Here is a 55,916-nt window from a genome sequence, read left to right on the forward strand (position 1 = left end):
CCAATACCATTCGCCCCGCCCTGCAACTGATTAAAACCGCACCGGGCTGCACCCTGGTGTCCTCGGTGTTCTTCATGCTGTTTCCAGAGGAAGTACTGGTCTACGGCGACTGCATCATGAACCCGCACCCCAGCGCCAGCGAGCTGGCGGAAATCGCCCTGCAAAGCGCCGACTCCGCCGCCGCCTTCGGCATCACGCCACGGGTGGCGATGCTCAGCTACTCCAGCGGCGACTCGGCCAGCGGCGAAGAAGTGGAGAAGGTGCGCGAGGCCACGCTCCTGGCCCACGAAGCGCAAAACTCGCTGCTGATCGACGGACCGCTGCAGTATGACGCCGCCGCCAACGAAGCGGTCGCCCGGCAACTGGCACCCAACAGCCAGGTGGCCGGGCGTGCCACGGTGTTCATTTTCCCCGACCTCAACAGTGGCAACACCACCCACAAGGCCGTGCAGCGCAGTGCCGATTGCGTCAGCCTCGGGCCGATGCTGCAAGGCCTGCGCAAACCGGTGAACGATTTGCCGCGCGGTGCGCAGGTCGACGACATCGTCTACACCATTGCCCTGACCGCGATTCAGGCCGCCAACCGACCGATGGATCTCTAAATGCTGGATTTTCTCCCTGGCGCCGTGCGTGGCGTGATCGCCGCGCTGCTACTGGCACTCAACACCCTGTTGTTGTGTTCGTTCCTGTTCTGCGTGGCGATCTTCAAGGTCTTGCCGTTCGCCCTCACCCAGCGCTTCACCGCCTGGCTGATGAACCACACCCATGAGGCCTGGATCAGCAACAACAAGGCCTGGATGCAGTTGGTCTGCCGTACCCGCTGGCACCTCAGTGGCCTTGAAGGCCTGGACTACCAGCACTCGTACCTGATCACCAGCAATCACCAGAGCTGGGTCGACATCATGGTCCTGCAGTACCTGTTGAACCGGAAAATCCGCCCGCTGAAGTTTTTCCTCAAGCAGGAGCTGATCTGGGTCCCGGTGATTGGTCTGGCCTGGTGGGCCCTGGGCTTCCCGTTCATGAAGCGCTATTCCAAGGCCTACCTGGAAAAGCACCCGGAGAAGAAAGGCAAGGACCTGGAAACCACCCGCAAGACCTGTGCGAAGTTTCGCAACAATCCGGTGGGCATGTTCAACTTCGCCGAGGGTACGCGCTTCACCGAGGCCAAGCACAAACAGCAGCAGTCGCCGTTCCGCTACCTGCTCAAGCCCAAGGCCGGCGGGATTGCCTTTGTGCTGGATGCCATGGGCGAACAACTGCAGTCGATCGTCAATGTGACCATTCACTACCCCGCCGGGCGCCCGGGTTTCTGGGACCTGCTGTGTGGCAATGTGAAGGAGGTGGTGGTGCACTTCCAGGAGTTGCCGATCCCGCCGCAATTCATCGGCAAGAACTACGAGCAGGATGGCGAGTACCGCCTGCAGTTCCAGGGCTGGATCAATCAGCTGTGGGAAGACAAGGATGCGTTGCTGGAGCAGATGCATCGGGCGTATCCAGCGAAGTAAAAAGGCGTCTGTTCCGACCTCATCGCTGGCAAGCCAGCTCCCACGGTGATTTTCAGTGGGTACAGGTGTTGTGTACGACCGCGAAACCTGTGGGAGCTGGCTTGCCAGCGAAGGCGATTTTGAAGACACAAAAAAACCCGCCGATGATCACTCATCGGCGGGTTTCTTTTTACTGGCTAACGCTTAGATCGCACCGCGGCTACGCAGCAGATCCAGCACCTGCTTGACGCTGTCTTCCAGCGACAGCGCCTGGGTGTCGACCACCAGGTCGGCGTCCAGCGGCACGTCGTACGGGAAGGACTCGCCCGGGATGTTGTCCCCGGCCGCCGCGTACAGGCCTTGCGGGTCACGTTCGGCACAGACTGCCGGCGAGGCCTGGACGTAGACCGTCAGCAGGCGGTCCTTGCCAATCAGGTCCTTGGCCTGCTCGCGACCTTCGGAACTCGGCGCAACGAACGCTGCCAGGGTCAGCAGACCGGCTTCGTTGAACTGACGCGCCACATGCGCGGCACGACGCCAGTTCTCGGTACGTCCGGCGCGATCCTGTGGCAGACCTTTGTTGAGGTCGTGACGCAGGTTCTGGCCGTCGAGGACAAACACCGCACGCCCCATGTCGAACAGCTTGCGCTCGACCGCATAGGCCAGGGTGCTCTTGCCGGCGCCCGACAGGCCGCTGAACAACACGGTGGCCGGTTGCTGGCCGAAGCGCTGAGCGCGCTCTTCGGTAGCGACGTGCGCCAGTTTGCCGTGATGGGTACTGGTGCCATGCGCCAAAGGCTGGGCGACGATCATGCCGGCACCGACGGTGCCATTGGTCAGGCGGTCGATGATGATGAAGGCGCCGGTGGTGCGGTTGCTTTCGTAACCGTCGAGGGCGATCGGCGCATCGAGCGCGATCCTGACCTTGCCGATTTCGTTCAGCTGCAACGCACTGGCCGGGCCTTCTTCCAGGGTGTTGACGTCGACCTTGTTGACGATACTGGCAATGGAGCCCGGCACGTAGCTGGTGGCGCGCTTGATGTCGTACTTCTTGCCTGGCAGCATCGGCTCTTCAGCCATCCACACCAGCATGGCTTCGAAGCTGTCGGTCACCGGCGGCACGTTGTCGGCATGTACCAACAGGTCGCCACGGGAGATGTCGATCTCGTCTTCCATGGTCAGGGTCACTGCCTGGCCAGGACCGGCGTGCTCCAGCTCACCTTCGAAGGTGACGATGGATTTGACGCGGCTGCTCTTGCCCGAAGGCAGGACCACGATTTCGTCGCCTTTCTTGACGATGCCGCTGGCCAGGGTGCCGGCGAAACCGCGGAAGTTCAGGTTGGGACGGTTGACGTACTGCACCGGGAAACGCAGGTCGGTGAAGTTGCGGTCGCCCGCCACTTCCACGGTCTCGAGGATTTCCATCAGCGACTGACCGGTGTACCACGGCGAGCGCTCGGACTTGTTCACCACGTTGTCGCCCTTGAGGGCCGACATCGGCACGAAGTGCATGCTGGTGGGCTTCATCTTCAAGCCTTCGGCGAACTGCAGGTAGTCGGCCTTGATCGACTCGAACACGCCCTGGTCGAAGTCCTTGAGGTCCATCTTGTTGATGGCCACGACGATGTGCTTGATGCCCAGCAACGAGGCGATGAAGCTGTGGCGACGGGTCTGGGTCTGCACGCCGTAGCGGGCATCGACCAGGATGATCGCCAGGTCACAGGTGGACGCACCGGTGGCCATGTTGCGGGTGTACTGCTCATGGCCCGGGGTATCGGCAATGATGAATTTGCGTTTGGCGGTGGAGAAATAGCGATACGCGACATCGATGGTGATGCCCTGTTCACGCTCGGCCTGCAGGCCGTCGACCAGCAGTGCCAGGTCGATATCGTCGCCGGTGGTGCCGACTTTTTTCGAGTCGCGGGTAATGGCTTCCAGATGGTCTTCGTAGATCATCTTGGAGTCGTGCAGCAGGCGCCCGATCAGGGTGCTCTTGCCGTCGTCGACGTTACCGCAGGTCAAAAAGCGCAGCAGCTCTTTACGCTCGTGCTGGCCCAGGTAGGCGAGGATGTCCTCGCTGATCAAATCAGATTGATGCGACATGACAGCCCCTTAGAAATAACCTTGACGTTTTTTGTCTTCCATCGAGCCGGCGCCATCGTGGTCGATGACACGGCCCTGGCGCTCGGAAGTTCGCGTCAGGAGCATTTCCTGAATGATGTCCGTGAGGCTTTCGGCCTCGGACTCCACCGCGCCCGTCAACGGGTAGCAACCAAGGGTACGGAAACGCACTTTCTTTTTGACGATGTGGGCTTTGTCTTCATCGCTCAGGTGTTCGAGGATGCGCTCGTCGTCGATCATGATCAGCGTGCCATTCTTCTCGATCACTTCGCGCTCGGCGGCGAAGTACAGCGGCACGATCGGGATGCCTTCGAGGTAGATGTACTGCCAGATGTCCAGCTCGGTCCAGTTCGACAGCGGGAAGACGCGGATCGACTCGCCCTTGTTGACCTTGCCGTTGTAGACGTTCCACAGCTCGGGGCGCTGGTTTTTCGGATCCCAGCGGTGCTTGCTGTCGCGGAACGAGTACACGCGCTCCTTGGCGCGGGACTTCTCTTCATCGCGGCGCGCACCACCGAAGGCGGCGTCGAAACCATGCTTGTCCAACGCCTGTTTCAGGCCTTCGGTCTTCATGATGTCGGTGTGCTTGGCGCTGCCGTGGGTGAACGGGTTGATGCCCTGCGCAACGCCGTCCGGGTTGACGTGGGTGATCAGGTCCAGGCCCAGTTCGGCGACCATCTTGTCGCGGAAGCTGTACATCTCCTGGAATTTCCACTGGGTGTCGACGTGCATCACCGGAAACGGCAGCTTGCCCGGGAAGAACGCCTTGCGTGCCAGGTGCAGCATCACGGCGGAGTCTTTACCGATGGAGTACAGCATCACCGGGTTATCGAACTCGGCGGCCACCTCGCGGATGATGTGGATGCTTTCCGCCTCCAGCTGTTTCAGATGCGTCAGTTTGTCGACCATGGCTACTCACGAAAACTTTCTTATGAACGGCCACCGGGCCGTGTTCGAGCGGGGATCCTAGCACAGCGTCCCCTTCTAATCAGGACGCCAACTAGATCGAAAGGGTATATCAATATACCTGCCTGTTTGGCTGTTAAATGGGGTTGGGGCAGTCGATGAAGATGTGCTCCAGGGCAAACCGGCGCGCCAGGTATTCCCCCAGCGCCTGCACGCCGTAGCGCTCGGTGGCGTGGTGACCGGCGGCGATGAAGCTGATGCCGTTTTCCCGGGCGCTGTGGAAAGTCTGCTCCGACGCTTCACCGCTCAGGTACAGGTCGACGCCGGCCTGCACGGCCTGGTCGATATAGCCCTGCCCGCCCCCGGTGCACCAGCCGACTCGCCGGATCATCTGCTCGCCTTCGATCAACAGCGGCTCGCGGCCCATGACCTGCTGCACGTGGCGGGCAAAGTCGCGGGCGGTCATGGGTTCGGCGAGAGAGCCGACCAGGCCGACCACCTTGGCATTGTCCGGGTCCAGCGGACCCTCTACGGTAATCTCCAGCTGCCGGGCCAGTTGCACGTTGTTGCCCACATCCGGATGCAGGTCCAGCGGCAGGTGATAGGCCAGCAGGCTGATGTCGTGTTTGAGCAGGGTCTTGAGCCGGCGCTGCTTCATGCCGGTGATGCACGGGCTTTCGCCCTTCCAGAAGTAGCCATGGTGGACCAGGATCAGGTCGGCGCTGGCTTCGACGGCGGCATCGAGCAAGGCCTGGCTGGCAGTGACGCCGCTGACGATACGCATGACTTGGGGCCGCCCCTCGACCTGCAGGCCATTGGGGCAATAATCGGCAATCCGCGAACTGCCAAGGTAACGATCCGCTTCTGCTACCAGGGTGCTCAGGGCAACGGCCATAAAAGACTCCTAAATATCCCGTTCAGAGGCACGCGCGGCCTCGTATAATGCGCGACATTATGGGCCGTCGTTGGCCCCTCGTAACCTCCCAGGATTTGTTCAATGCTCAAGGGTCTGCGTTTTTTTGGCTGGCCGCTATTGGCCGGCGTGCTGATTGCGTTGCTGATTATCCAGCGTTACCCACAATGGGTCGGTCTTCCGAACCTGGATGTGAACCTGCAGCAGGCCCCGCAAACCACTCTGACGCAACAGGGCCCGGTGTCCTACGCGGACGCGGTCGTCATCGCCGCCCCCGCGGTGGTCAACCTCTACACCACCAAAGTGGTCAACAAGACCAGCCACCCGCTGTTCGAAGACCCACAGTTCCGACGCTTCTTCGGCGATAACGCGCCCAAGCAGAAGCGAATGGAATCGAGCCTCGGCTCGGGCGTGATCATGAGTTCGCAAGGCTATTTGCTGACCAACAACCACGTCACCTCCGGCGCCGACCAGATCGTGGTCGCGCTCAAGGACGGTCGCGAAACCCTGGCCCGGGTGATTGGCAGTGACCCGGAAACCGACCTGGCGGTACTCAAGATCGACCTGAAGAACCTGCCGTCGATTACCGTCGGCCGCTCGGAAAGCATTCGTGTCGGTGACGTGGCCCTGGCCATCGGCAACCCGTTCGGCGTCGGCCAGACCGTGACCATGGGCATCATCAGCGCCACCGGGCGCAACCAGTTGGGCCTGAACAACTACGAAGACTTCATCCAGACCGACGCCGCGATCAACCCCGGCAACTCCGGTGGCGCACTGGTGGACGCCAACGGCAACCTGACGGGCATCAACACGGCGATCTTCTCCAAGTCCGGCGGTTCCCAGGGCATCGGCTTCGCCATTCCGATCAAGCTGGCCATGGAGGTGATGAAGTCGATCATCGAGCACGGCCAGGTGATTCGTGGCTGGCTGGGCATTGAAGTGCAACCCTTGAGCCAGGAACTGGCGGAGTCGTTTGGTCTGTCCGGGCGTCCGGGCATCGTGGTGGCGGGAATTTTCCGTGACGGCCCGGCGCAGAAAGCCGGCCTGCAGCTGGGGGATGTGATCCTGAGCATCGACGGTGAGCCGGCTGGCGACGGCCGGCGCTCGATGAACCAGGTGGCGCGCATCAAGCCCACCGACAAGGTCAGCATCCAGGTGATCCGCAATGGCAAGGAGCTCACGCTGACCGCAGAGATCGGCCTGCGCCCGCCTCCTGCACCGATAGTCAAAGAGCAAGAGTAACGCCTGATGTAAACCTCGGTGGGAGCGAGCGCTCGCTCCCACCGAGGGCTGCGTTGCTTTAGAGGTCGCCCAAACCGTCGATCAACGCCTGGTTTTGCTCCGGCGTGCCGATGGAGATGCGCAGGAACTGGGCAATCCGTTCCTGCTTGAAGTGCCGGACAATCACCCCTTGCTCACGCAACTTCGCCGCCAACCCGGCCGCATCGTGCTGCGGGTGACGGGCGAAGATGAAGTTGGCTGCCGACGGCAGGACCTCAAAGCCTTTTTCCTGCAACTGCGCGACCACCTGCTCGCGGCTGTCGATGACCAACTGGCAAGTCCTGGTGAAATACTCCCGATCCTCGAACGCCGCCGCTGCCCCGACAATCGCCAGGCGATCCAACGGGTAGGAGTTGAAGCTGTTCTTGATCCGCTCCAACGCTTCGATCAGGTCCGGATGACCGACGGCCAGGCCGACCCGCAAGCCGGCCAGCGAGCGCGACTTGGACAGGGTCTGGGTCACCAGCAGGTTCGGATAGCGATCCACCAGGCTGATCGCCGTCTCACCGCCGAAGTCGATGTAGGCCTCATCCACCACCACCACGGAATCCGGGCTGGCCTTGAGGATCTGCTCGACAGCGTCCAGGGGCAACAGGCAGCCGGTTGGCGCGTTCGGGTTGGGGAAAATGATCCCGCCGTTCGGCCGCGCGTAGTGCGCCGGGTTGATCTGGAACTGCTCGTCCAGAGGCACTGCGTCGAACGTGATGCCATACAGGCCGCAGTAGACCGGATAGAAGCTGTAGCTGATGTCCGGGAACAACAGCGGCTTATCGTGCTGCAGCAGGCCGTGAAAGATGTGGGCCAGGACTTCGTCGGAACCGTTGCCGAGGAACACCTGATTGCCTTGCACGCCGTAGTAGCTGGCCACCGCCTGCTTGAGCAGGTCGCTGTTGGGGTCCGGGTACAGGCGCAGGTTGTCGTTGAGCTCGACCTGCATGGCGGCCAGCGCCTTGGGCGATGGGCCGTAGGGGTTTTCGTTGGTGTTGAGCTTGACCAGCTTGGTCAGCTTCGGCTGTTCGCCCGGAACGTAGGGCACCAGGTCCTTGACGAACGCACTCCAGAATTTACTCATGTTCAGTTCCCTTCCTGATCGGCAACGATGCGGTATTCGGCACTGCGGGCGTGGGCGGTCAACGACTCGCCACGGGCCAGTACCGAAGCAGTCTTGCCCAGCTCAGAAGCGCCCGCTTCGGAGCAAAAAATGATCGACGAGCGTTTCTGGAAGTCGTAGACCCCCAGCGGCGAGGAGAATCGCGCGGTGCCGGAAGTCGGCAGCACGTGGTTGGGGCCTGCGCAATAGTCGCCCAGGGCCTCGGAGGTGTGACGCCCCATGAAGATCGCGCCAGCGTGACGGATCTGCGGCAGCCAGGCTTGCGGGTCCGCCACCGACAACTCCAGGTGCTCCGGGGCAATGCGGTTGGCCACGTCGATGGCCTGTTGCATGTCACGCACCTGGATCAGCGCGCCACGACCATTGATCGAGGTCTGGATGATCTCGGCCCGCTCCATGGTCGGCATCAGCTTGTTGATGCTCGCCGCCACCCGGTCGAGGAATTCGGCGTCGGGACTGACCAGGATGGCCTGGGCGTCTTCGTCGTGCTCGGCCTGGGAGAACAGGTCCATGGCGATCCAGTCGGGATCGGTCTGGCCATCGCATACCACGAGGATTTCCGAAGGCCCGGCAATCATGTCGATACCGACCTGGCCAAACACGTGGCGCTTGGCGGTGGCGACGTAGATGTTGCCAGGGCCGACTACTTTGTCCACGCGCGGCACGCTTTCGGTGCCATAGGCCAGCGCGGCAACCGCTTGGGCGCCGCCGATGGTGAACACCCGGTCGACGCCGGCGATGCAGGCCGCAGCCAGCACCAGTTCATTGATTTCGCCCCGTGGCGTCGGCACCACCATGACCACCTCGGTCACCCCCGCGACCTTGGCTGGAATCGCGTTCATCAGTACCGAGGACGGGTAGGACGCCTTGCCGCCTGGCACGTACAGGCCCGCACGGTCCAGCGGCGTGACTTTCTGGCCCAGTACCGTGCCATCGGCTTCGGTGTAGCTCCAGGAGTCCTGCTTCTGCTTTTCGTGGTAGCTGCGCACGCGGGTCGCGGCGACCTCCAGGGCTTCGCGCTGGGCCACGGTGATGCGGGTCAAGGCCAGTTCCAGGCGCTCGCGCGGCAGGATCAGGTCGGCCATCGAGGCCACTTGCAGGCCGTCGAACTGCTGGGTGAACTCCACCAGCGCCGCATCGCCACGCTCACGCACAGCCTTGATGATGTCCAGCACCCGCTGATTGACCGAGTCGTCAGACACACTTTCCCAGCTCAGCAGATGATCCAGATGATGCGCGAAATCCGGGTCAGCAGCGTTGAGTCGGCGAATTGCAGTCGGTGCGGTCATAGCGAGAGCCTCATAGGAATGGCAAAAACTCAGGCGCCCTAAACTAGCAGTCGTTCCGCTTGGGCACCTGAGAATTCTGGCTATGAGGCGGATAGACGGGCGCGACTTAACGTCGCGCAAGCGAATCAGCCGCGGTGTCGCGACTCCACTGCCTGGCGCAGGGTGTCGATCAACGCCTGGATCCTGGCGTGTTGCATTTTCATCGAAGCCTTGTTGACGATCAGCCGGGAGCTGATGGCCGCAATGAACTCCTGTGGCTCCAGGCCGTTGGCCCGCAGCGTGTTGCCGGTATCGACCACGTCGATGATCTTGTCCGCCAGGCCGATCAGCGGCGCCAGCTCCATCGAGCCATACAGCTTGATGATGTCGACCTGGCGACCTTGCTCGGCGTAGTAGCGCTTGGCAACGTTGACGAATTTGGTGGCGATCCGCAGGCGGCCCTTGGGCTCGATGGCACCGACCTTGCCGGCGGTCATCAGCTTGCATTGGGCAATCTGCAGGTCCAGCGGCTCGTAGAGGCCCTGGCCGCCGTATTCCATCAACACATCTTTACCGGCGACGCCCAGGTCAGCGGCACCATGCTCGACGTAGGTCGGCACATCGGTGGCGCGCACGATCAGCAAGCGCACATCGGCCTGGGTCGTGGGGATGATCAGCTTGCGGCTCTTGTCCGGATTCTCGGTTGGCACAATGCCCGCTTCAGCCAGAAGCGGCAGGGTGTCGTCGAGGATGCGGCCCTTGGACAGTGCGATGGTCAACATGGGAAACGTCAGTCCTTATCAGGCTACTGATGCCCGGTCGCAAACGGCGCCGGACACACGTCGAGCCCGTAACAGGCTCGACTTCAACAAATCTGTGGGCACCTCCCTGTGCCCTTGACGCAACGACTAGCCCGGTACGCGGCGGATCTTCGCGCCGAGCATCTGCAGCTTCTCTTCGATGCACTCGTAACCACGGTCTATGTGGTAGATGCGATCGATCAGCGTGTCGCCTTCGGCTACCAGCGCCGAAATCACCAGGCTGGCCGAGGCCCGCAGGTCGGTGGCCATGACTGGCGCGCCCTTGAGCTTGTCGATACCGGTCACGATGGCCGTGTTGCCTTCGACCTGGATATGCGCGCCCATGCGGTGCAGTTCGTAGACGTGCATGAAGCGGTTTTCGAAGATCGTCTCGATCACAGCGCCCGTGCCTTCGGCAATGGCGTTGAGGGAGATGAACTGCGCCTGCATGTCGGTCGGGAACGCCGGGTACGGCGCTGTACGCACGTTGACCGCCTTGGGCCGCTTGCCGTGCATGTTCAGCTCGATCCAGTCTTCGCCCGTGGTGATTTCCGCACCGGCTTCGCGCAGTTTTTCCAGCACCGCCTCGAGGATGGTCGGATCGGTGTCCTTGACCTTCACACGGCCGCCGGTCACGGCTGCCGCTACCAGGTAGGTACCGGTTTCGATACGGTCCGGCATCACGCGGTAGGTGGCAGTGCCCAGGCGCTTCACGCCATCGATGGTGATGGTGTCGGTGCCCGCGCCCTGGACGTTGGCGCCCATGGCGTTGAGGAAGTTCGCCAGGTCGACGACTTCTGGCTCACGAGCGGCGTTCTGCAGCACGCTGCGGCCGTTGGCCAGGGCTGCGGCCATCATGATGTTCTCGGTACCGGTCACGCTGACGGTATCGAAGAAGAAGTTGGCCCCGCGCAAACCGCCTTCCGGCGCCTTGGCCTTGATGTAGCCGCCTTCCACGTCAATGGTCGCGCCCATGGCTTCAAGGCCACGGATGTGCAGGTCGACCGGACGCGAGCCGATGGCGCAACCGCCAGGCAGTGCCACTTCGGCTTCACCAAAACGGGCAACCATCGGCCCCAATACCAGGATCGAGGCACGCATGGTTTTCACCAGCTCGTACGGTGCGATCAGGGTCTTGATGGTACGCGGGTCGATTTCGACGCTGAGCTTCTCGTCGATCACCGGCTCAATGCCCATGCGACCGAACAGCTCGATCATGGTGGTGATGTCGTGCAGGTGCGGCAGGTTGGCAACCGTCACCGGGCCATCGCACAGCAGCGTTGCCGCCAGGATCGGCAGGGCAGAGTTCTTTGCCCCGGAGATGCGGATTTCGCCATCAAGACGAACGCCGCCGGTAATAATCAATTTATCCATAAGAATCTCGACGCCCTTGGGCTCAGGTGCGCTCGGCCCAGGCCGCGCTGCTGAAAAATTTCATAGTGACCGCGTGGATGCTGCCATCGGCGATCCATGGGTTCAAATGGGCATAGATGCTCTGCTGACGCTTGACCGGGCTCAAAGCCACCAGTTCATCGCTAATCACGTTCAGCTGAAAGTTGCAGCCTTCGCCTTCAACTTCTACCTGAGTTCCGGGAAGCTTTCCCTCAAGGAAGCTCTTCACTTCTACGGCCTGCATGCTCAACCTCAATCGGCGCCCTGTGCGCGCGGGTCGGACATCATACAAAAAAGCCCCGCGCCTGCGAACCCCGCATAGCAGGACTCTGACGGGGGGCTTCTTTATAGATGCTAGTTAAGGGTGCGCCAAAAGCTCGGTCAAACCTGAGACCTGAGCAATTTCACGCATATCGTCTGGCAAGGCACGAATGCTCACCGCCTTGCCGGCCGCTGCCGCATCGCGCATGAACGCCAGCAGCAAGGACAAGCCAACGCTGCTGGATTTCTCCACGCCGGCGCAATCGAGCACCACGATAGGTGCGGTGCTCGACTGGATCAAGGCCTGGCCCTGCTTGCGCAGGACTGGCCCGGAGCGGTAATCGAGGACTCCGCTGAGCAGCAGCTCACCGGCTTCACCCAAACGCACGGCCGAGTCACTCATTGGCTTTGCTTCTCGGAGGTTTCCTTGGCCTTGGCCACTTCACCGGCCCAACCATTGATGGTCTTGTCCAGGTTGTTGCCGTTGCGCTGCATGGCGTCGGCGAACTGGTCACGGAACAGCTTGCCAATGTTGATGCCATTGATGATCACGTTGCGCAGTTTCCACTCGCCATTGATCTTTTCCAGGGTGTAGGACACTGGATAGATCGCACCGTTGCTGCCCTTGACGGTCATGCCGACACTGGTGCGGTCGCCCGACTCGTCCTTGGCCGGATCAACGGTGATGCCCTGGTTGTTGTACTCAAGCAGGGCATTGCCATAGAACTGGAACAGGCCGGTCTTGAAGTTCTCTTCGAAGGCCTTCATCTGCGCTGGCGTGGCTTTGCGCGAATACTTGACGGTCATGATGCTCTTGGAAATGCCCTCGGCATCCACCACAGGCCCGACAATGCTGTTCAATGCGGCGTAGAAGTCTTTCGGGTCCTGCTTGTACTTTTCCTTGTTGGCCGCCAGATCGGCGAGCAACCGGTTGGTCGTGTCCTGCACCAGCTCGTGCGCAGAAGGCGCAGCCACAGCGTTAGCCACCAGCGGCAAGGCCGCGAGCAGTACCAACAGGCCACGTCGCAAGGTAGAGATCATGGAAAAACTCCTCATTTAGCGTCTTTACTCACAGTATTGAGCAGGAATTTACCGATCAGGTCTTCGAGTACCAGCGAGGACTGCGTGTCATGGATGGTACCGCCATCCTTGAGCAACGACTCTTCGCCGCCCACGCTGATACCGATGTACTTCTCGCCCAACAGGCCAGCGGTGAGGATAGATGCAGTGGAATCGGACGGAAGGTTATCTACCCGTTTTTCCAGCTGCAGCGTCACACGCCCGGTGAAACTGTCGCGATCCAGATCGATTGCCGTGACCTTGCCGATGGTCACACCGGCCATGGTCACTTTCGATCTGACAGTCAAACCGGCGATATTGTCGAAATACGCATAAAGTTTATAGGTGTCGGTGCCCGACACCGGGGACAGTCCACTGACCCGCAGGGCAAGCAACAGTAAAGCCAGGATGCCAGCCAGCAAGAAAAGGCCGACACCGATTTCCAGGGTGCGGTTTTGCATCAGAAATCTCCAAACATCAAGGCGGTCAGAATAAAGTCCAGGCCGAGAATGGCCAACGAGGCATACACCACTGTCTTGGTGGTGGCACGACTGATCCCCTCTGAAGTGGGCTCACAGTCATAGCCTTGGAATACGGCGATCCAGGTCACGACAAAGGCAAAGACCATGCTTTTAATGATGCCATTAAGCACATCGCCATTGAACGTCACGCTGTTTTGCATGTTCGACCAGTAAGAGCCTTCATACACGCCCAGCCAGTCGACAGCCACCCAGGAACCACCCCAGATACCCACCACGCTGAAGATCATCGCCAGCAGCGGCAGGGAAATGAAGCCGGCCCACAACCGGGGGGCAATGATGTACTTGAGCGGGTCGACGCCAATCATTTCCAGACTGGACAACTGCTCAGTGGACTTCATGTTGCCGATTTCCGCGGTCAACGCCGAACCGGCGCGCCCGGCAAACAGCAGCGCAGTCACCACCGGCCCCAGTTCGCGCAGCAGGGTCAGCGCCACCATCTGCCCGACCGCCTGCTCCGAGCCGTAGCTGGAGAGGATGTTGAAGCCTTGCAGCGCCAGCACCATGCCGATGAAGATCCCCGAGACCACAATGATCACCAGGGACATCACGCCAACCGAGTGCAGTTGCTTGATCAGCAGGCTGAACCCGCCGCCGACGCTGCCGCGCCCGAGCAAGGCGTGAAACAGGAACAATGACGAACGGCCAAGCACCGCGACGCTGTCGATGGCCGCCTGGCCGAATCGACGCACTCTCTCTATCAGTGAAGTCTTGCGCATCAGCGCTTCCCCAGAAGATCTGCGCGGTAATCCGTCGCGGGAAAATGGAAGGGTACCGGACCGTCCGGATCACCTTTCATGAATTGGCGGATCCGCGGATTATCGGAATCCATCAGTTCGGCGGGTGTGCCCTGCCCCAGCACCTGGCCATCACCGACCACATACAGGTAGTCAGCGATGCTCGCGGTTTCGGCCAGGTCGTGGGAAACCACGATGCTGGTGATCCCCAGGGCATCGTTGAGCAGGCGGATCAGGCGAACCAATACCCCCATGGCGATGGGGTCCTGCCCGACGAAGGGCTCGTCGTACATGAGGATGCCCGGGTCCAGGGCAATCGCCCGGGCCAGCGCGACACGACGTTTCATGCCGCCGGACAGTTCGTCGGGCATCAAATCGGTGGCACCGCGCAAACCCACGGCCTGCAGCTTCATCAGGACGATGTCGCGGATCATTTCTTCGGGCAGTTGGGTATGCACGCGCAGCGGAAACGCGACGTTCTCGAACACATCGAGGTCGGTGAACAGCGCTCCGCTCTGGAACAGCACCCCCATATGCTTGCGCGCATCGAACAGATCGCTGCGCGACAGCTTGGGCAAATTCTGGCCGTTGACCCACACTTCGCCACTGGAAGGACGCAACTGCGCGCCCATCAGGCGTAGCAGCGTGGTTTTCCCGCAACCGGAAGGCCCCATGATGCCGGTGACCTTACCGCGTGGTATGCGAATATCGACATTATTGAAAATGCTGCGCGCGCCGCGCTTGAAGGACACTCCCTTAAGCTCGACCGCGTAGGCGTTATCGGCACTCATCTAAACTCCTTGCGATGCAAGCCTCACACTGGGACGCCGCACCCTCCGACGAGAGCACATATCATCCTTGGCAGGCCGGACAGGCGGCGAACTATATCACTGCCCAGTCATGGCGCCCAAGGCCGAAGACCGCCGCATTCAGCTTCAATTAAGGTGAAAGCCGGTTAATCGCAGGGTTCCCGTGACGCAGCCCGCACAAAGCGTGACGAACTAACGTGAGGGAATTGATCATTACCGCTATAATCGCCACCTTTTCCCAGGCTATTCGACTTCAGACATGAGCCAGTCCAGCGACCCGATCAAATCGGCACAACGTACGATCCGCCTCGAGCTGGAAGCCGTCAAAGGCTTGCTGGCCCATATCGACGCAGACTTCGTACGCGCTTGCGAGTTGATTCTGTCCAGCAAAGGCCGAGTGGTGGTGGTCGGCATGGGCAAGTCCGGGCACATCGGCAACAAGATTGCCGCGACCCTGGCCAGCACCGGCACCACGGCCTTTTTTGTGCACCCCGCCGAAGCCAGCCATGGCGACATGGGCATGATTACCCGCGATGACATCATCCTCGCCTTGTCCAATTCCGGCTCGACCCACGAAATCATCACCCTGCTCCCGCTGATCAAGCGCATGGGAATCCAGTTGATCAGCCTGACCGGCAACCCTGACTCGACACTGGCCAAAGCCGCCGACGTCAATCTGAACGTGCATGTCGAGCATGAAGCCTGCCCGCTGAACCTGGCGCCGACGTCATCGACCACGGCAGCGCTGGTGATGGGCGACGCCCTGGCGGTGGCCTTGCTGGAAGCCCGGGGCTTTACCGCCGAGGACTTCGCCTTCTCCCACCCGGGCGGCGCGCTGGGTCGGCGCCTGCTGCTGAAAGTCGAAGACGTCATGCACATCGGTGCCGAACTGCCACAGGTGGTGCGCGGTACATCGCTCAAAGACGCCTTGCTGGAAATGACCCGCAAGGGCCTGGGCATGACCGTGGTCCTGGAAGCCGATGGCACCCTGGCCGGGATTTTCACGGACGGCGACCTGCGGCGCACCCTGGACCGCTCGATCGACTTCCAGCAGGCCAGGATCGAAGAGGTCATGACCCTTCATGGCAAGACCGCCCGGGCCGACATGCTCGCCGCACAAGCCCTGAAGATCATGGAAGACAACAAGATCAACGCCCTGGTGGTGGTCGACAACGATGACCGCCCGATCGGCGCCCTGAACATGCACGACCTGTTGCGCGCAGGGGTGATGTAATGGCTGACGACCTGCTCGAACGCGCCAGGCCCGTCAAGCTGGCGGTCTTCGATGTCGACGGCGTACTCACCGACGGTCGCCTGAATTTCCTCGAGGATGGCAGCGAATTCAAGAGTTTCAGCACCCTCGACGGCCAGGGCATGAAAATGTTGCTGGCCAGCGGTGTGACAATGGCCATTATCAGTGGTCGAACAAGCCCGGCGGTCGAGCGTCGCGCCAAAAACCTGGGGATAAGCCACCTGTATCAAGGCCGCGAGGACAAACTTGCGGTGCTCGACGAGCTTCTCGCGCAACTGGGCCTAAGCTATGAACAGGTCGCCTATCTGGGCGACGACCTACCCGACCTGCCGGTGATTAGGCGCGTCGGCCTCGGCATGGCCGTTGCCAATGCCGCGAGTTTTGTCCGCGAACACGCCCACGGCATCACCGAGGCCCGTGGTGGCGAAGGTGCTGCTCGAGAATTCTGTGAATTGATATTACGCGCCCAAGGCAATCTGGAAGACGCCAACGCTGCGTACCTGTGAGTCATTTATGCTGAGTAAAAAGTTTCGCAATATCGTGTTTTTCGCAGCCATCGCCGCGTTGTTAGCGGCTGTCGGCTACTGGAACATCAGCCCTGAGCGCTTTCTCGACAAGCCGGTAGCCGCGGTCAACGAGAGCGAGATCGACTACTACGCCATCAACGCCCACAGCGTGCAGTTCCAGCCAGATGGCAAGTTGCAGTACGACATGACGTCCGACAAGGTCGAACACGTCAAGGCCAGCGAAGTCACCTTGCTGACCAAGCCGGACCTGCAGATGTATCGCGGCAGCGAATTCCCCTGGCATGTGCAGAGCGAGCGTGGCGAGGTCAATCCTGACGGCACCGAGGTCGAACTCATCGACTCGGTGCGCATTGCACGCACCGATGCCAAGAATCGCCCGATGGTCATCACCACCACACGCATGACGGTATTCCCCAAGCAACAATATGCGCAGACCCAGCAAGCCGTTAGAATCGACGGCGCTGGCGGTGTATCGACTGGTACCGGAATGAAGGCGTATTTGAAAGAAAGCAGGATACACCTGCTATCGAACGTAAGAGGACAGTATGAGGCTCGTTAAAACCCTCCCTATTTTGCTCAGTTTGGGCGCAGCACTGGGAAGCGTGAGCGCCTGGGCCCTGCCGACCGATAGAGATCAACCTATCCGCATCCAGGCCGACGACGCCCAACTGGACGACAAGAACGGTATCGCCACCTACAAGGGCGACGTGATCATCACCCAGGGCTCGATGAAGGTCACCGGCAACACCGTGACCATCACCCGCACCGCAGCGGGTGACATCGACGTCGTGACCTCGGTTGGCAACCTGGCCTACTTCGAGCAAGTGCAAACGGCGGGCGACTCCAAACCCGTGCAGGGCTACGGGGTGACCATCCAGTACCACGCCTCGCAAGACCGCGTCGTGCTGATCGATCGGGCCAAAGTCGTCGACAAGGACGGCAACATTACCCAGGGCGAGAAAATCGTCTACGACACCAACAAAAAGCTCGCCAGCGCCGGTCGCGCCACGGGCAGCAAGGTCACTGAGCAACGTCCGCGGATCGACATGGTCATCCAGCCGAAAAAGAAAACTGACGAGCAAAAGGCCCAGTAATGGCAACTCTGAAAGCCCAGCACCTGGCCAAGAGCTACAAGAGCCGTCAGGTCGTGCGTGACGTCAGCCTGTCCATCGACAGCGGCCAGATCGTCGGCCTGCTTGGCCCCAACGGTGCCGGCAAGACCACCTGCTTCTACATGATCGTCGGCCTGGTGCAGGCCGACCAGGGTCGCGTACTGATCGACGACCTGGATGTCAGCCACCAGCCCATGCACGGTCGCGCACGGGCAGGTATCGGCTATCTTCCACAGGAGGCGTCGATCTTCCGCAAACTGTCGGTTGCCGACAACATCATGGCCATTCTCGAAACCCGCAAGGAACTCGACAAGGCCGGTCGGCGCAAGGAACTCGAAAGCCTGTTGCAGGAGTTCCACATCAACCATATCCGCGACAACCTGGGCATGAGCCTTTCCGGTGGCGAACGACGCCGCGTGGAAATTGCCCGCGCCCTGGCCACCGCGCCGAAGTTCATCCTGCTCGACGAACCTTTCGCCGGCGTGGACCCGATTTCGGTCGGTGACATCAAGCAGATCATCCATCACCTCAAGGCCAAGGGCATTGGCGTACTGATCACGGACCACAACGTGCGTGAAACGTTGGACATCTGCGAAACCGCCTACATCGTGAACGATGGTCAACTGATCGCAGAAGGTGACGCTGAAACCATCCTGGCCAACGAACTGGTCAAGGAAGTGTACCTGGGCCACGAGTTCCGCCTTTAAGCAGCGAGGCGTCTGGCCTGCCGGTAGAGCGCATTGTCAATGAAAGCCTGAATATTTTTATTGTCATGACGCTCTAGGCAAACACTTCAGTTTCAGGCATATAATTTGCTTAAGTTTGGCGCTCCGGCGCCCTGTAGTGGATGGCGCACGTGCGCCGGCGAATAAGGTGTTAAGCCCCAGCCATGAAACCATCGCTAGTCTTGAGAATGGGCCAGCAGCTGACGATGACACCGCAGCTGCAACAGGCCATCCGCCTGCTCCAATTGTCGACCCTGGACCTGCAACAGGAAATCCAGGAAGCCTTGGAGTCAAATCCAATGCTCGAACGCCAGGAAGAAGGCGACGACTTCGATAACGCCGACCCTATGGCGGACAACATCGAGCACAAACCCAACACCGACGTCCAGGAACCCTCCTACCAGGAAACCGCCCCCACGGTGGATAACCTCGAGGAAGGTGAATGGAACGAACGCATTCCCAACGAACTGCCGGTCGACACCGCCTGGGAAGACGTCTACCAGACCAGCGCCAGCAGCCTGCCCAGCAACGATGACGACGAGTGGGATTTCACCACCCGCACCTCCGCCGGTGAAAGCCTGCAGAGCCACCTGCTCTGGCAATTGAACCTGGCCCCGATGTCCGACACCGATCGCCTGATCGGCGTGACCCTGATCGACTGCATCAACAATCAGGGCTACCTGGACGAAACCCTCGAGGAAATTCTCGAGGCATTCGACCCGGAACTGGACATCGAGCTGGACGAAATCGAAGCCGTCCTGCACCGCATCCAGCAATTCGAGCCCGCCGGCATCGGCGCCCGCAACCTGGGTGAGTGCCTGTTGCTGCAATTGCGCCAGCTGCCCGCCAAGACCCCTTGGCTGGCAGAGGCCAAGCGCCTGGTCAGTGATTACATCGATCTGCTCGGCAGCCGCGACTACAGCCAGTTGATGCGGCGCATGAAGCTCAAGGAAGACGAACTGCGCCAGGTCATCGAACTGGTCCAGAGCCTCAACCCGCGGCCCGGCTCGCAGATCGAGTCCAGCGAAGCCGAATACGTGGTGCCCGATGTGATCGTGCGCAAGGACAACGAACGCTGGCTGGTGGAACTGAACCAGGAGTCGGTACCGCGCTTGCGGGTCAACCCTCAGTACGCCGGTTTCGTGCGTCGCGCCGACACCAGCGCCGACAACACCTTCATGCGCAATCAGTTGCAAGAGGCACGCTGGTTCATCAAGAGCCTGCAAAGCCGCAACGAAACCCTGATGAAAGTGGCCACCCAGATCGTCGAGCACCAGCGCGGCTTTCTCGAATATGGCGACGAGGCGATGAAGCCGCTGGTCCTGCATGACATCGCCGAAGCGGTGGGCATGCACGAGTCGACGATTTCCCGGGTCACCACGCAAAAATTCATGCATACCCCGCGCGGTATCTATGAGCTGAAATACTTTTTCTCAAGCCACGTCAGCACCTCCGAAGGCGGCGAATGCTCGTCCACGGCGATCCGCGCGATCATCAAAAAACTGGTTGCCGCGGAAAATCAGAAAAAGCCGTTGAGTGACAGCAAGATCGCTGGTTTACTGGAGGCACAAGGTATTCAGGTAGCCCGTCGTACCGTCGCCAAGTACCGTGAATCCCTCGGGATCGCGCCTTCGAGCGAACGCAAGCGATTGATGTAACGGGCCACGCCACCGCGTTCCAGGGTGTTTTCGAAATCTTTCGCAGACACCCTAGTGGCAGGCAACTCGGCCTGCCGCCTTATGCACTGGCAACGAAGGAGAAGCTGTATGCAAGTCAACATCAGTGGACACCAACTGGAAGTTACCGAACCTCTGCGCACCTACATCGGCGAAAAACTCGACCGACTGGAGAGGCATTTCGACAAGATCACCAACGTGCAAGTCACGATGAATGTCGAGAAGCTGTTGCAGAAAATCGAAGCCACGCTGCATATCCCCGGCGGAGAAGTGGTCGCCAATGCCGAGCATACGGACATGTATGCCGCCATTGACCTGCTGACCGACAAGCTGGACCGTCAACTTAAAAAGCATAAGGAAAAGACCCAGAGCCTCCTCCAAGGCGCAACCGGTCGTTAACACCCCCATCCCATGATCCGACTTGAAAGCATCCTGACCCCCGGCCGTTCTTTGGTGAACGTGCCGGGCGGCAGTAAAAAACGCGCCCTCGAACAAATTGCCAACCTGATCGCCCGGGAAGTCCCGGATCTGGAGATGCAAGATGTCTTCGAGAGCCTGATTGCCCGTGAAAAACTCGGTTCGACCGGTTTTGGCAACGGCATCGCCATTCCTCACTGCCGCCTCAAAGGCTGCGAGGCGCCCATCAGCGCCTTGATGCACCTGGATGCGCCTATTGATTTCGACGCCATCGACGGCGCTCCGGTCGACCTGCTGTTCGTGCTGCTGGTCCCGCAAGCCGCCACCGATGCCCACCTGGAACTTCTGCGCCAGATCGCCAGCATGCTGGACCGCAAGGAAGTGCGCGACCGCCTGCGCAGTGCCAGCACCAGCGAAGCCCTGTACCAGGTCGTCCTGGACGAACAAAACGGTCACTAATCATGCGCCTGATCATCGTCAGCGGCCGCTCCGGCTCCGGTAAAAGCACGGCCCTCAATGTTCTGGAGGACAACGGCTACTACTGCATCGACAACCTGCCCGCCGGGTTGCTGCCAGAGTTGGCCGAACGCGCGTTGCTTCACGACGAGTTGGCCCAGCCGCTGGTGGCCGTATCGATCGATGCGCGCAACCTGCCGAGCCATTTGTCGCGTTTCCCTGAATTGCTCGAAGAAGTGCGCAACCGGCACATCCAATGTGATGTGCTGTTCCTCGATGCCGATGAAGAAACCCTGCTCAAGCGCTTCTCGGAAACCCGTCGCCGCCACCCGCTGAGCAGCTCGCAGCGTTCGCTGGCCGAAGCCATCCAGGACGAGACCCGCCTGCTGGAGCCGATCGCCGACCTGGCCGACCTCAAGCTCAACACCACCGACCTGAACCTCTACCAACTGCGTGACACCATCAAGTTGCGCCTGCTCAATCAACCCGAGCCGGGCACGGCATTCCTGGTCGAGTCGTTCGGGTTCAAGCGTGGCATGCCAGTGGATGCCGATTTGGTGTTCGACGTCCGCTGCCTGCCCAACCCCTACTGGAAACCGGAACTACGCGCTCAGTCCGGGCTAGACCAGCCGGTTGCCGAATACCTGGCCGCTCAGCCGGATGTCGAAGAAATGTTTGAAGACATCTCCAGCTACCTGCTCAAATGGCTGCCGCGCTTTGCCGCCAGCAATCGGGCCTACGTGACCATAGCCATTGGCTGCACGGGCGGGCATCACCGCTCCGTCTACCTGACCGAACGCCTGGGCCAGGTCCTGCAAAAATCCCTGAAGAATGTCCAGGTTCGCCACCGCGACCTTAGCTAAAGGATTCACACCGCGATGCCTGCTCTGGAAATTGAAATCATCAACAAACTGGGCCTGCACGCCCGCGCTTCAGCCAAGTTCGTCGGCGTTGCAGGCCAGTACCCATGCCAGATTCGTGCAGGACGCACCCCACAGTCGATGGTCGACGGCAAGAGCATCATGGCCATGATGATGCTGGCCGCAGGCAAAGGCACTCGCATCCACCTGAGCACCGAAGGCGAGCAGGAACAGGAAGCGCTGGATGCCCTGGTAGCACTGATCAACAACTACTTCGACGAAGGCGAGTAGGCAGCCCTACCCCAGCGCTGTATCCATCACCATCATCAGGCAAAACCCGATCAGCAAACCCAGGCTGGCAAGCTTCTCGTGGCCATTGCGGCGCGACTCGGGGATCACCTCATGCGTCACCACCAGCAGCATCGCCCCTGCAGCCAGGGCCAGGCCCAACGGCAGGATCACCTCGGCCAGGCTCACCAGCCAGGCACACAGCAGTGCAAACACCGGCTCGACCAGCCCTGATGCGGCGCCGATCAGGAAGGCCTTGACCCGCGACATCCCGGCCCCGGCCAGCACCAGCGCGATGACCAGCCCTTCCGGCACATCCTGCAAGGCAATGCCCATGGCCAGGCTGTCTGCGTCCGCCATGCCACCACCGGCCGAGACTCCCACGGCCATGCCTTCTGGAATGTTGTGGGCAATGATGGCGAATACGAACAGCCAGATGCGTGGCGGGATGACTGGGCGCTCTTGGGTGCCCACCAGCATCTCGGGGGTCGCACCGGACATCTGACGATCCACCACAAACAGCCCGAACGCCCCCAGCAGGATGCCGCAGCAGATCAGGCCGCTGGCAGCCCAGGAGGACAGCCCCAGACTTTCAGCGGCGGCGATTCCCGGCACAATCAGCGAAAAGGCCGTTGCTGCCAGCATCACCCCGGCGCCAAAACCCAGCAAGGTGTCGCTGAGCGCCACCGGCATCCGCCGGATCACCAGCACCGGCACCGCGCCCAGGGCCGTGCCCAGCGCGCAGATCGCCCCGCCCTGCAGGGCCCGCATCAACTTTGGCTCAAGGTTGAGCCACGCCAGGCCATGGGCCACCAGCAAGGCAGTACCTGCCAGCAGCAGGAGCGAACCCAGCGCATAACGAAACATTCGCCCACTGCTGATCGTCAGTGTTTCAGTGCCCATAAGTGGCCTTAGATCTTCTTACAGTGAAGGCTCAAGCCAGCGCAGCCTGATAACGCTGCGCAACTTCCGGCCAATGGATAACGTTGTAAAACGCATTGATGTATTCCGGGCGACGGTTCTGATAGCGCAGGTAATAGGCGTGCTCCCAGACATCCAGACCAAGGATTGGCGTATTGCCATTCATCAACGGGCTATCCTGGTTGCCACTGCTTTCCACCACCAGGGTCTTTTCTGGGGTCACACTCAGCCACGCCCAGCCACTGCCAAAACGGCTCAGCGCGGCCTTGGTGAAGGCCTCCTTGAAGCTGTCGAAACCACCCAGTTGAGCATCGATCGCCTTGGCCAAGTCGCCTGCTGGCAGACCACCACCGTTGGGCACCATGACCGCCCAGAACAACGAATGGTTGGCATGCCCGCCACCCTGGTTGATCACCGCTGCGCGCAGCTTTTGTGGCAATTGCTGGACACTGGCCACCAGGCGCTCCACCGGCCACTCGGCAAACTCGGTGCCCTCCACCGCAGCATTGAGGTTGTTGATGTACGTCTGGTGGTGCTTGGTGTAGTGGATCTCCATGGTCTGCGCATCGATATGCGGTTCCAGGGCATCGTAGGCGTAAGGCAGGGCCGGCAAGGTAAAAGCCATTTTAATGAGCTCCATAAAAAGCGTGCGCGGCATTGGGCTGCGCAGCGGTATCGATGTGCAGCAAACGCTGGGTACGCGGGTACTCGCCGTACTCGCTGATGAACGTGAGCAGCTCGACATAGGTCTTGCTGCTTTGACGCAGTGCCGCCTCACGTAAGGCCGGTGCCTGACGCGGGTCCTGCAGAGTCTGCAACAGCATTTGATGGATGGCGCACAGGTATTCAGCGCTCTCCTCCGGCTGGTTCAGGCGCAGATGCAGGTCGGCGAGGTTGTGATGGGAGATCACGCAGGCGGCTACCGCCTCGTCCGCGTCCGCCCAGCGGGCGAACAACACCTGGGCCAGTGCCAGGGCCTGCAGGTAGGCCTCGCGAGCATCGATCAATTCGCCCAGCATGAAGCAGCGGTTGGCCCTTTCGATCGTGCGTTTCCAGTGCTCCATGGTGAGCCTCCTAAGCGGTGACAGTGATTACACGCCGCCTGCGGTGAGCTTTTCCGGATTGAGCAGCTCTTGCAGTTGGCTTCGCGACAGGTCGGTGTGCTCCAGGGCCACATCGATCACCGGGCGACCTTGCTGGTAAGCGGTCTTGGCGATTTCGGCGGCCTTCTGATAGCCAATGATCGGGTTGAGCGCAGTGACCAGGATCGGGTTGCGCGACAGAGCTTCCTTGAGCTTGGCCTCGTTGACCTTGAAGGTAGCGATGGCTTTGTCCGCCAGCAGGCGACTGGAATTGGCCAGCAACTCGATGCTGCTCAGCAGATTCTGGGCAATGATCGGCAGCATCACGTTCAGCTCGAAGTTGCCCGACTGCCCAGCGACGGTGATCACGCTGTCATTGCCGATCACCTGCGCGGCCACCATCGCGGTCGCTTCTGGAATTACCGGATTGACTTTGCCGGGCATGATCGATGAACCCGGCTGCAACCCTTCGAGCTCGATTTCACCCAGGCCGGCCAAGGGGCCTGAGTTCATCCAGCGCAGGTCGTTGGCGATTTTCATCAGCGATACGGCAGTCGCCTTGAGCTGTCCGGACACCGCCACGGCGGTATCCTGGGAACCGATCAGGGCAAACAGGTCCTTGCCCGGAGTGAACGGCACCTTGGTCAGGGCGCTCAGTTGCTGGCAGAAACGTGCCGCGAACTGCGGGTGCGCATTGATCCCGGTGCCCACCGCCGTGCCTCCCTGGGCCAGGGATTGCAGGGCCGGCAACAGATTGTGCACATGACCGATGTTGGCCCTGAGCTGCTGCGCCCAACCGTTGAGCACCTGACTCATGCGCACTGGCATGGCGTCCATCAGGTGGGTACGCCCGGTCTTGATGAACGGGTGAACCTGCTCGGCCTTGCGCTCGATCACCTGCACCAGGTGCTCGAGCGCCGGCAGCAGTTGTTCGTGCAGCGCCAGTGCGGCGCTGACGTGGATGGTGGTCGGAATGATGTCATTGCTGCTCTGGCCGCAATTGACATGGTCGTTTGGATTGATCGGCTCGCCCAGCAGGCGACTGGCCAGGGTGGCCAACACTTCGTTGGCGTTCATGTTGGAACTGGTGCCGGAGCCGGTCTGGAAAATATCCACCGGAAAGTGCGGCATGAAATCCCCTTCGAGCAGCCCCTGGGCCGCATCGACAATGGCCTTGCCCTGGGCTTCGCTCAACTGCTGGAGCTCCACGTTGGCCTTGGCAGCGGCCGCCTTGGCGAGGATCAGCGCACGAATGAACTGCGCCGGCATGCGCTGGCCGCTGATGGGGAAGTTGTCCACGGCGCGCTGGGTCTGTGCGCCGTACAAGGCGTTTAACGGGACTTGCAACTCACCCATGCTGTCACGTTCGATACGGGTATTACTCATCGGGAAATCCTTGCACCAGTTCAATGAGGGGAATGGAGGGCAACAACTCGCAGGTCGCCAGTTGCCAGGTGTAGCTTTGCCAGCGCTTGAGCCGGCACTTGCACAACGACAAGCGCTCCAGGTCGCGCAGTGGTCGCCAGGCCTGGTCCAGGCAGAGGCTGCGCCAATGCCAAGGCAAGGCGACATCGACAGCGGTGTCGAGCAGCAAACGAAATGAGGTTTCAGCAACGGTCCAGGCCGAAGTGGCCGTACAACAGGACAGATACCGGCCTTCGGCCAGGTAATGTGCGATCAGGCGCGGTTCGTCAGGCTCCAGCGCACAGCGGATCTGACGACTCATCCAGCGCCAGCTTTCGAGGTAAGGCTGCTCGTGCAAGGCAAAACTCATGACCCAGACTCATTCGGTAATGAGATTTATTATTAGATGATAATGAGAACCAAAACAAGCCCACTGCGAACGGAGGACTCATTGCGGGAGTGTCCGTTGGGATCCTGGGGAGTGTTCGACCGCCATCGCGAGCAAGCGGAGCGCCGCCCGGCTCGCTCCCACTGGGGGCCGGGTAAGGCACATAAAAAAAGGCGCGCCATCCGATGGGATGGCGCGCCTTTTTTGCAGCGTTAAGGTTTAGCTGCCCGCCACCGTCATCCGCTCGATCAGCACCGAGCCGGTGCGAATATTGCTGCGCAGCTCCAAGTCATTACCGACGGCCACGATCTGCTTGAACATGTCGCGCATGTTGCCGGCAATCGTCACTTCCTGGACCGCAAACTGGATTTCGCCGTTCTCGACCCAGAACCCTGCCGCGCCCCGGGAGTAATCGCCGGTCACCATGTTCAGCCCATGGCCCATCAGCTCGGTCACGAGCAGGCCACGACCCATGCGCCGCAACAGCGCTGCCTGGTCTTCATCACCATGGGTGACGAACAGGTTGTGCACGCCGCCCGAGTTGGCGGTGCTCGGCATGCCGAGCTTGCGGCCGGAATAGGTACCCAGCACGTACGAGACCAACTCGCCGTTTTCGACGAATGGCTTGGCGTAGGTGGCCAGGCCATCACCGTCGAACGCCGAACTGCCCATGGCGCGCATCAAGTGCGGGCGCTCATCGATGGTCAGCCACTCAGGAAACAGTTTCTGCCCCAGCGCGCCTTCGAGGAAGGATGACTTGCGGTACAGATTGCCGCCGGAGATCGCCCCCAGGAAACTGCCAAACAGGCCGCCCGCCAGCTCGGCGGAAAACAGCACCGGCACTTCACAGGTCGGCACCGGCCGCGCGCCCAGGCGGCTGGCGGCGCGCTGCGCTGCGCGTTGGCCAATGCTCGACGGATCGGCCAGCAGGTTGCCCTGGCGATTGACGTCATACCAGTAGTCGCGCTGCATCTGGCCGTCGGCCTCGGCGATCATCACGCAACTGAGGCTGTGGCGGGTCGACGCATAACCACCAATGAAGCCATGACTGTTGCCATACACCCGGCAGCCCTGATGGGTGCTGAGGGTCGTGCCATCGGCATTCTTGATCCGGCTGTCGGCGGCAAAGGCGGCGGCTTCGCAAGCCAGAGCCTTCTCGATCGCCTGCTCAGGCGTGATGTCCCAGGCGTGGAACAGATCGAAGTCCGCCAGGTCCTTGGCCATCAGCGCGGCATCGGCCAGGCCCGAGTGTTCGTCTTCGGAGGTGTGCTTGGCGATCGCCAGTGCCGCGGCAACGGTTTCGCGAATCGCCTCGGCGCCACTGGCCGAGGTGCTGGCCGAGCCTTTGCGCTGGCCAACATACAAGGTGATGCCAAAGCCCTGGTCGCGATTGAACTCAACCGTTTCGACTTCTCGTTGGCGTACCGAAGTCGACAGGCCCTGCTCAAGAGACACAGCCACTTCGCAGGCACTGGCACCCTGGCGCTTGGCTTCGGCAATGATCTGCTCGACTTGCTCTTGCAGTGCCGGCAACGCTTGTGGGCCGACGCTTTCAACTGCACTCATGCTGTTCTCCACTCAAATTCTGCTTTCGGTTAAGGCCATCGAGCGACCGGGCCGGACAAGTGGCCCCCGACTGGTTATCATGGCGGCGTTTCTTTGCGGACGGCCACCATGGTTGATTCTTACGACGACTCCCTCGATACGGGAGAAAAAAGCAAATCCCAGGTCAAACGTGAGCTACATGCTCTGGTTGACCTTGGCGAGCGCCTTACAACACTCAAGCCTGACTTGCTGGCAAAACTGCCTTTGACCGACGCCTTGCGCCGGGCCTTGGCCGATGCGCCCAAGCACACCGCGAATATCGCGCGTAAACGGCACCTGCAGTTCATTGGCAAGCTGATGCGCGATCAGGACACCAGTGCCATTCTGGTACTGCTGGACCAACTCGACGCCTCCACTCGCCAATACAACGAACGTTTCCACGGTCTGGAACGCTGGCGTGATCGCTTGATCGCCGGCGACGACGCTGTCCTGGAAAAATTCGTCATCGAGTACCCGGACGCGGACCGCCAGCAATTGCGCTCCTTGATCCGTCAGGCTCAGCACGAGGTTGCGCAAAACAAACCTCCTGCTTCCAGCCGTAAAATCTTCAAATACATCCGCGAGCTGGACGAGACACAACGCGGCCTGCGTTGAACCTCGTCGCGGATGGGTTGCCTGGCAACCCATCCGCAGCTCCACCCCTTACGCGCCCGTGCCACCCACGGTGATCGCGTCGATTTTCAAGGTTGGCTGGCCGACACCCACCGGCACCGACTGCCCATCCTTGCCACACGTCCCCACACCGCTGTCCAGCGACAGGTCGTTACCGACCATCGACACCCGACTCATGGCTTCCGGCCCGTTGCCGATCAGGGTTGCGCCTTTGACCGGTGCGGTAATCTTGCCGTCCTCGATCAGGTACGCTTCGCTGGTGGAAAACACGAACTTGCCGCTGGTGATATCAACCTGGCCACCGCCGAGGTTGGCGCAATAGATGCCCTTCTTCACCGAGGCGATGATTTCTGCCGGATCGCTTTCGCCACCGAGCATGTAGGTGTTGGTCATGCGGGGCATCGGCAGGTGCGCATAGGATTCGCGTCGACCGTTGCCGGTACGTGCCACGCCCATCAGCCGCGCGTTGAGCTTGTCCTGCATATAGCCCTTGAGCACGCCGTTTTCGATCAGCGTGGTGCACTCGGTCGGCGTGCCTTCGTCATCGACGCTCAACGAGCCACGGCGACCGGCCAGGGTGCCGTCGTCGACAATGGTGCACAGCTTGGAAGCGACCATCTCGCCCATGCGGCCGCTATAGGCCGAACTGCCCTTGCGGTTGAAGTCGCCTTCCAGGCCGTGGCCCACCGCTTCGTGCAGCAACACCCCGGACCAGCCCGAGCCCAGCACGACGGGCAAGGTGCCGGCCGGCGCCGGGATCGCTTCCAGGTTCACCAGCGCCTGGCGCAGGGCCTCGCGGGCGTAACCCATGGCACGGTCTTCAGCCAGGAAATAGCGGTAGTCGGTCCGCCCGCCACCGCCGTGACCACCGCGCTCACGACGGCCGTTCTGCTCGACGATCACACTGACGTTGAAGCGCACCAGGGGTCGCACATCCGCCGCCAGGCCACCGTCGGTGGAGGCCACCAGGATCCGTTCCCAGACCCCGGCCATGCTCACGGTGACTTGCTGGATGCGCGGATCGAGCGCACGCGTGGCGACGTCGATGCGCTTGAGCAGCTCGACCTTTTCCGCACGGCTCAACACTTCCAGCGGGTTATCCGGCGCGTACAGCTGGGCGACGTCCTGGGTGGTAAAAGCCTGCACCGTGCCGTTCTGCCCGGCGCGGGAGATCGAACGGGCCGCACGGGCCGCCAGGCCCAGGGCTTCCAGGGTGATGGCATTGCTGTAGGCAAAACCGGTCTTCTCACCCGATTGCGCCCGCACACCCACGCCCTGGTCCAGATTGAAGCTGCCTTCCTTGACGATGCCGTCTTCCAGCGCCCAGGACTCGGAGATCTGTCCCTGGAAATACAGGTCGGCGGCATCGATGCCCGGCCCCGCCAGGTCACCCAGCACGCTTTGCAGGTTCTCGATGGTCACGCCGCCTGGCGCTAGCAGATGTTCACTGACTGAGGACAACAACTCGCTCATAGGTTTACGCCTTAATTCAACGTTCTGAGGCAGGTCGCTGTGCGCCCTGCGAGAAAAAGCGCCGGTGACTGGACACCGGCATCCGCGCCCTGATGGACGCCTGTTCGCTGCTATCACGTTCGGCCAGCAGCACGGCCTCGCCTTGGTCCTGCTGGGCCAGCACGCGCCCCCAGGGGTCGACAATCGCGGCGTGACCAAAGGTCTCGCGCGGCCCCGGGTGTGTGCCTCCCTGCGCGGCCGCCAGCACATAACACTGGGTCTCGATGGCCCGCGCCCGGATCAGCACCTCCCAATGGGCCGCACCGGTCACCGCGGTAAACGCCGCAGGGGCGGTAATCAGCTCAGCCCCGGCGGCGCGCAGTTCGCTGTACAGCTCGGGGAAGCGCAAGTCGTAACACACCGTCAGGCCAACCCGGCCTACCGGCGTCTGGGCCACCACCACCGTACTGCCATGAGCATAGTCATCGGATTCACGGTAGCGCCCCCGATTGTCCGCCACATCGACATCAAACAGGTGCAGCTTGTCGTACCGCGCCACGGTTTCGCCATGCTCGTCGACCAGCAACGAACAGGCATTGGCCTTCGCCTGGGGTTGATCGCGCGGCGGCAATGGCAGGGTGCCGGCCACTATCCATAACTTGAGGTCACGGGCGGTCTGTTTCAACCATGGCAGGATCGGGCCGTCGCCCAGCGCCTCGGCGCGGCCAAGTTCAGCGACGTCGCGCCGCCCCATGGCAGCGAAGTTTTCCGGCAGCACGGCCAAGCGTGCGCCCGCCTCGGCGGCCTGCTCGAGCAACTTGCGGGCCTGGGCAAGATTGGCCAGCACATCGCTCTGGCTGACCATTTGAATCACCGCAAGAGACATGGCGCACTCCGTTTCAGGTAAGCGGCCATGCTACTCCATAGGCCCTTGGCGTGCGTTCGGAAAAAGCGCCTCAAAAAGGTTTTTCAAAGGTGATCTTCGGCTCTTTTACCGGGCCCTTGACGGTGTACTTGACGCTGGCAAATCGCGCCACCCGATCACCGATCAGTTTGTCGATCAGGAACAACGCACCACCCACCGCCGGCGCGCCGACGATCAGCGCGGCAATCGGCAGGTTATTGGTCAACGGCAGGGTGACCAGCACCTTGGCATCGATCCGGTCAGCGACCATGTCCAGGGTGCCGTTGAGCTCCAGGTTACTCGAGGGGCCGGTCAAGGTAATCGGCTCGCGGGTGACATACACCCCGCTGCTGGCGACCAGCAAGCCCTTGACCCGGTCGTAGCTCAAGCCCTTGTCGAACAGGTCGGAGAAGTCCAGGCGCAGGCGTCGGCCAATCGAGTTGAAGTTGAGCAGGCCGAATACCCGCAGCGCCTGCGCGCCCCCTTCGACTTCAACCATCTGCCCCTTGTTCAGCGTGGCATCCAGGCTGCCGGAGTAGCGTTTCAGGCCGACCCAGGCCGGTGAACCGGGCCACCGCCCGTCGATATCCAGGTGAAAGTTCTCACTGGTTACCGTCGGTGCGAACCCCCAGCCCTTGAGCACATCCGCGAGGTTCTTGCCCTCGAGTCGGCCCTTGTACCAACTGCTGGTGGCGCCCGGCACACCTTCCCAGCCGCCCGCCCCCTGCAGCTGCATACCCTTGAGCCCCAGGTTCATGCTGTTGAACGCCAGCCCCTTGGCAATGGGCCGCACTTTCAGGGACCAGGCACCTACCAGGTCCTTGCCCTGAAACAGCTGAGCAATATTGATATCCAGGGCCGGCACTTTGGTCGGGTCGACCGAGGCCAGTGGATCCGGGGCATTTTCGTCGGCCTGCACCGCTGGGTCCGGCGCCGGCAGGCGCACATACTGCAGGTTCACAGTAATCGGAGCGCCCTTGGCATCAGGCAGCCCGACCGCGCCCTTGACCTGCTGGCTATCGAGTTGCAGCGCCCAGGCGGTCGGCTTGCGATCCAGTTGCAGCCGCGCCTGATCCAAGGTGGTGCCGAACCCCGTGAGCTTGCCGACCCGGAAGTCGGCACCGCTGAGCAGCTGTTTGGCACTGCCCCCCGGATCCTGTCCGGAATAACGATCGACCAGGGCATTCCAGGGCTCCACATCCAGCTCCGAAAGCACACCACGGATGCGCAGGCCCTTGGCGCCCGGCAATACCGCGTTGCCGCTGCCAAGGAACAACTCACCACGACCGTCGGCGAAATTGCTCGCTGGCGCGGCGAAAGTGAAGTCTGCCAGGTCGCCGTAGTCGAGCCAGTAGCGCCGCTCGGCGCCCTGCAGGGTCATGCGAAACACCGTGTCGCGGCCCTGTGCCGCCGACATGCCAAAGGGTGCCGGCAAATCAACGGCGACGCCCTTGAGGCTGGAGCTGACCATCAACTGGCTGTCGGCGCCATCAAGATTGAGCTGCAACTGATAGGGGATGTCGCCGGAAACCGGCAGCGGCTGGGTGACCTTCAGCCACTCGGTGAGTTTCTTCACCGTGACCTGGCCGGACGCGGTGACCCGGGTATTGATCTTGCCACCCTTGCCATCGGCGAAGATCCGCGCGCTCACCGGCCGGTCGAAGGCCCGCGCGGTAATGCCCTGGCCACTGAGGCCCTTGGTGCTGTCAAAGCGGAAGTCGCCCTTGAGCTGGGTCAGTTCCAGCTCCGGCTCGCTGAGTTTGAGGCGCGCCTTGGCAGTCTTGAAATCCACCAGGATCTTCGGCTCCTCACCCTGCTCCAGCGGGATGTCGAGCTTCAGCGTGCCTTGCAGGTCACCCTCGCCCTGCCAACCGGCAAAGGTCGGACCGGTGCCGATCGGCGCATCCTGCAGAATCTTCACGCCATCGCCCAGGCCACCGGCAAAGGCGCCATCGATGTACATGTGACTGTTCTTGCCCGCAGGTACGTGGGGAATGTTGACGAAGACATCGCGCACCTGGGTGTCGAGCAATTGCCCTTTGCTGGCCAGGATGCGCACGCCACTGTCCTCGACGAACACATCGCCGCTGATCTTGCTCAGGTGCGGCCAGCCGGGCTGGAATGCCAACTCCGCGTCATGCACCTTGAAGAACAGGCTGATGCTGCGTGCCGCCTCGACCGCATCGTGATTCAGCGAGCCCTGGTACTGGAAGAAACCCTCATCGACCGCCCCCTTGAGAATGGCGGTACGCAACCATTCGTCCAGCGCGGGACTGAGGACCGTGGGCAGGTACTTGGCGGTGTAGCGCCCGTCCCCCTCCAGCAGGCCGACCCGCAGGTCCATGTAGTCTTCCTGGGTCGGGTCGAAGTGCAAGCGAATCAGGAAGTCACCGGCAATCTTGCCTTCTTCTCCCAGCACTTTCAGGTACGGCGCAATCAGGGTGAAGCCTTGCTTGTCGAGCTTCCAGGTCAGCCGTGCGTTGGCCTGGATGTACTGCCATGGCTTGGCGAAGATCGGGTCCAGGTGCAGGGAGAAGTCCTTGCTGTCCATGCGCAGTTCGCCCTGTCCGAGATCACCGCTGATGCTCCCGGACACGTTACGGGCCGCGGGCGCGCCGTGATAGGCATCAAAGCCGACCTGCTGCAGATTGGCGGCGAAGCTGAATTTGCTGTCGTCGGTGGCTTCAGGGCGGATGTCGAGCAGTACATTGCGCAAGGTACCGGTGACCTTGAGTCGCTCCACTGTCGTGGCCACCCCTTCAGGCAGTGGCCCCAGGGCATTGAGGATCGGGGTGATGGGGGTCAGGTCGAGGCGGTCGGCCTGCAGGTGCCAGAGCTCCTGGGTTTTTTCCGTGCTGGAGGTCTGCTGCAATTGCAGGCGGGTTTCCCAGCGAGTCTCACCCAGGTTCAAGGCCAGCGAATCCAGGCTCAGCTTGAAGCCTTCGGCGCTGCGCTGGAAAAAACCGTTGAGCGCCAGATTGTTGATTTGCACCGGCTTGCGCTCGCCGTAGGCGCCCTTGAATTGCGGGGCATTGAGGCGGATCGCGGCGCTTTGCAAGGTGCCCTTGCCCCAGGTTGCCCACAACTCCCCTCCGGCCTTGATCTGGGAAAACTGCCATTGCTGGGTGATTCTTGCCGGGAGCCAGCGTGCCCAGTCACTTTGCGGCAGGCTCAGGTAGGCGTCGGCCTCGGCGTCTCTCCATTGGCTGGCGCGAATCCGGCTACGCAGGTTCATGGCCAGCGGTTGCCCGTCGGGCAGGGTCAACCGCACGTCGAGGCGTTGCTGGCTGCTGCCAGTCTTGAGACTCAGGCCCACGTAAGTCAGGGTCAGCGGCGGCTGGTCCAGCGGTTGCAGGGTGATCTGGCTGTCGAGCACCGACAACTGGGCGAGCATCTGCATCTGGTTCAGCAGTTGCTCGGGGTCGAGGGGTTTGTCCTGCTGCACCGGCAGGCCTTCGAGCGACCATTGACCGTCGACCCCCTCCTTGAGGCTGATCTTCAGGCCATCGAGCTCCAGGTGCTGGACGCGCACCGCGCGTGACAACAGACTGCCCCAGACGTCGGGCACCACCCGCACCTTATCCAGGTGCAAGGCGTTGGCGCCCTCCCCGACCGTGACGTCGTGCGCCAACAGGACCGGCGACATGCCGCTCCAGCGTCCCTCCAGGGTGCCGATCTGCAGGGGCATGCCAAGCGCTTCACGGGCCTTGGTCTGGACCTCGGCCCGATACTCGGCCACCAGCGGAAACAACTCCCGCCCCAGGTTGACGTAAAGCGCGACCAGCACCAGCAACAACGCGCAAAGCCCCAGCCCCCAGCGGGTCAGCGCGCCCAGAATGCGGATCAGACGTTCCATGTCAGTGGGTCCCCATGGAAAACAGGTTTCGCGAGTGCTGACCTGTCATCAGTCGCACAACGCAGCGATTCAGAGCAACACCACGTCGTATTGTTCCTGGGAGTACATGGTCTCCACCTGGAACCGGATGGTGCGGCCGATAAAACCTTCCAGCTCGGCGACGTTGCCCGACTCTTCGTCGAGCAGCCGGTCGACCACTTTCTGGTTGGCCAGCACCCGATAACCTTCGGCCTGATAGGCCCGAGCTTCGCGCAGGATCTCGCGGAAGATCTCATAGCACACGGTTTCCGGCGTCTTGAGCTTGCCCCGGCCCTGGCAACTGCTGCAGGGCTCGCACAGGACCTGCTCGAGGCTTTCACGGGTGCGCTTGCGCGTCATCTGCACCAGGCCCAACTCGGTGATCCCGATGATGTTGGTCTTGGCGTGATCACGCTCCAGTTGTTTCTCCAGCGTGCGCAGCACCTGGCGCTGGTGCTCCTCATCTTCCATGTCGATGAAATCGATGATGATGATCCCGCCCAGGTTGCGCAGGCGCAGTTGCCGGGCAATCGCGGTCGCCGCTTCCAGGTTAGTCTTGAAGATAGTCTCTTCGAGGTTGCGGTGCCCGACGAATGCACCGGTGTTGACGTCGATGGTGCTCATCGCCTCAGCCGGGTCGACCACCAGGTAGCCGCCGGACTTGAGCGGCACCTTGCGCTCCAGGGCTTTCTGGATTTCGTCCTCGACGCCATACAGGTCGAAGATCGGCCGCTCGCCGGGGTAGTGCTCCAGGCGATCGGCAATTTCCGGCATCAATTCGGCGACGAACTGCGTGGTTTTCTGGAAGGTTTCCCGCGAGTCGATGCGGATCTTCTCGATCTTCGGGCTGACCAGGTCGCGCAGTGTCCGCAGGGCCAGGCCGAGGTCTTCGTAGATCACGTTGGGCGCACCAACGGTCTTGATCTGCGCGCCGATCTGGTCCCACAGGCGCCGCAGGTAGCGGATATCCATCAGGATCTCATCGCCCCCCGCGCCTTCGGCGGCGGTGCGCAGGATGAAGCCGCCCGCTTCCTTGATACCTTCCTTGGCCACACAATCGGTGACCACCTGCTTGAGGCGCTCGCGCTCGGCTTCGTCCTCGATCTTCAGCGAAATTCCGACATGGGCGGTGCGCGGCATGTACACCAGGTAGCGCGAAGGAATCGACAGCTGGGTGGTCAGGCGTGCGCCTTTGGAGCCGATCGGGTCCTTGGTGACCTGCACCACCAGGCTCTGGCCTTCGTGCACCAGGGCGCTGATGCTCTCGACCGCCGGCCCCTCGCGCAGGGAAATTTCCGAGGCGTGGATGAACGCCGCACGATCCAGGCCGATGTCGACGAACGCTGCCTGCATGCCCGGCAACACTCTGACTACCTTGCCTTTATAGATGTTGCCGACGATGCCGCGCTTCTGGGTACGCTCGACATGCACCTCTTGCAGGACACCGTTTTCAACCACCGCCACGCGTGATTCCATTGGCGTGATGTTGATCAGAATCTCTTCACTCATGGCAGGATCTCGTTCAGGCATGTTCACGATTATGGCCGCATCAAGTCAGTACGGCGCAGAGCGCGCGATAAGGGTTTGCCAACAGGGTATGCCGAAATGGCCGAGCAGCTCGCAGGTTTCGCACAGGGGCAGGCCCACCACGGCCGAGTAGCTGCCATTGAGCCCGCTGACGAACACCGCACCGAGCCCTTGAATACCGTAACCGCCAGCCTTGTCATTGGGCTCGCCGCTGGCCCAGTAGGCGCTGGCCTCGGCCTGGTCGATGGGGCGAAAACGCACCAGGCTGCGCACCACGCGCGACTCGCAACGCTGGCCATCAAGCAGGGCAATGGCGGTCAACACTTCATGTTCGCGCCCGGCCAGGCCCAGCAACATCGCCTGCGCCTCGGCTTGATCCTGCGGTTTACCGAGAATCCGTCCGTCGAGCACCACGGCCGTGTCGGCGCCCAGCACACAAGCCGGGCCGGCGGATTGTTCGGCGCTCAGCGCGGCGTAACCCGCCTGGGCTTTGCCGCGCGCCAGGCGCTCGACATAGGCCGCAGGGGATTCGTCTGTCAGAGGGGTTTCATCGATGTCCGCGCCGAGGGCGGTGAACGGCACGCCGATCTGCGTCAGCAGCTCACGCCGGCGTGGCGAACCTGAGGCGAGGTAGAGCGCAATCATCAAGACATCTCCCTGTCGAGGTGCGGGCAAATGCCTGACCGAATTAATTGATTTTGTAGCGGCGGCTCAACCCACGCAATCCGAAGCTGACCCAGGGCCAGAGCAACGCGCTGATCAGCGCAGGCAAAAGCACAGCCAGCGTCTGCCGGTTGCCGGTCAGGGCGCTGAGCCACAACTGCAGCAACTGCGCGAGCCCCAGGATCACCATGATCACCAGGCTTTGCTGCCACATCGGGAACATCCGCACCCGCTGTTGCAGGGTCAGGATCAGAAAGGTGATCAGGGTCAGGATCAGTGCGTTGTGTCCCAGCAACGTGCCAAACAGCACGTCCTGGGCAATACCCAGGCAGAAGGCCGTGAGCATCCCGACTTTCTGCGGCATTTCCAGTGCCCAGTAGGCCAGTGGCAAGGCGAGGAACATCGGACGCAAGATCTCGACATGGGGAAAAGGCACAACGCTGAGCAGCAAGCCGATGGCGAATGTCAGCCAGATCATCCAGCCATTACGGGAACGGGTACTGGCCATTATTCTCTACCCCGGGTCGTGGCTGCGGGTGTCGTCGCGGACGGCTTGACCGGCGCTGCCTGGGCCGGCGGTGTTGCGGGCTTGGCCGGCGTCACTGGCTTGGGAGCCGTTGCGGGCGCTGCGACCGGCGCTGCGGGGGCCGCCGCCGATGGAGCAGCGCCAGGTGCTGGCGCCGGCACGACGACGGCGTTGCCGACATGCTGATCCTGCACATCCTGCGCTTGTGCGGCTTCGTTGGCGCGTTCTTCCGGGGTGCGGCTGTCGCTGAACACCAACAACATGTAGCGGCTGCGATTGAGCGCCGCCGTCGGCACCGCCCGCACAATAGCGAACGGCTGGCCCGAGTCGTGAATCACTTCCTTGACCGTGGCCACCGGATACCCTGCCGGGAATCGCTGGCCCAGGCCGGAGCTGACCAACAGGTCGCCTTCCTTGATGTCGGCCGTGTCCGCCACGTGGCGCAACTCCAGGCGCTCCGGGTTGCCGGTGCCGCTGGCGATGGCGCGCAAGCCGTTACGGTTGACCTGCACCGGAATGCTGTGGGTGGTGTCGGTCAGCAGCAGCACCCGCGAGGTGTAGGGCATCAGCTCGACCACCTGGCCCATCAGGCCCCGGGCATCGAGCACCGGCTGCCCCAGCACCACGCCGTCTCGCTCACCCTTGTTGATGATGATGCGATGGGTGAACGGGTTGGGATCGACGCCGATCAACTCGGCCACTTCGACCTTTTCATTGACCAGTGCGGAGGAGTTGAGCAACTCGCGCAGCCGAACGTTCTGCTCGGTCAGGGCCGCCAGCTTCTGCATGCGCCCCTGCAACAGCAGGTTTTCGGTCTTGAGTTTCTCGTTTTCGGCGACCAGCTCGGTGCGGCTGCCAAACTGGCTGCTCACGCCTTGCCACAAACGCTCAGGCAGGTCGGTGACCCAATAGGCATCCATCAAGACCAGCGACATCTGACTGCGCGCAGGCTTGAGAACGTCAAAACGGGCATCCACCACCATCAAGGCGACCGATAGCACGGCCAGCACCAGAAAGCGCACGCCCAATGAGGGGCCTTTGGCGAAAAGCGGTTTAATAAGCCGCTCCTCCCAGGCAAATGTTCTGTTTATTCATACGGCATCAAACCGGCCTGGATGCAGACTGACAGAAGATAAACGCCAACAGGCAGCACTGCAAAGTGCTGCCTGTGCGTGAACAGCATAGAGGCGTCCGGCGAACTTACTCGCTGGAGAGCAGATCCATGGTGTGCTTATCCATCATTTCCAATGCACGGCCACCGCCGCGAGCAACGCAGGTCAGCGGATCTTCGGCAACGATCACCGGCAGCCCGGTTTCCTGGGCCAGCAGCTTGTCGAGGTCACGCAGCAAGGCACCACCACCGGTCAGCACCAGGCCACGCTCGGCGATATCGGACGCCAGCTCTGGCGGCGATTGCTCCAGCGCGCTCTTGACCGCCTGCACGATAGTCGCCAGCGACTCTTGCAGGGCTTCGAGCACTTCATTGGAGTTCAGGGTAAAGGCACGTGGAACGCCTTCAGCCAGGTTACGGCCACGAACATCGACTTCGCGTACTTCACCGCCCGGGTAGGCAGTACCGATTTCCTGCTTGATGCGCTCGGCGGTGGATTCACCGATCAGGCTGCCGTAGTTGCGGCGCACGTAGGTGATGATCGCTTCGTCGAAGCGGTCGCCGCCAACCCGTACGGATTCGGCGTAGACCACACCATTGAGGGAGATCAGCGCGATTTCAGTGGTACCGCCACCGATATCGACCACCATCGAACCGCGTGCTTCTTCAACCGGCAGGCCGGCACCGATGGCCGCGGCCATTGGCTCTTCGATCAGGAATACTTCACGGGCACCAGCCCCCAGGGCCGACTCACGGATAGCGCGACGCTCAACCTGGGTGGACTTGCAAGGAACGCAGATCAACACACGAGGACTTGGCTGCAAAAAGCTGTTTTCGTGAACCTTGTTGATAAAGTACTGCAGCATCTTTTCGCAGACGCTGAAGTCGGCGATCACGCCGTCTTTCATCGGACGAATGGCAGCAATGTTGCCCGGCGTACGACCGAGCATGCGCTTGGCCTCGGTGCCGACAGCAACAACACTTTTCTGGTTACCGTGCGTCCGAATGGCCACAACCGATGGCTCATTCAGGACGATACCGCGCTCGCGCACGTAAATAAGGGTGTTGGCAGTGCCCAGGTCAATGGAAAGATCGCTGGAAAACATGCCACGCAGTTTCTTGAACATGGGAAAGGGACCCTAGGCAACGCGTGGGTAAAAAAGTGCGGCAAACTCTAACAACGACAGGGATTTTGGGCAAGGCGCCAATATGTTAAATTGGCAGCTTTTCCGTGCACCAACCCCCACAATCGCGGCCTTATGACCGTAGAAATGCGGTAGTGTTCCGACAATCTAACACACGGACGACCTCCGTTTTGTTTTCCACTGGAGAATCCCATGGCGCTTGAACGCTCCGACGTGGAAAAAATCGCTCATTTGGCCTGTCTTGGCCTCAATGAAGCCGATCTTCCACATATCACTTCGGCCCTGAACAGCATTCTCGGGCTGGTCGACGAAATGCAGGCGGTCGATACCGACGGTATCGAACCGCTGGCCCACCCCCTGGAAGCCAGCCAGCGCCTGCGTGCAGACGTTGTGACCGAGTCCAATCACCGCGAGGCCTATCAGTCCATCGCACCAGCGGTCGAAAACGGCCTGTACCTGGTTCCGAAAGTCATCGACTAAAGGGAAAGAGCCTGCAATGCATCAATTGACTCTGGCCGAGATCGCCCGCGGACTCGCCGACAAGAAGTTTTCCTCCGAAGAGCTGACCCGTGTCCTGCTGGCGCGTATCACCCAGCTCGACCCGCAGCTCAACAGCTTCATCAGCCTCACCGAAGAGCTGGCGCTGCAGCAGGCGCAAGCCGCCGACGCACGCCGCGCCAAGGGTGAGACCGGGGCCTTGCTGGGCGCGCCGATCGCCCACAAGGACCTGTTCTGCACCCAGGGTATCCGCACCAGCTGCGGCTCGAAGATGCTCGACAACTTCAAGGCCCCGTACGACGCCACGGTGGTCGCCAAGCTGGCCGCCGCCGGCGCCGTGACCCTGGGCAAGACCAACATGGACGAATTCGCCATGGGCTCGGCCAACGAGTCGAGCTACTACGGCGCCGTGAAGAACCCGTGGAACCTGGAGCACGTGCCAGGTGGCTCGTCCGGTGGTTCGGCCGCCGCGGTTGCCGCGCGCCTGCTGCCAGCGGCGACTGCCACCGACACCGGTGGATCTATCCGACAGCCGGCAGCCTTCACCAACCTCACCGGGCTGAAACCGACGTACGGTCGTGTTTCGCGCTGGGGCATGATCGCCTACGCCTCCAGCCTCGATCAGGGTGGCCCGTTGGCCCGCACCGCTGAAGACTGCGCAATTTTGTTGCAAGGCATGGCCGGCTTCGATGCGAACGACTCCACCAGCATCGACGAACCCGTGCCGGACTACAGCGCCAGCCTCAACGGCTCGCTGCAGGGCCTGCGCATCGGCGTGCCGAAAGAGTACTTCAGCGAAGGTCTCGACCCGCGCATCGCCGAACTGATCCACAACAGCGTCAAGGAGCTGCAGAAGCTCGGCGCGGTGGTCAAGGAAATCAGCCTGCCGAACATGCAGCACGCCATTCCAGCGTACTACGTGATCGCCCCGGCCGAAGCCTCGTCCAACCTGTCGCGTTTCGACGGCGTGCGGTTCGGCTACCGCTGCGAAGACCCCAAGGACCTGACCGACCTGTACAAGCGCTCGCGCGGCGAAGGTTTTGGTGCCGAAGTCCAGCGCCGGATCATGGTCGGTGCCTACGCCCTGTCCGCCGGTTACTACGACGCCTACTACCTGAAGGCGCAAAAGATCCGTCGCCTGGTCAAGAACGACTTCATGGCCGCCTTCAATGAGGTCGACATCATCCTCGGCCCAACCACGCCCAACCCGGCCTGGAAGCTCGGCGCCAAGAACAGCGACCCGGTCGCTGCGTACCTGGAAGACGTCTACACCATCACCGCCAACCTCGCGGGCCTGCCTGGCCTGTCGATGCCAGCCGGTTTTGTCGATGGCTTGCCGGTCGGCGTGCAACTGCTCGCCCCGTATTTCCAGGAAGGCCGCTTGCTCAACGTTGCGCACCAGTATCAGTTGAACACTGACTGGCACACCCGCACCCCGACAGGCTTCTGAGGAGAAACACATGCAATGGGAAGTTGTGATCGGGCTGGAGATTCATACCCAGCTCGCCACCCAATCGAAGATTTTCTCCGGCAGCGCCACCACCTTCGGTTCCGAACCGAACACCCAGGCCAGCCTGGTAGACCTGGGCATGCCCGGCGTACTGCCGGTGCTGAACCAGGAAGCGGTGCGCATGGCGGTAATGTTCGGCCTGGCGATTGACGCCGAAATCGGCCAGCACAGCGTGTTCGCCCGCAAAAACTACTTCTACCCGGACCTGCCCAAGGGCTACCAGATCAGCCAGATGGAATTACCGATCGTCGGTAAGGGCTACCTGGATATCCCCCTGGAAGACGGCACCATCAAACGTGTCGGCGTGACCCGCGCGCACCTTGAAGAAGATGCTGGCAAGAGCCTGCACGAAGAATTCAACGGTGCCACCGGCATCGACCTGAACCGTGCCGGCACCCCACTGCTGGAGATCGTTTCCGAGCCGGACATGCGCAGCGCCAAGGAAGCCGTGGCCTACGTCAAGACGATCCATGCGCTGGTACGTTACCTGGGCATCTGCGACGGCAACATGGCCGAAGGCTCGCTGCGTTGCGACTGCAACGTGTCGGTGCGGCCCAAAGGCCAGGTCGAGTACGGCACCCGCTGCGAGATCAAGAACGTCAACTCGTTCCGTTTCATCGAGAAGGCGATCAACACCGAAGTGCGTCGCCAGATCGAACTGATCGAAGACGGCGGCAAGGTGATCCAGCAGACGCGCCTGTACGACCCGAACAAAGACGAAACCCGCGCCATGCGCAGCAAAGAGGAAGCCAACGACTACCGTTACTTCCCCGATCCGGACCTGTTGCCGGTGGTGCTTGAGGACTCGTTCCTCAACGATATCCGCGCCACCCTGCCGGAACTGCCGCCGCAAAAACGCGAGCGCTTCCAGGAGCAGTTCGGCCTGTCGGTCTACGATGCCAGCGTCCTGGCTTCGAGCCGCGAACAAGCCGACTACTTCGAAAAAGTGGTGAGCATTGCCGGCGACGCCAAACTGGCGGCCAACTGGGTCATGGTTGAACTGGGCAGCCTGCTGAACAAGCAAGGCCTGGAAATCGACGCAGCGCCGGTGTCGGCCGAGCAACTGGGCGGCATGCTGTTGCGGATCAAGGACAACACCATCTCCGGCAAGATCGCCAAGACCGTGTTCGAAGCCATGGCCAACGGCGAAGGCAGCAGCGACGAGATCATCGACAAGCGTGGTCTCAAGCAAGTCACCGACAGCGGCGCGATCTCGGCCGTGCTCGATGAAATGCTCGCGGCCAATGCCGAGCAGGTTGAACAGTACCGCGCGGCAGACGAAGCCAAACGCGGCAAAATGTTCGGCTTCTTCGTCGGCCAGGCCATGAAAGCCTCCAAAGGCAAGGCCAACCCGCAACAGGTCAACGAACTGCTGAAAAGCAAGCTCGAAGGCTGATGACCATGGAGCCAGCCGTCAACACTGGCTCCACTCCCTGTGGGGGCGAGCGTGCTCGCTCCCACACTTGTTGCAGGGTTCCTTTTGATGAAACGTCTGCTTAGCGCCTGCGCCCTGCTCTCCCTGCTGGCCGGCTGTGCCAGCCACGACGTCGATCCCCGGGGCTACGACGAAACCGGAACCGCCTCCTATTACGGCGCCAAACACCATGGCAAACGCACCGCCAGCGGCGAACCGTTTGACCAGTACGCCATGACCGCCGCCCACCGCCAGTTGCCCTTCGGCACACGGGTGAAGGTCACCAACCTGAAAAACGACAAGAGTGTGGTGGTCCGCATCAACGACCGCGGCCCCCATACCCGTGGCCGCCTGATCGACTTGTCACGCGGTGCCGCCGACAAGCTGGGCATGCTGCGCAGCGGCACCGCACGGGTTCGCGTGCAAGCCTTGAACAACTGACCGGGAGCCGCGACCATTTCCGGACTAGCCCAATTATCCCTGCCCAACGTGCTGCTACTGCTCTGCGCCCTGCTCCTGCTGGTGGCCGGTGCCGAACTGCTGGTGCGAGCGGCCGTGCGCCTGGCCGCTCACCTCAGGGTTCGACCGCTGATCATCGGCCTGAGCATGGTTGCCTTCGGCAGCAGCGCGCCGCAGATGGCCGTGAGCCTGCAAGCCGCCCTCGGGCAAAGCACCGACATCGCCGTCGGCAGCGTGATCGGCAGCAACATCTTCAACCTCCTGGTGACCCTCGGCCTGTCGGCGCTGATCATCCCCTTGCGGGTTGCCCGGCAACTGGTACGCCTCGATATCCCGTTGCTGATCGGCGCCAGCCTTCTGGTGCTCGTCCTGGCCTGGAATGAACAACTGACCGCCCTCGACGGTTGTGTACTACTGGCGGCACTGGCGCTGTACCTGGGCCTGCTGTGGCGCCAGTCACGACCCACGGCGCGCCCCTCTCGGCCGACCTCCGACGCGGCGCGCACGCCTTGGTTGAGCAGTGTCCTGCTGATGATCGCCGGGCTGGGCCTGCTGGTGTTCGCCGGCCACTTGCTGCTTGGCGCGACGGTGGCACTGGCCAGCGAGCTGGGCCTGTCCGAGCGCATCATCGGCCTGACGGTCGTCGCCGTCAGCACGTCCCTGCCGCAGCTCGCCACCTCGCTGATTGCCGCCCTGCGCGGCCAGCGTGACATCGCCGTGGGCAACGTGATCGGTGGCAACCTGTTCAACCTGCTGGGGGTCCTGGGAATCACCGCCCTGCTGGCGCCGGTGCCACTGTCGGTCTCCCCCAATGCCCTGGACTTCGATCTGCCGGTGATGCTCGGTGTCACCCTGCTGTGCTTGCCCGTGTTCTATTCCGGCTACCGCATCACCCGCGCCGAAGGCGTGCTGCTCCTCGCCCTCTACCTGGCATACGGGCTGCATGTGGTGTCGTTCACCACCGGCATGCCCCTGGCCGGCAAGCTGGAACAGCTGATGCTGCTTTGTGTCCTGCCGGCCCTGCTGGCATTTTTACTGTTCACATCAGTGCGCGCCTGGCGCCGCCAACACAACAAAAGAGAATCGCCATGACCGACTCCGCAAGCTCCAGCAAACCCACCGGTATCGAAGTCCGCCGCCAGGTCATGGGCGATGCGTTCGTCGACCGCTCCATGGGCAATGCCACCGACCTGACCCGACCGTTCCAGGAGTTCGTCAATGAACACGCCTGGGGCGCGGTGTGGAACCGTGGCGGCCTGGAACTGAAGACTCGCAGCCTGATCACCCTCGCCGCCCTGACCTCGCTCAAGTGCCCCCAGGAACTCAAGGGACACGTGCGCGGGGCACTGAACAACGGCTGCACGGTGGACGAGATTCGCGAAACCCTGATGCATTGCGCGGTCTACGCCGGCGTGCCAGCGGCGATGGAAGCCTTTCGCGCCGCGCAGGAAGTGATCGATAGCTACCAGAAGCCCGAGTGACCCAGTTGCATTGAAATGAACCGGCCCTTCAGATCCAGCCGCCCCACTGCAGCAGGAAGATCCCCACGTTAGTCGTCACCGCCGCCATCAAGGTGGTGATGACAATGATCGCCGCCGCCAGTTCATGATTGCCATTGGCCGCCCGGGCCATGACAAAGCTGGCGGCGGCGGTCGGGCTGCCGAAATACAGGAACAGAATCCCCAGCTCCGCGCCGCGAAAGCCCCACAGCCAGGCACCCAGCGTGGCCAGGAGCGGCAGGCCGATCATCTTCACCAGGCTTGAGCTCAAGGCCATGTTGCCGCTTTTGCGCAGCGCTGCCATCGAGAGCGTGCCGCCAATGCAGATCAAGGCCAGCGGTAGGGTCATCTGCGCCAGGTAACTGCCGGACGTCTCCAGCCAACCGGGCAAGCCAATCTGAAAATAAGCAAACGGGGCCGCGCTGATCACGCTGAGGATCAGCGGGTTGCTGAACACGCTTTTGCAGATGCTCCACGGATCGGACTTGATCACCGGGCTGTACACCGCCAGCACGATGGTCGACAGGGTGTTGTAGAGCAGAATCACCAACGCCGCGAGGATCGCTCCCAGGGAGATGCCGTAGTCGCCATACATACTGGCCGCCAACGCCAGGCCGATGACCCCGTTGTTGCCGCGAAACGCCCCCTGGGTGTAGATCCCCCGGTCTTCACGCGGGCACTTGAAAATCGCCCAGCCCCAGGCAAGGGCAAAGCTGGCCAGCGTGGCGAGGGAGAAGTAAATCAGCAGCGCCGGCTTTAATGCCGCGTGCAGGTCGGCATGCAGAATCCCGAGGAACAACAGCGCCGGCATGGTGACGTTGAACACCAGCGACGAGGCGACGTGGATAAAGTTGTCGTCGATCCAGCGGATACGCTTGAGCAGCACCCCCAGAAACAGCATGGCAAACACCGGCGCAGTGATGTTCAGGGTTTCGAGGAAAATTGCCAGCATGCCGGGAAGACCTTGGGGTGGGCGTCGTTAGGGGGCTAATGATAAGCCACAGAAGACTTCGCCGTCTGGTCGGCCGCCTTCACGAGCAGGCTCGCTCCCACATGGATCCGCGCGAACAGAAAACTTGTGTAGGGCGCAGATCCACGTGGGAGCCAGCCTGCTGGCGATGAACGATAACGCGATATCAGGTAATCGGCGCCGGGTTGAACAAGGTGATGTCGTTATGCAGCTTGTGCTTTTCAGCCCACGTCTGCTGTTTGCCGCTGGCCACGTCCAGGTAGAAGTGGAACAGCTCCCAGCCCAGCTCCTCGATGGACGCCCGTCCGGTGGCGATGCGCCCGGCATCGATGTCGATCAGGTCCGGCCAGCGTTGTGCCAGCTCGGTGCGGGTCGAGACCTTGACCACCGGCGCCATGGCCAGGCCGTAGGGGGTGCCGCGCCCGGTGGTGAACACGTGCAGGTTCATCCCGGCCGCCAACTGCAAGGTGCCGCAGACAAAATCGCTGGCCGGCGTGGCGCAGAAAATCAGCCCTTTGCGCTTGAACCGCTCGCCCGGGCCCAGCACGCCGTTGATTGCGCTGTTGCCGGACTTGACGATCGAGCCCAGGGATTTCTCGACAATATTCGACAGACCGCCCTTCTTGTTGCCCGGTGTGGTGTTGGCACTGCGATCGGCCTCGCCCTTGGCCAGGTACCGGTCGTACCAGTCCATCTCGCGCACCAATTCCTGTGCCACCGCTTCGGTTTCCGCCCGCGAGGTCAGCAGGTAGATGGCATCGCGCACCTCCGTCACTTCGGAAAACATCACCGTGGCCCCGGCCCGCAACAACAAGTCCGAGGCGAAACCCAGGGCCGGGTTGGCGGTGATCCCGGAAAACGCATCGCTGCCGCCACACTGCATGCCGAGGATCAACTCCGACGCCGGCACGGTTTCCCGACGCCGTTGATCGAGCTTCTTCAGGCGGGTTTCGGCCAGCGCCATGATCTGTTCGATCATCTCGGTGAAGCCGTGACTGGAGTCCTGCAGGCGGTAGAGCCATGGCTCGCTCAAGTCCACCGAACTGTCGTTCTCGTGCATCACCTGGCCGGCCTGCAGCTTCTCGCAGCCCAGGCTGATCACCAGTGCTTCGCCGCCCAGGTTGGGATTGCGCGCCAGGTTGCGCACGGTACGAATCGGGATGTAGGCGTCAGTGGCCGTGATCGCCACGCCGCAGCCGTAGCTGTGGGTCAACGCCACCACGTCATCGACATGTGGGTACTTGGGCAGCAACTCGTCCTTGATCCGCTTGACCGCGTGATCGAGCACCCCGGTGACGCACTGCACCGTGGTGGTGATCCCGAGAATGTTGCGGGTGCCGACGGTACCGTCGGCGTTGCGAAACCCCTCGAAGGTGTAGCCTTCCAACGGTGCCTGGGCTGCCGGCACCTCGGTGGACAGCGGCAGGCTGTCCAGCGGCGGCGCGGTCGGCATGCGCAGTTGATCTTCCTTGACCCAACTGCCACGGGGGATCGGCTGCAACGCATAGCCAATGGTCTGGCCGTAACGAATCACCTGGCCGCCTTCGGGAATGTCCTGCAGGGTCACCTTGTGGCTTTGCGGCACGAAATCCAGGGTCAGCAACCCATCGGGGAATTCGGTGCCCGCCGGTACGCCCTGGTCATTGACCACGACTACCACGTTGTCGCGCTCGTGCAAGCGGATGTAGCGCGGCGAGTCGGAATGTTCAATCAACTGCATGACGCCGCTCCTCAGGAATGCGCTTGGGATAATTTGCTGGAGGCTTGAGGCCCGTTGACCGGCGGCTCCTTGAGCACCACTCGCTTGATCGGACCTACGATCACCAGGTAGCTGAATACGGCGACCAACGCGTTGCAGCCGACAAAGACCAGGGCCCACTTGAACGAACCCGTGGAACTGATGATGTAGCCGATGACAATCGGCGTGGTGATCGAGGCAATGTTGCCGAAGGTGTTGAACAGACCGCCACTGAGACCGGCAATCTGTTTCGGCGACGTGTCGGATACCACCGCCCAACCGAGGGCGCCCACGCCTTTGCCGAAGAAGGCCAGGGCCATGAAGCCCACCACCATCCATTCAACGTCCACGTAGTTGCACGCCACGATACTGCTGGAGACCAGCAGGCCGGCAATGATCGGGGCCTTGCGGGCGAAGGTCAGGGAATGGCCCTTGCGCAGCAGGTAGTCGGAAATCACCCCGCCAAGCACGCCACCGATGAAGCCGCAAATCGCCGGCAACGAGGCAATGAAACCGGCCTTGAGGATGGTCATGCCACGCTCCTGCACCAGGTACACCGGGAACCAGGTCAGGAAGAAGTAAGTGATACCGTTGATGCAGTACTGGCCCAGGTACACGCCAAGCATCATGCGGTTGGTCAGCAACTGGCGAATGTAGTCCCACTTCGGTCCGTCGGCTTTCTTGCCCTGGCCCTTGTCGTGGTCCATGTCGACCATGCCGCCGTTGTCGGCGATGTGCTTGAACTCGGCCTCATTGATCATCGGATGCTGGCGCGGGCTGTAGATCACCTTCAGCCAGATACCGGAGAAGATGATGCCGATGACGCCCATGACGATGAACACGTGCTGCCAGCCGAAGCTGTAGACGATCCAGCCCATCAGCGGTGCAAACAGCACCGTGGCGAAATATTGCGCGGAGTTGAAGATCGCCGAGGCCGTGCCACGTTCCGCCGTCGGGAACCAGGCGGCGACGATGCGGGCGTTACCCGGGAAGGAGGGCGCTTCGGCCAGGCCCACCAGAAAACGCAGCATGAACAGCGCGACAACCGCGGTCGACATGCCAAATTCACCGACATAGCCTTGCAGCACGGTGAACAGCGACCAGGTGAAGATGCTCAGGGCGTAGATTTTTTTCGAACCGAATCGGTCCAGCAGCCAGCCACCGGGAATTTGCCCGGCCACGTAGGCCCAACCGAATGCGGAAAAGATGTAACCGAGGGTGACCGCGTCGATACCGAGGTCTTTCTGCAGGCTGGAGCCTGCGATGGCGATAGTGGCACGGTCGGCGTAGTTGATCGTGGTCACCAGAAACAGCATGAGCAGGATCAAATAGCGGACGTGAGTCGGCTTGGTCGCTTGCATGTACGTGTACTCCCACTGATTATTTTTATGCGCGGGTGAATCTGTCAGTGCGGTATCCGGTGGACCCGGATACCGCGGTGCAGCGGGTTACGATCCGATGTAGGAAGTTTTTACGACCGTGTAAAACTCTTGTGCATAGCGACCTTGCTCACGAGATCCATAGGATGAACCTTTTCGCCCACCAAACGGAACGTGGTAATCCACGCCAGCGGTCGGCAGGTTGACCATCACCATTCCCGCCTGGGAGTGGCGCTTGAAGTGGTTGGCGTATTTCAGCGAGGTGGTGCAGATACCCGCCGACAAGCCGAACTCGGTGTCATTGGCCATGGCCAGCGCCGCCTCGTAGTCGGCGACCCGGACGATATTGGCCACCGGGCCGAAGATTTCTTCACGGCTGATGCGCATGCCCGCTTCGCTGTCGGCAAACAACGTCGGGGCAAGGAAGTAGCCTTCGGTGTCGCAGGTCACCAGCGATCCTCCGCTGACCAGGCGCGCACCTTCGGACTGGCCGATGTCGATGTACTTGAGGTCCTGTTCAAGCTGGGCCTGGGACACCACCGGGCCAATGTCGGTCCCGGCCTGCAACGCATGGCCAACCTTGATCGACTTCATCCGTTGGGCCATGGCCGCGACGAACCGGTCGTGAATCCCGGCGGTGACAATCAATCGGCTCGAGGCCGTGCAACGCTGGCCGGTGGAGTAGAACGCACTCTGCACCGACACCTCGACCGCCTGCTCCAGGTCGGCGTCGTCGAGAATGATCTGCGGGTTCTTGCCGCCCATTTCCAACTGCACCTTGGCCTGGCGCGAAACACAGTTGACCGCGATCTGCCGGCCTACACCCACCGAGCCGGTAAAGCTGATGCCGTCGACTTTCGGGCTGTTGACCAGCGCCTCGCCCACCACACGACCGCTGCCCATCACCAGGTTGAATACGCCGGCCGGGAAACCGGCACGGGAGATGATTTCCGCCAGCGCCCAGGCACACCCCGGCACCAGGTCGGCCGGCTTGAGCACCACACAGTTGCCATACGCCAGGGCCGGGGCGATTTTCCACGCGGGAATGGCAATCGGGAAGTTCCATGGGGTGATCAGGCCGACCACGCCGAGGGCTTCGCGGGTGACTTCAACGTTGACTCCCGGGCGTACGGACGGCAGATAGTCGCCGGACAGGCGCAGGCATTCACCGGCGAAAAACTTGAAGATGTTACCTGCGCGGGACACTTCGCCAATGGCCTCGGGCAGGGTCTTGCCCTCCTCACGCGCCAGCAAGGTGCCCAGTTCTTCGCGACGCGCGAGGATTTCGCTACCGACTTTGTCCAGCGCATCGCTGCGCGCCTGGATACCGGAGGTCGACCAGGCCGGGAATGCAGCGCGTGCAGCATCGATGGCGGCGTTTACCTGGGCCAGGTCGGCCTTGGCGTACTCGCCCACCACATCGGACAGGTCCGAGGGGTTGATGTTGGCCGAATACTCAGCACCGGCAACCCATTGGCCAGCGATGTAGTTGTCGAATCGTTTTACGTCTGCCACGGCAATCTCCTTACGCAAAAGGCCGCTGATTACTCAGCGGCCTTGTTTAATCGGGTTGTTACTGCGCACCTTGCTTGTCGATCAAGGCGGCCAGTGCTTCGTATTCTTCAGGCAGCAGATCGGTCAGCGGGGCACGTACCGGGCCTGCGTCGTAACCGGAGATCTTCGCGCCGGCCTTGACGATGCTCACGGCGTAACCGGCCTTGCGGTTGCGGATATCCAGGTACGGCAGGAAGAAGTCATCGATGATCTTGCCGACGGTGGCGTGATCTTCACGGGCAATGGCGCGGTAGAAATCCATCGCGGTTTTCGGGATGAAGTTGAACACCGCCGACGAGTAAACCGGAACACCCAGGGCCTTGTAGGCGGCGGCGTAGACTTCTGCGGTCGGCAGGCCGCCGAGGTAGCTGAAACGATCACCGAGGCGGCGACGGATCGACACCATCAACTCGATATCGCCCAGACCGTCCTTGTAGCCGATCAGGTTCGGGCAACGTTCGGCCAGGCGCTCGAGCAGCGGCGCGGTCAGGCGGCAAACGTTACGGTTGTAGACCACCACACCGATCTTCACCGATTTGCACACGGCTTCAACGTGGGCGGCAACGCCGTCCTGGCTGGCTTCCGTCAGGTAGTGCGGCAGCAGCAACAGGCCCTTGGCGCCCAGGCGCTCGGCTTCTTGTGCATATTCGATGGCCTGGCGGGTGGAACCACCAACACCCGCCAGGATCGGCACGCTGGTTTCACAGGTGTCGACGGCGGTCTTGATGATTTCCGAGTATTCACTGGCGGCCAGGGAGAAAAACTCGCCGGTGCCACCGGCGGCGAACAGGGCCGAGGCGCCATACGGGGCCAGCCATTCCAGGCGCTTGATGTAGCCAGCGCGGTTGAAGTCGCCCTGGGCATTAAAGTCAGTCACCGGGAAAGACAGCAGGCCGGAAGAGAGGATGGACTTCAGTTCTTGTGGATTCATTATTCGAACACCCTAAGTAGCACGTTGTGATGAAAGCCGCTCAGCGTCATGCTGATGTTGTATGTCATCGTACAACTTAAAATACAACCGTCAACTGCAATTCATCATCCACGCACCCAGTCAGCCCCCAGGACGACCTCGATTGATAGTTAAGTGATTGATTTAACAATGGTAAAAACGAAAACAAAAAACATCCCGGACACCGCTGATCAGCGCGACGGCTTTTTCTGTTATGGGATGTCTTACGGCTAACACCGGCAATTCCGATGCTGGCCTCACACAGTGGGCCTTGCGCCCACTGCGGGTAGCGCGGTGCGGTCTAGCCGCGCTGGGCCTGGGCCTCTTCGTGGGCATGGCGCAGCCGCTCACGGCTGTTGGTCAGGTGCAGGCGCATGGCGGCGCGGGCGGCATCCGAATCCTGGCGCGCGATGGCGTCGTAGATTTCATCGTGCTCACGGGCCAGCCGGCTCATGTAGTGCTGGTGATCATCATGGGCCAGGCGCGCCGAGTTGAGACGGGTACGCGGGATGATGCTAGTACCCAGGTGGGTCATGATGTCGGTGAAATAGCGGTTGCCGGTGGCCAGGGCAATCTGCAGGTGAAACTGGAAGTCCGAGGCCACGGCGTCACCGGCATGGGCGGCGCTTTCATTCAGGGCATCCAGCGCCTCTCGCATCAAGGCCAATTGCTCGGGGCTGCGGCGTTGCGCGGCCAGCCCGGCAGATTCCACTTCCAGGCTGATGCGCAACTCCAGTACCGCCAGTACGTCACGCAGGGTGACCACGGTGGCCGGGTCGATGCGAAATCCGCTGGGGCTTGGCGTGTCGAGCACAAAGGTGCCGATCCCGTGGCGGGTTTCCACCTGCCCCGCAGCCTGCAAGCGCGAGATCGCTTCACGGACCACCGTCCGGCTGACGCCATGGGCCTCCATGATCGCCGACTCGGTGGGTAACTTGTCGCCACGCTTGAGCAAGCCGTCGCGAATCTGCTCGGACAGCACCGTCACCAGTTCCTGCGCGAGGCTACGGCGCTTGCGGGGCAGATGAGGGACGTCGATCGGGTTTTCCATGGTCAAGATCAATCTCAGGCAAGCAGTGATACGCACATCATAGCGCAGGGCGGTTGTACGATCACTGTTGACCTACATTTCCAATGGGATCAGGCCGTCACGGTCTGCTCTTTCAGGTGGCCATTGTCAATTCGCACATGGCGCGGATGGAACCGTTTCAGGCTGCTGCGGTGCCCAACGCTGACAATGCTCAAGCCTGGCAGTTGATCGATCAGTGCCTGGTACAGCGAGGCCTCGTCTTCTTCGTCCATCGCGGAAGTGGCTTCGTCCATGTACAACCATTGCGGTGCATAAAGCAGTGCGCGGGCGAATGCCAGGCGCTGCTGCTCACCCGGCGACAGCATGCGCTGCCAGTGGTTGGCTTCGTCCAGGCGCGGCACCAGATGGGGCAAACGACAAGTCTCCAGCACCTGCACGTAACGCTCGTGCGGGTAGGTATCGCCGGACTGTGGATAACTCAAGGCCTCACGCAGCGTGCCAATGGGCAGATACGGTTTCTGCGGCAGGAACAGGTAGCGCGCACTTGGCAGGCGAATCGCCCCATGCCCGGCCGGCCATAACCCGCCCATGGCTCGCAGCAGGGTACTCTTGCCACTACCGGAGCGACCGCTGAGCATCAGCCTGTCGCCCTGCTCCACCGTCATATTGGCGCTGGTCAGCAGATGACGACCATCCGCCAGGTCCAGGCCCACCTGCTGCACCTGCAGCTCAGCGCCCTCCTGGCGTACATCGATGGCCGGCGCACGCTCTTCGTTTTCGCTCATGGCCTGGCGGAAACTCAGCAACCGGTCACAGGTGGCACGCCAGGCGGCCAGGTCGGCGTAGGCGCTGATGAACCAGCTGAAGTTCTCCTGGACGTTGCCGAAGGCCGAGTTGATCTGCATCAGCTCCCCCAGTTCGATCTTGCCGGAAAAATACCGCGGTGCCGCAACGATGAACGGGAATATGATCGCGATCTGACCATAACCCGCGGTAAAGAACGTCAGGCGCTTGGACACTTTCATGATGTCCCAGAAGTTGTGCCAGACCATGCCGAACCGCGTACTCAAGCGCTGGTTTTCATTCGCCTCACCGTTGTACAGGGCAATGCTCTCGGCATTCTCCCGGACCCGCACCATGGAGAACCGCAGGTCGGCTTCAAAGCGTTGTTGCTGGTTGTTCAGCCCGATCAGGCGACGACCGATCAGGTGCGTGATCCAACTGCCTATCAACGCGTAGACCAGGGCGCACCAGAACATATAGCCGGGAATGGTGTAGCCAAATACTTCGATACTGCCGGACACACCCCACAGGATGATCGAGAACGACACCAGGCTGACCACCGTGCGAATCAGCCCCAGGCCCAGGCTCAGGGTATTGCTGGTGAAGCTGTTGAGGTCTTCGGAGATCCGCTGGTCCGGGTTGTCGGTGTAACCGCCCTGCTCCAGCTGGTAGTAGTTCTTGTGCTCGAGCCAGCGGGTGAAATGTTTTTCGGTGAGCCAGGCGCGCCAGCGGATGGTCAGCATCTGGGTCAGGTACAAACGGTACACCGCGCCCAGGATCGCCACCGCGGCAATCCCGCAGAAATACAGAATCAGGCTCCAGAACGCGGCATCGTCCTTCTTTTGCAGGGCGTTGTAGAAGTCCTTGTACCAACTGTTGATCCACACTGAAATCGCCACGCTGAACAGCGACAGGCCGATCACCGCAATCAACAGCAACCAGGCCTTGCCCTTCTCCTCACTGCGCCAATAAGGCGTGATCATCTGCCAGACACGGCGGAAAAACTGACCGCGCACCGCATCGTTGACCGCGGAATATTCAGCGTTCTGATTCATGATTCAGGCTCGATAGGAAACACAGAGAGTACGAACCGATCATAGATGATCGGTTCATTTTGTCCCGGGGGGGCTGGCGATATTCGTTCAGCGACGGTTCAGCGGCGAACCGGACGCTTCTGCAGTTTGCGCTGCAGGGTGCGCCGATGCATGCCCAGGGCGCGGGCTGTGGCGGAAATGTTGCCTTCGTGCTCGGTGAGGACGCGCTGGATGTGCTCCCACTGCAGGCGGTCCACCGACATCGGGTTTTCCGGCACCAGGGTATCCAGGTCGGCGTGCTCGGACAGCAAGGCGGCCAGCACATCATCGGCATCGGCCGGTTTGCACAGGTAATTGCAGGCACCGCGCTTGATCGCCTCGACGGCGGTGGCAATGCTCGAGTAACCGGTAAGGATCACCACGCGCATTTCCGGGTCGAGCTCCAGCAGCTTGGGCAGCAGCACCAGCCCCGAATCGCCATCCATTTTCAGGTCCAGCGCGGCGTAGTCCGGCAGGTCCTGCTGAGCGATGACCAGGCCTTCCTCGGCGGAACCGGCGGTGCTGACGCGAAAACCGCGGCGGCTCATGGCGCGGGCCATGACGCGGGTGAAAGTAGCGTCGTCGTCTACCAGCAATAAATGCGGCAGGTCTTCGCCTTCGACTTGGATCTCGTCACTCATGTTCGTCTCCTCGTGCGGCACGGGGCAGGCGCAGCTCGGTGAGCGTACCGCCTTCCTCATGACTGTAGAGTTTCACTGAGCCGCCGGCGCGTGTCACGCTGGCCTTGCTCAAAAACAGGCCCAGGCCGAAACCTTTGCCCTTGGTGGTAAAAAATGGCTTGCCGATCTGCTCGGCAATGGCCAGCGGCACACCGGCACCGTGGTCGCGAATACTGATGGTCAGCTCCACGGCGTCCCAGTCCAGCGTCACTTCCAGCCCTTCCGGGCAGGCATCGGCGGCATTGTTCAGCAGGTTGAGCAAGGCCTGGGTCAGGTCCGGCGGCGGTGCCAGGCGCGGCTCGCTGCCTTCCCCCTTCCGCTGCAGGCGGTAAGTGGCTTCGGGGCGCATCAGGTGCCAGCGGTCGAGCGCTTCGTTGAGCCAGACGCTGACGTCCTGCATGTCCACCGCCAGGCGACGATTGTTCTCGGCGGCGCGCACCAGTTGCTGCAAGGTCTGCTTGCACAGCTTCACCTGATCCTGCAGCACGCTCAAGTCCTCGCGCAGCATCGGGTCATGATGGTCTTGCAGCATCTCGTTGATCAGCACGCTCATGGTCGCCAGCGGCGTGCCCAACTCATGGGCAGCGCCAGCGGCCTGGGTGGCCACGGCCAGCAATTGTTGATCGCGCAGCCCCTCTTCCCGACGGATCGCCCGCAGCTCTTCCTGGCGGCGCAGTTCTTCGGCCATGCGCGCGGCAAAAAAGGTGATGACCGCCGCCGCCAGGGCAAAACTCAGCCACATGCCGTAGATCTGCATCTTTTCCCGGTACATCGGGAAGGTTTCCAGAGGGTAGAACTGCGCCAGCAGCAAGGTGTACATGGTCAGCGCAATGCCCGACAGGATTACCGAATAGCGCCACGGCAGGGTCACGGCAGCGATGGTCAGCGGCACCAGGTAATAAGAGACGAACGGGTTGGTCGAACCGCCCGAGAAATACAGCAGCGCACTGTGGATAAACAGGTCGCAAGCCAATTGCACCGCGTACTCAAGCTCAGTCACCGGCCATGAGGTGCGCAGCCGGATGGCCGTAAAGGCGCACAGCAGCATCGAGCAGCCGAGGGTCGCGGCCAGCTCCAGCCAGGGCAGCGGTAACAGGTCGAACCAATAGGCGAGCCCCACCGAACCGGCCTGGGCGGCCAGCACCAGGGTGCGGATGAACGTCAGTCGCCAG

The 55,916-nt window shown here is 61.6% G+C and carries 56 protein-coding genes (2 of these 56 cut by a window edge); 20 read left to right on the plus strand and 36 right to left on the minus strand.

Translation table 11 applies throughout. From position 1 onward, the window contains the following. Together pta and H7995_RS15750 are read left to right on the plus strand one after the other, a co-directional pair. Positions 1-602, plus strand: partial view of a phosphate acetyltransferase gene (gene pta, locus H7995_RS15745; protein ID WP_166588746.1) — the 3' portion only. It extends 1,498 nt beyond the left edge of the window; only the last 602 of its 2,100 coding nucleotides appear in the window; its start codon lies off the left edge, out of view; its stop codon occupies positions 600-602. Continuing rightward, positions 603-1,505 (plus strand): acyltransferase, encoded by a 903-nt coding sequence (locus tag H7995_RS15750; protein ID WP_182343538.1) that lies wholly within the window; start codon positions 603-605, stop codon positions 1,503-1,505. A gap of 183 nt (positions 1,506-1,688) precedes the next feature. On the opposite strand, the gene cysN is transcribed toward H7995_RS15750, so the two are convergent. The 3 genes from cysN to H7995_RS15765 form a co-directional block, all read right to left on the minus strand. Next, positions 1,689-3,587, minus strand: a complete 1,899-nt coding sequence (cysN, locus tag H7995_RS15755; RefSeq protein ID WP_166588747.1) for a sulfate adenylyltransferase subunit CysN — start codon at positions 3,585-3,587, stop codon at positions 1,689-1,691. 9 nt (positions 3,588-3,596) lie between these two features. Further along, positions 3,597-4,514: a sulfate adenylyltransferase subunit CysD gene (gene cysD / locus H7995_RS15760; protein WP_185818586.1), complete on the minus strand. Its 918-nt coding sequence runs from the start codon at positions 4,512-4,514 to the stop codon at positions 3,597-3,599. A 133-nt stretch (positions 4,515-4,647) separates the two neighbouring features. Further along, the gene (locus H7995_RS15765) at positions 4,648-5,406 is read right to left on the minus strand and encodes a Nif3-like dinuclear metal center hexameric protein (RefSeq protein ID WP_166588748.1); all 759 of its coding nucleotides are present in this window, start codon (positions 5,404-5,406) and stop codon (positions 4,648-4,650) included. A gap of 102 nt (positions 5,407-5,508) precedes the next feature. Between H7995_RS15765 and algW the strand changes: the two genes are divergently transcribed. Beyond that, a complete protein-coding gene (gene algW / locus H7995_RS15770; protein ID WP_182343536.1) occupies positions 5,509-6,666 on the plus strand; it encodes a Do family serine endopeptidase AlgW in 1,158 nt (385 codons plus the stop codon). A gap of 58 nt (positions 6,667-6,724) precedes the next feature. On the opposite strand, the gene hisC is transcribed toward algW, so the two are convergent. From hisC to H7995_RS15820, 10 genes are all read right to left on the minus strand, one after another. Next, the gene (hisC, locus tag H7995_RS15775; protein ID WP_166588750.1) at positions 6,725-7,777 is read right to left on the minus strand and encodes a histidinol-phosphate transaminase; all 1,053 of its coding nucleotides are present in this window, start codon (positions 7,775-7,777) and stop codon (positions 6,725-6,727) included. Between the two features lie 2 nt (positions 7,778-7,779). Next, on the minus strand, positions 7,780-9,105 hold the full coding sequence (gene hisD / locus H7995_RS15780; protein WP_166588751.1) for a histidinol dehydrogenase: 1,326 nt from the start codon (positions 9,103-9,105) through the stop codon (positions 7,780-7,782). Between the two features lie 125 nt (positions 9,106-9,230). Beyond that, positions 9,231-9,866 (minus strand): ATP phosphoribosyltransferase, encoded by a 636-nt coding sequence (gene hisG, locus H7995_RS15785; RefSeq protein WP_095169362.1) that lies wholly within the window; start codon positions 9,864-9,866, stop codon positions 9,231-9,233. 126 nt (positions 9,867-9,992) lie between these two features. After that, entirely contained in the window at positions 9,993-11,258 is a 1,266-nt protein-coding gene (murA, locus tag H7995_RS15790; protein ID WP_166588752.1) for a UDP-N-acetylglucosamine 1-carboxyvinyltransferase, read from the minus strand. 22 nt (positions 11,259-11,280) lie between these two features. Continuing rightward, positions 11,281-11,520 carry a BolA family protein gene (locus H7995_RS15795; protein ID WP_003439919.1) on the minus strand — a complete coding sequence of 80 codons (240 nt, stop codon included), beginning with the start codon at positions 11,518-11,520 and terminating at the stop codon, positions 11,281-11,283. Positions 11,521-11,634: 114 nt separating this feature from the next. After that, entirely contained in the window at positions 11,635-11,940 is a 306-nt protein-coding gene (locus H7995_RS15800; protein WP_166588753.1) for an STAS domain-containing protein, read from the minus strand. Beyond that, positions 11,937-12,578 (minus strand): MlaC/ttg2D family ABC transporter substrate-binding protein, encoded by a 642-nt coding sequence (locus H7995_RS15805; protein WP_166588754.1) that lies wholly within the window; start codon positions 12,576-12,578, stop codon positions 11,937-11,939. The genes H7995_RS15800 and H7995_RS15805 overlap by 4 nt, the downstream gene beginning before the upstream one ends. Before the next feature lie 11 nt (positions 12,579-12,589). Continuing rightward, positions 12,590-13,057 (minus strand): outer membrane lipid asymmetry maintenance protein MlaD, encoded by a 468-nt coding sequence (gene mlaD / locus H7995_RS15810; RefSeq protein WP_166588755.1) that lies wholly within the window; start codon positions 13,055-13,057, stop codon positions 12,590-12,592. Next, positions 13,057-13,854, minus strand: a complete 798-nt coding sequence (gene mlaE, locus H7995_RS15815) for a lipid asymmetry maintenance ABC transporter permease subunit MlaE (protein WP_166588756.1) — start codon at positions 13,852-13,854, stop codon at positions 13,057-13,059. Before mlaE ends, mlaD begins: the two co-directional genes overlap by 1 nt. Then, entirely contained in the window at positions 13,854-14,663 is an 810-nt protein-coding gene (locus H7995_RS15820; RefSeq protein WP_166588757.1) for an ATP-binding cassette domain-containing protein, read from the minus strand. The genes mlaE and H7995_RS15820 overlap by 1 nt, the downstream gene beginning before the upstream one ends. 277 nt (positions 14,664-14,940) lie before the next feature. Here H7995_RS15820 and H7995_RS15825 point away from each other — a divergent pair, with 277 nt between their 5' ends. The 10 genes from H7995_RS15825 (at position 14,941) to H7995_RS15870 (ending at position 21,997) form a co-directional block, all read left to right on the plus strand. Next, complete coding sequence (locus tag H7995_RS15825) at positions 14,941-15,915, plus strand: KpsF/GutQ family sugar-phosphate isomerase (RefSeq protein ID WP_182343529.1); 975 nt, start codon at positions 14,941-14,943, stop codon at positions 15,913-15,915. Then, positions 15,915-16,439 (plus strand): KdsC family phosphatase, encoded by a 525-nt coding sequence (locus H7995_RS15830; protein ID WP_182343527.1) that lies wholly within the window; start codon positions 15,915-15,917, stop codon positions 16,437-16,439. The genes H7995_RS15825 and H7995_RS15830 overlap by 1 nt, the downstream gene beginning before the upstream one ends. 7 nt (positions 16,440-16,446) lie before the next feature. Next, the gene (gene lptC, locus H7995_RS15835; RefSeq protein ID WP_166588760.1) at positions 16,447-17,019 is read left to right on the plus strand and encodes an LPS export ABC transporter periplasmic protein LptC; all 573 of its coding nucleotides are present in this window, start codon (positions 16,447-16,449) and stop codon (positions 17,017-17,019) included. Further along, positions 17,006-17,554 carry a lipopolysaccharide transport periplasmic protein LptA gene (gene lptA / locus H7995_RS15840; protein ID WP_166588761.1) on the plus strand — a complete coding sequence of 183 codons (549 nt, stop codon included), beginning with the start codon at positions 17,006-17,008 and terminating at the stop codon, positions 17,552-17,554. The genes lptC and lptA overlap by 14 nt, the downstream gene beginning before the upstream one ends. Beyond that, positions 17,554-18,279, plus strand: coding sequence for an LPS export ABC transporter ATP-binding protein (gene lptB, locus H7995_RS15845; protein ID WP_095169352.1), 726 nt, complete (start codon positions 17,554-17,556; stop codon positions 18,277-18,279). The genes lptA and lptB overlap by 1 nt, the downstream gene beginning before the upstream one ends. Before the next feature lie 182 nt (positions 18,280-18,461). Next, positions 18,462-19,955 carry an RNA polymerase factor sigma-54 gene (locus H7995_RS15850; RefSeq protein ID WP_166588762.1) on the plus strand — a complete coding sequence of 498 codons (1,494 nt, stop codon included), beginning with the start codon at positions 18,462-18,464 and terminating at the stop codon, positions 19,953-19,955. 108 nt (positions 19,956-20,063) lie between these two features. After that, entirely contained in the window at positions 20,064-20,372 is a 309-nt protein-coding gene (gene hpf / locus H7995_RS15855; protein ID WP_003178005.1) for a ribosome hibernation-promoting factor, HPF/YfiA family, read from the plus strand. Positions 20,373-20,384: 12 nt separating this feature from the next. Further along, entirely contained in the window at positions 20,385-20,849 is a 465-nt protein-coding gene (gene ptsN / locus H7995_RS15860) for a PTS IIA-like nitrogen regulatory protein PtsN (protein WP_095169350.1), read from the plus strand. A 2-nt stretch (positions 20,850-20,851) separates the two neighbouring features. Beyond that, on the plus strand, positions 20,852-21,709 hold the full coding sequence (rapZ, locus tag H7995_RS15865) for an RNase adapter RapZ (protein WP_166588763.1): 858 nt from the start codon (positions 20,852-20,854) through the stop codon (positions 21,707-21,709). Positions 21,710-21,724: 15 nt separating this feature from the next. Beyond that, entirely contained in the window at positions 21,725-21,997 is a 273-nt protein-coding gene (locus H7995_RS15870) for an HPr family phosphocarrier protein (RefSeq protein WP_166588764.1), read from the plus strand. 6 nt (positions 21,998-22,003) lie between these two features. Here the strand turns inward: H7995_RS15870 and H7995_RS15875 are convergent, their stop codons facing one another. From H7995_RS15875 to pmbA, 6 genes are all read right to left on the minus strand, one after another. Beyond that, positions 22,004-22,897, minus strand: a complete 894-nt coding sequence (locus H7995_RS15875; RefSeq protein ID WP_166588765.1) for a ZIP family metal transporter — start codon at positions 22,895-22,897, stop codon at positions 22,004-22,006. Between the two features lie 31 nt (positions 22,898-22,928). After that, complete coding sequence (locus tag H7995_RS15880; protein ID WP_166588766.1) at positions 22,929-23,540, minus strand: superoxide dismutase; 612 nt, start codon at positions 23,538-23,540, stop codon at positions 22,929-22,931. A gap of 1 nt (position 23,541) precedes the next feature. Then, positions 23,542-23,979, minus strand: a complete 438-nt coding sequence (locus H7995_RS15885; RefSeq protein ID WP_166588767.1) for a hypothetical protein — start codon at positions 23,977-23,979, stop codon at positions 23,542-23,544. Positions 23,980-24,006: 27 nt separating this feature from the next. Continuing rightward, on the minus strand, positions 24,007-25,383 hold the full coding sequence (locus tag H7995_RS15890; RefSeq protein ID WP_185818587.1) for a class II fumarate hydratase: 1,377 nt from the start codon (positions 25,381-25,383) through the stop codon (positions 24,007-24,009). After that, on the minus strand, positions 25,376-25,771 hold the full coding sequence (locus tag H7995_RS15895; protein WP_185818588.1) for a FagA protein: 396 nt from the start codon (positions 25,769-25,771) through the stop codon (positions 25,376-25,378). The genes H7995_RS15890 and H7995_RS15895 overlap by 8 nt, the downstream gene beginning before the upstream one ends. A gap of 237 nt (positions 25,772-26,008) precedes the next feature. After that, the gene (gene pmbA, locus H7995_RS15900) at positions 26,009-27,355 is read right to left on the minus strand and encodes a metalloprotease PmbA (RefSeq protein WP_166588770.1); all 1,347 of its coding nucleotides are present in this window, start codon (positions 27,353-27,355) and stop codon (positions 26,009-26,011) included. 108 nt (positions 27,356-27,463) lie between these two features. On the opposite strand from pmbA, the gene yjgA reads away from it, so the two are divergent. After that, the gene (gene yjgA, locus H7995_RS15905) at positions 27,464-27,988 is read left to right on the plus strand and encodes a ribosome biogenesis factor YjgA (RefSeq protein WP_095169341.1); all 525 of its coding nucleotides are present in this window, start codon (positions 27,464-27,466) and stop codon (positions 27,986-27,988) included. A gap of 48 nt (positions 27,989-28,036) precedes the next feature. Here yjgA and tldD read toward each other — a convergent pair whose 3' ends face one another. The 8 genes from tldD to mreB form a co-directional block, all read right to left on the minus strand. Then, the gene (tldD, locus tag H7995_RS15910; RefSeq protein ID WP_095169340.1) at positions 28,037-29,479 is read right to left on the minus strand and encodes a metalloprotease TldD; all 1,443 of its coding nucleotides are present in this window, start codon (positions 29,477-29,479) and stop codon (positions 28,037-28,039) included. Between the two features lie 16 nt (positions 29,480-29,495). Next, entirely contained in the window at positions 29,496-30,344 is an 849-nt protein-coding gene (locus H7995_RS15915; protein ID WP_166588772.1) for a carbon-nitrogen hydrolase family protein, read from the minus strand. Between the two features lie 70 nt (positions 30,345-30,414). Next, the gene (locus H7995_RS15920; protein ID WP_185818589.1) at positions 30,415-34,218 is read right to left on the minus strand and encodes a YhdP family protein; all 3,804 of its coding nucleotides are present in this window, start codon (positions 34,216-34,218) and stop codon (positions 30,415-30,417) included. Positions 34,219-34,287: 69 nt separating this feature from the next. Then, on the minus strand, positions 34,288-35,745 hold the full coding sequence (gene rng / locus H7995_RS15925; RefSeq protein WP_095169337.1) for a ribonuclease G: 1,458 nt from the start codon (positions 35,743-35,745) through the stop codon (positions 34,288-34,290). 45 nt (positions 35,746-35,790) lie between these two features. Continuing rightward, positions 35,791-36,408, minus strand: a complete 618-nt coding sequence (locus H7995_RS15930; protein WP_185818590.1) for a Maf family protein — start codon at positions 36,406-36,408, stop codon at positions 35,791-35,793. 43 nt (positions 36,409-36,451) lie between these two features. Then, the gene (mreD, locus tag H7995_RS15935) at positions 36,452-36,934 is read right to left on the minus strand and encodes a rod shape-determining protein MreD (RefSeq protein WP_095169335.1); all 483 of its coding nucleotides are present in this window, start codon (positions 36,932-36,934) and stop codon (positions 36,452-36,454) included. After that, positions 36,934-38,010: a rod shape-determining protein MreC gene (gene mreC, locus H7995_RS15940; protein ID WP_166588800.1), complete on the minus strand. Its 1,077-nt coding sequence runs from the start codon at positions 38,008-38,010 to the stop codon at positions 36,934-36,936. The genes mreD and mreC overlap by 1 nt, the downstream gene beginning before the upstream one ends. 142 nt (positions 38,011-38,152) lie before the next feature. Beyond that, the gene (mreB, locus tag H7995_RS15945) at positions 38,153-39,190 is read right to left on the minus strand and encodes a rod shape-determining protein MreB (protein WP_002555108.1); all 1,038 of its coding nucleotides are present in this window, start codon (positions 39,188-39,190) and stop codon (positions 38,153-38,155) included. A gap of 210 nt (positions 39,191-39,400) precedes the next feature. Here mreB and gatC point away from each other — a divergent pair, with 210 nt between their 5' ends. The 6 genes from gatC (at position 39,401) to H7995_RS15975 (ending at position 44,570) form a co-directional block, all read left to right on the plus strand. Continuing rightward, complete coding sequence (gene gatC / locus H7995_RS15950) at positions 39,401-39,688, plus strand: Asp-tRNA(Asn)/Glu-tRNA(Gln) amidotransferase subunit GatC (protein ID WP_020297123.1); 288 nt, start codon at positions 39,401-39,403, stop codon at positions 39,686-39,688. Positions 39,689-39,704: 16 nt separating this feature from the next. Further along, positions 39,705-41,156, plus strand: a complete 1,452-nt coding sequence (gene gatA, locus H7995_RS15955) for an Asp-tRNA(Asn)/Glu-tRNA(Gln) amidotransferase subunit GatA (protein ID WP_185818591.1) — start codon at positions 39,705-39,707, stop codon at positions 41,154-41,156. Positions 41,157-41,166: 10 nt separating this feature from the next. After that, a complete protein-coding gene (gatB, locus tag H7995_RS15960) occupies positions 41,167-42,612 on the plus strand; it encodes an Asp-tRNA(Asn)/Glu-tRNA(Gln) amidotransferase subunit GatB (RefSeq protein ID WP_166588777.1) in 1,446 nt (481 codons plus the stop codon). 87 nt (positions 42,613-42,699) lie between these two features. Beyond that, positions 42,700-43,071 (plus strand): septal ring lytic transglycosylase RlpA family protein, encoded by a 372-nt coding sequence (locus tag H7995_RS15965; protein WP_095169330.1) that lies wholly within the window; start codon positions 42,700-42,702, stop codon positions 43,069-43,071. Between the two features lie 57 nt (positions 43,072-43,128). Then, a complete protein-coding gene (locus H7995_RS15970; RefSeq protein WP_371927744.1) occupies positions 43,129-44,181 on the plus strand; it encodes a calcium/sodium antiporter in 1,053 nt (350 codons plus the stop codon). After that, positions 44,178-44,570 (plus strand): carboxymuconolactone decarboxylase family protein, encoded by a 393-nt coding sequence (locus tag H7995_RS15975; RefSeq protein ID WP_166588779.1) that lies wholly within the window; start codon positions 44,178-44,180, stop codon positions 44,568-44,570. Before H7995_RS15970 ends, H7995_RS15975 begins: the two co-directional genes overlap by 4 nt. A gap of 28 nt (positions 44,571-44,598) precedes the next feature. Here the strand turns inward: H7995_RS15975 and H7995_RS15980 are convergent, their stop codons facing one another. From H7995_RS15980 to H7995_RS16020, 9 genes are all read right to left on the minus strand, one after another. Further along, positions 44,599-45,540 carry an AEC family transporter gene (locus H7995_RS15980; RefSeq protein WP_182343515.1) on the minus strand — a complete coding sequence of 314 codons (942 nt, stop codon included), beginning with the start codon at positions 45,538-45,540 and terminating at the stop codon, positions 44,599-44,601. A gap of 184 nt (positions 45,541-45,724) precedes the next feature. Then, positions 45,725-47,278 (minus strand): galactarate dehydratase, encoded by a 1,554-nt coding sequence (gene garD, locus H7995_RS15985; RefSeq protein ID WP_166588781.1) that lies wholly within the window; start codon positions 47,276-47,278, stop codon positions 45,725-45,727. Positions 47,279-47,289: 11 nt separating this feature from the next. After that, the gene (locus H7995_RS15990) at positions 47,290-48,657 is read right to left on the minus strand and encodes an MFS transporter (protein ID WP_166588782.1); all 1,368 of its coding nucleotides are present in this window, start codon (positions 48,655-48,657) and stop codon (positions 47,290-47,292) included. Positions 48,658-48,744: 87 nt separating this feature from the next. Beyond that, positions 48,745-50,190 (minus strand): aldehyde dehydrogenase family protein, encoded by a 1,446-nt coding sequence (locus H7995_RS15995; RefSeq protein WP_185818592.1) that lies wholly within the window; start codon positions 50,188-50,190, stop codon positions 48,745-48,747. A 58-nt stretch (positions 50,191-50,248) separates the two neighbouring features. Then, positions 50,249-51,160: a 5-dehydro-4-deoxyglucarate dehydratase gene (gene kdgD / locus H7995_RS16000; protein ID WP_095169323.1), complete on the minus strand. Its 912-nt coding sequence runs from the start codon at positions 51,158-51,160 to the stop codon at positions 50,249-50,251. Between the two features lie 319 nt (positions 51,161-51,479). After that, positions 51,480-52,229, minus strand: coding sequence for a FadR/GntR family transcriptional regulator (locus H7995_RS16005; protein ID WP_185818593.1), 750 nt, complete (start codon positions 52,227-52,229; stop codon positions 51,480-51,482). An 89-nt stretch (positions 52,230-52,318) separates the two neighbouring features. Beyond that, positions 52,319-54,046, minus strand: coding sequence for an ABC transporter ATP-binding protein/permease (locus H7995_RS16010; RefSeq protein ID WP_166588785.1), 1,728 nt, complete (start codon positions 54,044-54,046; stop codon positions 52,319-52,321). Positions 54,047-54,144: 98 nt separating this feature from the next. Further along, entirely contained in the window at positions 54,145-54,705 is a 561-nt protein-coding gene (locus H7995_RS16015; protein WP_095169320.1) for a response regulator transcription factor, read from the minus strand. Then, positions 54,698-55,916: the 3' portion of an ATP-binding protein gene (locus H7995_RS16020; protein ID WP_166588786.1), read on the minus strand. The gene runs 44 nt beyond the window's last position; 1,219 of the gene's 1,263 nt are visible here — the last part of the coding sequence; the start codon falls outside the window, past its right edge; it ends in the stop codon at positions 54,698-54,700. Before H7995_RS16020 ends, H7995_RS16015 begins: the two co-directional genes overlap by 8 nt.

This window comes from Pseudomonas kielensis (assembly GCF_014236655.1).
Taxonomy (GTDB): Bacteria; Pseudomonadota; Gammaproteobacteria; order Pseudomonadales; family Pseudomonadaceae; genus Aquipseudomonas; species Aquipseudomonas kielensis.

Excerpts from the sequence above, each read along its gene's own strand:
- lptB (WP_095169352.1), top strand. The coding sequence starts at position 17,554 with ATGGCAACTCTGAAAGCCCAGCACCTGGCCAAGAGCTACAAGAGCCGT.
- H7995_RS15765 (WP_166588748.1), bottom strand. The coding sequence starts at position 5,406 with ATGGCCGTTGCCCTGAGCACCCTGGTAGCAGAAGCGGATCGTTACCTT.
- lptC (WP_166588760.1), top strand. The coding sequence starts at position 16,447 with ATGCTGAGTAAAAAGTTTCGCAATATCGTGTTTTTCGCAGCCATCGCC.
- tldD (WP_095169340.1), bottom strand. The coding sequence starts at position 29,479 with ATGAGCGAGTTGTTGTCCTCAGTCAGTGAACATCTGCTAGCGCCAGGC.
- H7995_RS16015 (WP_095169320.1), bottom strand. The coding sequence starts at position 54,705 with ATGAGTGACGAGATCCAAGTCGAAGGCGAAGACCTGCCGCATTTATTG.
- H7995_RS15930 (WP_185818590.1), bottom strand. The coding sequence starts at position 36,408 with ATGATTGCGCTCTACCTCGCCTCAGGTTCGCCACGCCGGCGTGAGCTG.
- H7995_RS15885 (WP_166588767.1), bottom strand. The coding sequence starts at position 23,979 with ATGGAGCACTGGAAACGCACGATCGAAAGGGCCAACCGCTGCTTCATG.
- cysN (WP_166588747.1), bottom strand. The coding sequence starts at position 3,587 with ATGTCGCATCAATCTGATTTGATCAGCGAGGACATCCTCGCCTACCTG.
- H7995_RS15800 (WP_166588753.1), bottom strand. The coding sequence starts at position 11,940 with ATGAGTGACTCGGCCGTGCGTTTGGGTGAAGCCGGTGAGCTGCTGCTC.
- H7995_RS15965 (WP_095169330.1), top strand. The coding sequence starts at position 42,700 with ATGAAACGTCTGCTTAGCGCCTGCGCCCTGCTCTCCCTGCTGGCCGGC.
- algW (WP_182343536.1), top strand. The coding sequence starts at position 5,509 with ATGCTCAAGGGTCTGCGTTTTTTTGGCTGGCCGCTATTGGCCGGCGTG.
- mreD (WP_095169335.1), bottom strand. The coding sequence starts at position 36,934 with ATGGCCAGTACCCGTTCCCGTAATGGCTGGATGATCTGGCTGACATTC.
- garD (WP_166588781.1), bottom strand. The coding sequence starts at position 47,278 with ATGCAGTTGATTGAACATTCCGACTCGCCGCGCTACATCCGCTTGCAC.
- mlaE (WP_166588756.1), bottom strand. The coding sequence starts at position 13,854 with ATGCGCAAGACTTCACTGATAGAGAGAGTGCGTCGATTCGGCCAGGCG.
- H7995_RS16005 (WP_185818593.1), bottom strand. The coding sequence starts at position 52,229 with ATGGAAAACCCGATCGACGTCCCTCATCTGCCCCGCAAGCGCCGTAGC.
- hpf (WP_003178005.1), top strand. The coding sequence starts at position 20,064 with ATGCAAGTCAACATCAGTGGACACCAACTGGAAGTTACCGAACCTCTG.
- gatC (WP_020297123.1), top strand. The coding sequence starts at position 39,401 with ATGGCGCTTGAACGCTCCGACGTGGAAAAAATCGCTCATTTGGCCTGT.
- H7995_RS15830 (WP_182343527.1), top strand. The coding sequence starts at position 15,915 with ATGGCTGACGACCTGCTCGAACGCGCCAGGCCCGTCAAGCTGGCGGTC.
- H7995_RS15895 (WP_185818588.1), bottom strand. The coding sequence starts at position 25,771 with ATGAGTTTTGCCTTGCACGAGCAGCCTTACCTCGAAAGCTGGCGCTGG.
- ptsN (WP_095169350.1), top strand. The coding sequence starts at position 20,385 with ATGATCCGACTTGAAAGCATCCTGACCCCCGGCCGTTCTTTGGTGAAC.
- mlaD (WP_166588755.1), bottom strand. The coding sequence starts at position 13,057 with ATGCAAAACCGCACCCTGGAAATCGGTGTCGGCCTTTTCTTGCTGGCT.
- H7995_RS15915 (WP_166588772.1), bottom strand. The coding sequence starts at position 30,344 with ATGTCTCTTGCGGTGATTCAAATGGTCAGCCAGAGCGATGTGCTGGCC.
- gatA (WP_185818591.1), top strand. The coding sequence starts at position 39,705 with ATGCATCAATTGACTCTGGCCGAGATCGCCCGCGGACTCGCCGACAAG.
- H7995_RS15920 (WP_185818589.1), bottom strand. The coding sequence starts at position 34,218 with ATGGAACGTCTGATCCGCATTCTGGGCGCGCTGACCCGCTGGGGGCTG.
- H7995_RS15890 (WP_185818587.1), bottom strand. The coding sequence starts at position 25,383 with ATGAGTAATACCCGTATCGAACGTGACAGCATGGGTGAGTTGCAAGTC.
- lptA (WP_166588761.1), top strand. The coding sequence starts at position 17,006 with ATGAGGCTCGTTAAAACCCTCCCTATTTTGCTCAGTTTGGGCGCAGCA.
- H7995_RS15850 (WP_166588762.1), top strand. The coding sequence starts at position 18,462 with ATGAAACCATCGCTAGTCTTGAGAATGGGCCAGCAGCTGACGATGACA.
- mreB (WP_002555108.1), bottom strand. The coding sequence starts at position 39,190 with ATGTTCAAGAAACTGCGTGGCATGTTTTCCAGCGATCTTTCCATTGAC.
- H7995_RS15875 (WP_166588765.1), bottom strand. The coding sequence starts at position 22,897 with ATGGGCACTGAAACACTGACGATCAGCAGTGGGCGAATGTTTCGTTAT.
- hisD (WP_166588751.1), bottom strand. The coding sequence starts at position 9,105 with ATGACCGCACCGACTGCAATTCGCCGACTCAACGCTGCTGACCCGGAT.
- rapZ (WP_166588763.1), top strand. The coding sequence starts at position 20,852 with ATGCGCCTGATCATCGTCAGCGGCCGCTCCGGCTCCGGTAAAAGCACG.
- H7995_RS16010 (WP_166588785.1), bottom strand. The coding sequence starts at position 54,046 with ATGAATCAGAACGCTGAATATTCCGCGGTCAACGATGCGGTGCGCGGT.
- murA (WP_166588752.1), bottom strand. The coding sequence starts at position 11,258 with ATGGATAAATTGATTATTACCGGCGGCGTTCGTCTTGATGGCGAAATC.
- pmbA (WP_166588770.1), bottom strand. The coding sequence starts at position 27,355 with ATGAGTGCAGTTGAAAGCGTCGGCCCACAAGCGTTGCCGGCACTGCAA.
- rng (WP_095169337.1), bottom strand. The coding sequence starts at position 35,745 with ATGAGTGAAGAGATTCTGATCAACATCACGCCAATGGAATCACGCGTG.
- H7995_RS15980 (WP_182343515.1), bottom strand. The coding sequence starts at position 45,540 with ATGCTGGCAATTTTCCTCGAAACCCTGAACATCACTGCGCCGGTGTTT.
- gatB (WP_166588777.1), top strand. The coding sequence starts at position 41,167 with ATGCAATGGGAAGTTGTGATCGGGCTGGAGATTCATACCCAGCTCGCC.
- H7995_RS15825 (WP_182343529.1), top strand. The coding sequence starts at position 14,941 with ATGAGCCAGTCCAGCGACCCGATCAAATCGGCACAACGTACGATCCGC.
- yjgA (WP_095169341.1), top strand. The coding sequence starts at position 27,464 with ATGGTTGATTCTTACGACGACTCCCTCGATACGGGAGAAAAAAGCAAA.
- kdgD (WP_095169323.1), bottom strand. The coding sequence starts at position 51,160 with ATGAATCCACAAGAACTGAAGTCCATCCTCTCTTCCGGCCTGCTGTCT.
- H7995_RS15795 (WP_003439919.1), bottom strand. The coding sequence starts at position 11,520 with ATGCAGGCCGTAGAAGTGAAGAGCTTCCTTGAGGGAAAGCTTCCCGGA.
- H7995_RS15880 (WP_166588766.1), bottom strand. The coding sequence starts at position 23,540 with ATGGCTTTTACCTTGCCGGCCCTGCCTTACGCCTACGATGCCCTGGAA.
- H7995_RS15870 (WP_166588764.1), top strand. The coding sequence starts at position 21,725 with ATGCCTGCTCTGGAAATTGAAATCATCAACAAACTGGGCCTGCACGCC.
- H7995_RS15990 (WP_166588782.1), bottom strand. The coding sequence starts at position 48,657 with ATGCAAGCGACCAAGCCGACTCACGTCCGCTATTTGATCCTGCTCATG.
- H7995_RS15975 (WP_166588779.1), top strand. The coding sequence starts at position 44,178 with ATGACCGACTCCGCAAGCTCCAGCAAACCCACCGGTATCGAAGTCCGC.
- H7995_RS15820 (WP_166588757.1), bottom strand. The coding sequence starts at position 14,663 with ATGAGTGCCGATAACGCCTACGCGGTCGAGCTTAAGGGAGTGTCCTTC.
- hisC (WP_166588750.1), bottom strand. The coding sequence starts at position 7,777 with ATGAGTAAATTCTGGAGTGCGTTCGTCAAGGACCTGGTGCCCTACGTT.
- H7995_RS15805 (WP_166588754.1), bottom strand. The coding sequence starts at position 12,578 with ATGATCTCTACCTTGCGACGTGGCCTGTTGGTACTGCTCGCGGCCTTG.
- H7995_RS15750 (WP_182343538.1), top strand. The coding sequence starts at position 603 with ATGCTGGATTTTCTCCCTGGCGCCGTGCGTGGCGTGATCGCCGCGCTG.
- hisG (WP_095169362.1), bottom strand. The coding sequence starts at position 9,866 with ATGTTGACCATCGCACTGTCCAAGGGCCGCATCCTCGACGACACCCTG.
- cysD (WP_185818586.1), bottom strand. The coding sequence starts at position 4,514 with ATGGTCGACAAACTGACGCATCTGAAACAGCTGGAGGCGGAAAGCATC.